Below are 57671 nucleotides of genomic sequence, written 5' to 3'. Positions count from 1 at the left end.
GCTGATCAGGTTGATATAGCCCTCGGGCGCGATGCCCGGATGGCTGAAGGTATCCTGATCGGCGACGAACCATGCGCGCGCTGCCGGGATCGCTACTTGCTCGCGTACCGCCGCAAATGCCGGCAGCAACTCTTCACCGACAACAATCGCCGCCGGGGTCACCAGATTGATGCTGTGGATCAGCGTATCGCGGGTCTGCGAGGTATTGAGCAGCGCGCTGACAGCGCCGACCTTGGCCAGCGCCAGAATCGTCACCAGCAGTTCCGGGCGGTTCTCGATGAACACCGCCACCACATCGCCCTTGCCGATGCCCTGCCCGATCAGGTAGTGGGCGATGCGGTTGGCCCACTGGTTGACCTGTGAATAACTCAGCAACACCTCGCCCGACAGCAGCGCGGGGCCCTCGGGATTGCGCAGGGTCGCTTGCTCGAATGTCCAGCCCAGGCCACAGGTTTGGGTCGGATCCGTGACGTTGGCCACCTTCATGCCTTTCACCACCCGTGGAATGGCTTTGGCAATCATCGGCAGTTTGCGGAGCATCATGCCCCAGGTAATCGTGTCGCTCGGCGCTTGGTGCATGGCAGCTCCCGTTCGACCTTGACGTGCAGGCCGGATTTTTATTGTCGGGCAATCGGGTGAGACAACCGACGCTTCTCGAGCGAGGGTCGAGGCCGAAAATACGTCAGGGCTTCGCGGGCTGTACACGCGGTTTTTGCAATGTTTTGTATCCGCCCCGGCACTACTAAACGCCGCATGATTACAGCCAAGGGTATTGGTTCAATCGAATCGACAATGATCCCGCAAAATGCAGGATGCACGATGGCCATTCATGCAGATTGCACGACAGCCAAAACCAGTAGATTTTATAAATTACTGATTTATAAGGATTTTTAAAAACTCAAATACTGGCACAATCGCTGCAACTCCCTATACATGCTTGCCATTCAAGTGCATACGGAGCTGAAAGACATGAACCTGATCCAAGAAAAATTTACCTCCCTGTTTTCCAACTTCGCCGTCACCACCCAGCCCCGTCCCGATGGCGGGATCCTGCTGACGCTGAAGAGTGCCGACGGCAAAGTGTTCAAACGTGCGCTCACGTATCAGCAACTGCATACCGGTGATCAACTGTCGTGGGCAATCAGCGCGATCCGTCGTGACCTGGCAGAACAAGCCAGCGAGCTGCCGCAGATCGGCATGCTGCAAAGCCAGCAGCGTTTTGCCCTGCCGACCTATCACTCGATGTAATTCGAACACCGTATAAACAGACAGGCCGTGGAGCTTTCGCTTCACGGCCTGTTTTTTTTGCGCGTCGATTGGGTGAACTCAGAACGCTTCCGGCTCAATCCCGGTGAAGCTGTCGACGGTCACATGCCCTGCCAACTCCCCGCCTTCACGGGCCAGGCCGCAGGTTTGCAGGCCAGCAGCCTGGGCGGCATCGAGTTCTTGCACGATGTCGGACAGGAACAGAATCTCCTCTGGTTCGACCCCGATGGCTTGCTGGATGTTGCTGTACGACTGCGCCTCGCGCTTGGGGCCCGACGTGGTGTCGAAGTAGCCGCTGAACAGCGGCGTCAGATCCCCTGCTTCCGAGCAGCCGAAAATCAGCTTCTGCGCCTGGATCGAACCGGACGAATAAACAAACAGTTGATAACCGGCCTGATGCCAGCGCTGGAGCGCTTCAACGGCGTCCGGGTAAACATGGCCTTTCAACTGCCCGGCCTGATAACCCTGCTCCCAGACCATGCCCTGCAACGCTTTCAGCGGCGTGGCCTTGCGGTCTTCGGCGATCCAGGCCAGCAGAATTTCCACGACTCGCTCGACATCAGCCTGCGGTTCGTTGCTGTCGCGGCGCACGGCGTCCAGTTGCTCGGCAACGTCGGCACACTGGGCGTTCTGGCGAACGAAGTCTGGCAGGTGCTTCGCCGCATACGGGAACAGCACGTCGAACACAAAACTCACTGCGCTGGTGGTGCCTTCGATGTCGGTGAGAATGACCTTGATCGACATCGGCTCAGTCCTCCAGACGCGGGAAGCGGCCGGCGATGTCTTCGCCGGTGAAGTTGGCGACCCAGCCTTCAGGGTTGTTGAACAGGCGGATCGCCACGAAATGCGGGTTCTCGCCCATGTCGAACCAGTGCTTGGTGCCGGCCGGCACCGAAATCAGGTCGTTCTTCTCGCACAGTACGGCGTAGACGTAATCGTCGATGTGCAAGGTAAACAGGCCACGACCGGCGACGAAGAAACGCACTTCGTCTTCACCATGGCGATGTTCTTCGAGGAACTTGGCGCGCAATTCGGCTTTTTGCGGATGGTCACTGTTGAGGCTGATCACATCGACCGTAATGTAACCGCGCTCGGTCATCAGTTTGTCGATCTGCTCTTTATAGGCACCGATCACTTCTTCCTGGCTCGCGCCGGGCTGGATCTTTGCGGCGGCTTGCCAGCGGTCGAAGCGCACGCCCTGCTCGGCCAGGGTCGAAGCGATGTCTTCGAAATGGGTCAGCACCTTGTTCGGAATCTCGGGGCTGGAAACGTGATAGACGGACAGGCTGCTCATGGGGCATTCCTCGGTATCGGCCTTGCCGTCCGGTTCTTCGAGACCGGTCGGGCACTGCATTCATCAGGCAAAGGGGCTGGTTCTGGTGAAGTCAGCCTTGGCGGTTCATGACGCTGCGGGTCTTCAACTCGCATTCGAACAGGAATTCAAAGGCCTCGATCTGACGCAGCGCGTCACTCATCTGCGCGCCCCAGGTGTAGAGGCCGTGGCCGCGAATCAGATAACCGACGCAATCAGGATGGGCGTCGAGCCAAGGCTGCACCTTGGCGGCGAGGCGCGCAATGTCCTGATCGTTGTCGAAGATCGGCACGCGCACCCGGGATTCGTGGGTCGAGATGCCGCTGAAAGCTTTTTGCAGTTCGTAGTCTTCGAACTCGATGAAGTCTTGTGGCGTCAGTCGCGACAGCACCGTGGCGTTCACCGAGTGGGTGTGCAACACCGCGCCGATTTCCGGACGCCAGCTGTAGAGCTGGGTGTGCAGCAGGGTTTCGGCGGACGGTTTTTTGCCGGGCTCAAGACTGTTGCCGGACAGGTCGGTGGCGAGCACGTCGTCCGGGCCCAACTGGCCCTTGTGCTTGCCGGACACGGTCAGCAGCGCTTCGCTCGGCGACAGACGCGTCGAGTAATTGCTGCTGGTGGCCGGCGACCAGCCGCGACCATAAAGAAAACGCCCGGCGTCGACAATTTGCTGGGCAAGCTGTTCACGGGTAAGGCTCATGGCCTGTCCTCTTGCATTCGAATGGCAATGATAACGGCAGCGGCGAGCGCTGCGAGACTGGCAATACTAAAGGTCAATGTCGCGCCGAGGGCATTCCAGCTGTAACCGGAATACAACGCGCCGAGCGCACCGCCGGTGCCGGCCAGCGCGGCATACAACGCCTGGCCCTGCCCTTGCTGGCGCGCGCCGAAGCTACGTTGCACGAACGCGATGGCAGCCGCATGAAAGCTGCCGAAGGTCGCCGCGTGCAGCACTTGGGCAAACAGCAAGACCCAGAGGAACTCGGCGAACGAACCTAGCTGCAACCAGCGCAACGCCGCCAGCAGAAAACTCGCCATCAGCACCCGCCGCAGGGAAAAACGCGCGAGGATCCGGCTCATGGCCATGAACATCAGCACTTCCGCCACCACGCCGACCGCCCAGAGCATGCCGATCACGCCACGGCTGTAACCCAGTCGCTCAAGGTGCAGAGTCAAAAACGTGTAATACGGCCCGTGGCTCATCTGCATCAGCGCCACGCAACCGTAGAATGCCAGCACCCCAGGATTGCGCAATTGCTTGAGAAAGCCCTCGCCTGTCGGCCGGTTGCCCTGAGGCGGCTGAGCGTTCGGCACCCACAGACTGCTGAGCACGATGCCGGCCATGATCAACACCAGCGCCGCCGGGTAGATGTCGAGGCTGAGCCATTCGAACAGGCGACCGAGGGCGACCACAGTGATGATGAAACCGATGGAACCCCACAGCCGAATCTGACTGTAGCGGGAGGTCTGGCCTTGCAGATGCGCGAGGGTGATGACTTCAAACTGCGGCAGCACGGCGTGCCAGAAGAACGCATGCAACGCCATGACCATCGCCAGCCAGGCGTAGGTCTTGCTGACGAAAATCAATGAGAACGTCAGCAGCGTACACACCGCGCCGAAGCGCACGATGGCCAGGCGCCTGCCGGTGTAATCGCCGAGCCAGCCCCAGATGTTCGGCGCCACGCAGCGCATCAGCATCGGGATCGCCACCAGCTCGCCGATGCGCGCGGCGCTGAATCCGAGGTGATCGAAGTACAGCGCCAGAAACGGCGCCGTCGAACCGAGCAAGGCGAAATAGAACAGATAGAAACTGGACAGCCGCCAGTACGGGAGCGCCGCCACGGTCAGACCGCGGCGGCTTTGAGATCACCCATCAAAGCTGACCCAGCACCGGGGTGCTCACGCGCACATCGGCGTTCTGGCCACGGTGACGCAGCAGGTGATCCATCAGCACGATGGCCATCATCGCCTCGGCAATCGGCGTAGCGCGGATACCGACACATGGGTCGTGACGGCCCTTGGTAATGACATCGACAGGGTTGCCGTCAATGTCGATCGAACGGCCCGGGGTGGTGATGCTCGAGGTCGGCTTCAACGCCAGGTGCGCGACGATCGGCTGACCCGAAGAGATCCCGCCGAGAATGCCGCCGGCGTTGTTGCTGAGGAAACCTTCCGGAGTCAGCTCATCACGGTGTTCGGTGCCGCGCTGGGCAACGCAGGCGAAACCGGCGCCGATTTCCACGCCTTTGACCGCGTTGATGCTCATCAGTGCGTGGGCCAGTTCGGCGTCGAGACGGTCGAAGATCGGCTCGCCCAGGCCCGGCATCACGCCTTCGGCGACCACGGTGATCTTCGCGCCGACGGAGTCCTGATCGCGACGCAGCTGGTCCATGTAGGCTTCCAGCTCCGGAACCTTGTCCGGGTCCGGGCTGAAGAAGGCGTTCTGCTCGACCGATTCCCAGGTCTTGAACGGGATTTCGATCGGGCCGAGCTGGCTCATGTAGCCGCGAATGACGATGCCCTGGCTGGCCAGGTATTTCTTGGCGATGGCGCCGGCCGCGACGCGCATGGCGGTTTCCCGCGCGGAGCTGCGACCGCCGCCGCGATAATCGCGCTCGCCGTATTTGTGGTGGTAGGTGTAGTCGGCGTGGGCCGGGCGGAACAGATCCTTGATCGCCGAGTAGTCCTTGGACTTCTGGTCGGTGTTGCGGATCAGCAGGCCGATGGAGCAGCCGGTGGTGCGGCCCTCGAACACGCCGGAAAGGATTTCGACTTCGTCGGCTTCCTGGCGCTGGGTGGTGTGCCGGCTGGTGCCCGGCTTGCGGCGATCGAGGTCGCGTTGCAGGTCCTCAATGGAAATCTCCAGGCCCGGCGGGCAGCCGTCGACAATGGCGACCAACGCCGGACCATGGCTTTCGCCCGCGGTGGTGACAGTGAACAGCTTGCCGTAGGTATTGCCGGACATGCAGGACGCTCCGTGAAATCGAACCCAAATTCGTGATGCGCGCCAGTATACGCAGGCTAACCGAGTAGTTCATCCTCGAACCTTAGCGGTGTGGGTGAGTCCAACCGGCACCTTGGCAAATGATGGCGTGATGATGCTGCGAGTTTTGATCTTGAGCCTTTCCCTGTTTACCGGCTTCGTCCAGGCAACTGTCCTGCAACGACCGGTCACGTTGACTACCGACAATGGCGAACTTTTCGGCTCGCTGTTGCTGCCGAAATCCGACAACCCGGTGCCGGTTGTCCTGATCCTTTCTGGCTCGGGTCCTACCGATCGTGACGGAAACAACCCCGACGGCGGGCGCAATGACAGCCTCAAGCGACTGGCCTGGGTGCTGGCCAAACACAATGTCGCCAGCGTGCGTTTCGACAAGCGCGGGGTGGCGGCCAGCCTTGCGGCAACCCCGGACGAGCGAAACCTGTCGGTGGAAGCCTATGTGGCGGACGCCGTGGCCTGGGGTCAGAAGCTGAAAGCCGATCCGCGCTTCGGCCCGTTGATCCTGCTCGGCCACAGCGAAGGCGCGCTGATTGCCAGCCTGGCGGCGCCAAAGGTCGACGCGGCGGCGGTCATCTCGCTCTCCGGCACGGCCCGACCGATCGATCAGGTGCTGCGTCGGCAACTGGCCCGCAGCCTCCCTCCCCCGCTGATGCTGCGCAGCAACGAACTGCTCGACAGCCTCAAGGCCGGGCGCACCGACGACAATGTGCCGGCGCCGTTGCAGGTGATCTTCCGTCCGAGTGTACAGCCGTACCTGATTTCGCTGTTCCGTCAGGATCCGGCGGCGGCCTTCGCCCAGCTGAAAATGCCGGCGCTGATCGTGCAAGGCAGCAACGACATTCAGGTTCAGGTCGATGATGCGAAATTGCTCAAGGCCGCCAAACCGGACGCGCAACTGGCGCTGATCGAAGGCATGAACCACGTGTTGCGCATCGTGCCCAACGACGTGAAGCGGCAACTGGCCTCCTACAAGGACCCGAATTTGCCCCTGGCGGCTGAACTGGGGACACGCGTTCTTGAATTTATTGACGGACTTCGCACCCGTTAAGCTCTTTTACCCTCTAGGACTTTGAAAAACGGCCGATAAGCCTTTGTCGCCAGCGTACTGGCTGGCGGCAAGCAGCTTGGACAGGATCTCGCCGTTATGACTGATACCCAGACTTCACCCGACACCACCGCTGAAAAAGACGCACCGCCAGCGGTCGAGCTGCCATGGGCGGATGTCCACGTCGAGCACCACAAGATGCTCCGCCTGGCGCCGTTGCAGACCGACCGCAACACCGGCGGGCGGCCGCTGCGCTTCGTTGAATTCGGTTACGCCGAGCGCAACGGCAAAGAACACAGTCTGATGCGCATGGCGATCAAGTTGCCCGCTCAGCGCGTGCGCAAAGAGCAGAATCACCTGGACGTGTGGGTCGACCATACGACCAAACGCGTGCATTTCGGCCCGGACAGCGGTTTGCAGATCGAACCGATGAACCGTGGCATCGGCCGTTTCATGGCTGCCCAGGGCATCAACTGGGCAAAAAAACGCTGGCCCACCTACACCGTCGACGGCATGGACTTGAACAACAAGGACGCGCTGAACGAGGACACTCGCCTGCGCCGCGATCACTTTTTGCGGGTGCACGGCTTTGATGTGGTTTACGCCGACGCCCAGCATTTGAAGGGTAGCGTCAAAGAAGTGAAGGTCGGCGACCTGCTGGGTGACTGGAACAGCGAAAAGCTGCAGATCGTCGAAATTCTTGAAGCTGCGCAGATGTTGCAGCAGGCCGAGCAGAATCTGGCCGAACAGGAAGTGAAGCTGAAGAAGCAGGAAGACAAGGTCAGCAAGTTCAAGCGTGAAGACGCCGGTTTGCGTTTCACCATTACTTGCCTGGTGGCGTTTGCGGTGTTTCAGGCCGGGTTGCTGATCTGGATTGCAACGCACCGCTGAGTGATCGTTTCCAAGCTCTGCGTTGCCCGGATGGGACGCGGAGCGTCCCGGGCTGCATTCCCACGCAGACGGTTCGACGCCTCGACGTGGGAACGATCGACGTCAGTCAGACGCGGGAAGCGAACAGTGCCTGATGGGCGCGGCACTGTTCGGCGGTCAGCATGAACACGCCATGCCCGCCGCGCTCGAACTCCAGCCAGGCGAAATCGACTTCCGGGTACAGCGCCTCGACGTGGACCTGGCTGTTGCCCACCTCGACAATCAGCAAACCCTTCTCGGTCAGATGATCCGCCGCTTCGGCGAGCATCCGGCGCACCAGGTTCAAACCGTCATCGCCGCAGGCCAGGCCCAGTTCCGGCTCGTGCTGGTATTCGTCCGGCATGTCGGCGAAATCTTCCGCATCGACGTAGGGCGGGTTCGACACGATCAGGTCGAAACGTTGACCCGGCAGGCCGTCGAAACCATCGCCCTGCACGGTGAACACACGCTCATCGACGCCATGACGCTCGATGTTCTGGTTCGCCACTTCCAGCGCTTCGAACGACAGATCCGCCAGCACCACTTCGGCGTTCTGGAACTCGTAGGCGCAGGCGATGCCGATGCAGCCGGAGCCGGTGCACAGATCGAGAATGCGCGCGGGTTCGTCGCCGATCCATGGGGCAAAACGGTTTTCGATCAGCTCGCCAATCGGCGAACGCGGGATCAGCACGCGCTCATCGACGATGAACGACATGCCGCAGAACCATGCCTCGCCCAGCAAGTAAGCGGTCGGAATGCGCTCTTCGATGCGGCGCTTGAGCAGGCGCTGAAGATTGACCAGCTCATCGTCCTCCAGCGCGCAATCCAGATAGCTGTCGGCGATTTCCCATGGCAGGTGCAAGGCACCGAGCACCAGCTGCCGGGCTTCGTCCCATGCATTGTCGGTGCCATGGCCGAAAAACAGATCCTCCCCATGGAAGCGGCTGACGGCCCAACGGATGTGGTCGCGCAGGGTACGAAGTCGGGAAGTGATCACGGGGCAGAACTCCAGAAAAAACGACTGGCGATTCTAACAGCCAAAACGCGCCGCGACGACGCAGGAAAGATTCCGGGGCGACGGTAGGACGCTTCCGATTTTCCCCTCGGCTATTGAACAGATCGTGTAACTTGACAAGGCTGCAGGCCAGCAACGACGGTGTCTACGATGGTAGCGATTCACAGAACCGCTCAGCCAGAGGACAATGTCGCAAAAGCCCCACCCGAAGGAGCCCCAGAATGTCCGTTCCAAAAACGATGTTTCAACTCAGCGGTCGCGGTTACGCAGCGGCCACGTTGAGCCATGCCACCGTGGTCATCATCGATGCCCAGAAAGAGTACCTCAGCGGCCCGCTGGCCCTGAGCGGCATGGACGCGGCTGTCGCGAACATCAAACAACTGGTTGCCGCCGCCCGCGCAGCCGGCCGACCGATCGTGCATGTGCGCCACCTCGGCACCGTCGGCGGTCTGTTCGACCCGCAGGGCGAACGCGGCGAGTTCATCCCCGGCCTGGAACCCCAGGGCGATGAAACCATCATCGGCAAACTGCTGCCGAGCGCCTTCCACGGCACCGAACTCTACGATCGTCTGCAAACCATCGGCTCGCTGGACCTGATCGTCTGCGGTTTCATGAGCCACTCCAGCGTCAGCACCACCGTGCGCGCGGCGAAGAACCTGGGTTTCCGCTGCACCCTGGTCGAAGACGCCTGCGCCACCCGCGATCTGCCGTTCAAGGGCCGCGTACTCAGCGCCGAACAGGTACAGGAAGCGGAAATGGCGATCATGGCCGACAACTTCGCCACCCTCGCGCTGACTCAGGACCTGATCTGATCGACCGTAAATGAGCGGCTCAGCTCGCCGCTCATCTGCAAAAACCTCGCATTTGCTTCAATTACCCTAGCCTCAGGAACAACCCGGTCAACTCCCGGTCGAAGGGCCGATACCCATTGAGGAAGGTCGGAATGAAGTTATCCGATGGATTTGACGCACGCCGCTTGCGGCCCAAAGGCCAAAGCAACTGGCGATTTCGATTCGGCGCGGCGATCGCGGCCATTCTGGCCACGTTCGGCGTGCTGCTGGCGATGGCCGGGGCCGCCAGCCTGCTGGGGCGCCCACCGGCGCTCGGCGATCTGAATGCAACACCGCTCGGCTCGGCGATCATTCTCGCGGTCGGCCTGCTGTTCCTGTATTTCGGTGTGGCCCTGTGGCGTCGTTGCCGGCGTCGCGCACGGCAATCGCGGGAATTGAACATGTCCCCGCACCTGATGAAAAAACACGATTGATCGACGGCCTGGCTTTTTGCCGGGCCGTTTTGTGTCTGTTTGGGTAAACTGGCCGCCCTTCGCGGAGGCTGACATGCAAGACGACGATTTTTCCCTGTTCAAAAGTGCGATCCAAGGCGTCAAGCCGATCAAGCACGACCGCGCCGACACCGGCAAACCCAAGGCTGACCGTGACCGGATCGCCAAGCTGCGCCAGTCCGCCACCGTGCGCACCGACACCACTACCGTTGACGGCCTGTCCGATCAGTTCGTGATCGACGTCGGTCCCGAAGACGAGCTGATATGGGCCCGCGACGGGGTGCAGGAAAGCCAGATGCGCAAGCTCAAGATCGGGCAGATTCCGTTCGAAGGCAGCCTCGACCTGCACGGCATGAGCGTGGAAAAAGCCCGCGAAACCCTTTGGGCCTTTCTCGCCGAAGCGACCAGATTCGAAATCCGCTGCGTGCGCGTCACCCACGGCAAGGCCGTGCGTCTGGACGGCAAGCGGCCGATGATCAAAAGCCACGTCAACACCTGGCTGCGCCAGCATGCGCAAGTACTCGGCTTCTGCTCGTGCCAGGCGAAACATGGCGGCGCCGGCGCGGTTTACGTGATGCTCAAACGCACCATGATGGAAGGCCGCGACGAATAATCCCGTCACACCGAACTTGCAGGGTCGTGTCCGCCACCGTACCCTTGCCCTTTGCGAAAATCCCCACAGGTAGTTTCATGTCCCTGGAACAGAATTACACCGCGATTCTCGGCCAATTGGGCGAGGACGTCTCCCGCGAGGGCCTGCTCGACACGCCAAAGCGTGCCGCCAAAGCCATGCAGTACCTCTGCCGCGGTTATGAACAGACGCTCGAAGAGGTCACCAACGGTGCCCTGTTCAGCTCCGACAACAGCGAAATGGTGCTGGTCAAGGACATCGAGCTCTACTCGTTGTGCGAACACCACCTGCTGCCGTTCATCGGCAAGGCCCACGTCGCGTACATCCCGAGCGGCAAAGTGCTGGGCCTGTCGAAGGTCGCGCGGATCGTCGACATGTACGCCCGCCGCCTGCAGATCCAGGAAAACCTCAGCCGCCAGATCGCCGATGCGGTCCAGCAGGTCACCGGCGCGCTGGGCGTTGCCGTGGTGATCGAGGCCAAGCACATGTGCATGATGATGCGCGGTGTCGAGAAACAGAATTCGTCGATGATCACTTCGGTGATGCTCGGTGAGTTCCGCGAAAACGCGGCGACCCGCAGCGAGTTTCTCAGCCTGATCAAGTAATGCGTGACACAAAAAAACCGGCGTTGATCGCCGGTTTTTTTCGTCCGTGAAAAATCGGGTAAGCTGCGCGCCTTCTTCAATGTCCCTGTGAGGCTTGTAACGTGTTCGTCAAAGCGCTTCGTGTCGGCCTCGGCCAACTGATCATCTTCGTTGATTTCCTCACCCGCCCGGGCAAGAAACAGCGCCCCGCCGCTGCCCAGGCTCAGGTTGATGCCGCCGCAAAGGACCTGACCCTGTATCAGTTCCACGCCTGCCCGTTCTGCGTGAAGACCCGCCGCAGCCTGCGCCGCCTGAACGTTCCGGTGGCCCTGAAGGATGCGAAAAACAACGAGCAGGATCGCCAGACCCTGCTGGAACAGGGCGGCAAGATCAAGGTGCCGTGCCTGCGCATCGAAGAGAACGGCCAGACCACCTGGATGTATGAGTCCAACACGATCATCGAATATCTGAACAAGCGGTTCGCCGCAGTCTGATCCAAAAAAACCGGCATGATGGCCGGTTTTTTCATGCCGCCTGCGCGGCCTGTGCCTGGCGCACCACCGCCGCCAGACGCTTGAGCCCTTCATCGAGTCGTGCCGGATCGATGTGGCTGAAGTTCAGGCGAAGATGGCCGGGGTTGCGATCCGGCTCGGGGAAGAACGGTTCGCCCGGCATGAACGCCACATCATTGGCCAGCGCGGTGTTCAGCAAGGTGCGGGTGTCCAGCGGTTGCTTCAGGGTCAGCCAGAAAAACAGCCCGCCCTGGGGTGTGTTCCAGTCCGCCAGATCGCCGAAGTGAGTTTCCAGCGCTGATTGAAATGCATCGCGACGCTGACGGTAGAAGCCACGCAATTCACTCAAGTGCTGCTGATATTTCTCACTGCCGATCCACTGCAACGCCTGCCACTGACCAATGCGGTTGGTGTGCAGATCCGCCGATTGTTTGAGCTTGAGCAGATGCGGAAACAGATCCGGGCTGGCGATCAGATAGCCGACGCGCAGACCTGGCAGCAGGGTTTTCGACACGGTGCCGGTGTAGATCCAGCTGGATTTTTTCAGGCGTCCGGCAATCGGCTGGGCACTGCCGCCGTCGAAGGTCAGTTCGCGATAGGGCTCGTCTTCGATCAGGGTCACGCCGAATTCGTCGAGCAATGCAGCAACGGCTTCGCGCTTGGCTTCGCTGTAGCGCACGGCGGACGGGTTCTGGAAGGTCGGAATCAAATAGATGAACGCCGGACGATGCTGCTCCAGGCGCTGACGCAATTGCGCAAGGTTCGGACCGTCAGCCTCCAGCGGCACGGTCAGGCAATCGGCGCCGAACAGTTGGAAAATCTGCAAGGCCGCCAGATAGGTCGGCGCTTCGAGCAGGATTTCGGTGCCCTTGTCGATGTACAGCTTGGCCGCCAGATCGAGGGTTTGCTGGGAGCCACTGACCACCAGCACCTGACTCGCCTCACACGGCAAACCCAACGCCCTCGCCTCTGCCGCCAGCGCTTCGCGCAGTGCTGGCTCGCCTTCACTCATGCCGTACTGGCCGAGAGACAGCGGCATCTCAGCCCATTCAACTTTCGGCAGCATCGCTTCGGCCGGTAAACCACCGGCGAATGACATGACCTCCGGGCGCTGGGCCGCGGCAAGGATTTCACGGATCAGAGAACTTTTGAGGCGCGAGACACGTTCGGAAAAAGCCATGGAAGTCACCGCTAGCGAGGCATGGGAAAAATGAGTCAAACTTGTTGACTGAAATTACGACACCCTCTCTGGAAACGTCAATATGCTTGACCTTAAAAACTGCGCCAGCCAGCAACAAGCCATGGAAGCGTTTTTCTTCGGTTACCAGGCGTTCACCGCCAAGGCCGATGAAATGCTCGAGCGTCGCGGCTTGTCCCGCGTGCATCAACGCATCGTGTTTTTCATCGCCCGTTACCCGAACCTGAGCGTCAAGGAATTGCTCGCGCTGCTCGGTGTCAGCAAGCAGGCGCTGAACATGCCGCTGCGGCAATTGCAGGAAATGCATCTGGTGAACAGCGTGGCGTCCGAGACCGACAAGCGTAAACGCCTGCTGGAGCTGACTGCTGAAGGCGCGAAATTTGAACAGGCTCTGCGTCGGGAACAGGTGAAATTGCTTGAACGCGTCTTTGCCGAAGCCGGCGAAACGGCGGTCAACGGCTGGCTGGCGGTGAATCTGGCGCTGGGAGCCAATCGCCCGAACGAGTGATATAGCTTGATCGCCAGTATTTTCGTCTACAAAACCAAAAACAATATTTGCTTTATTTGTACACAAAAGCATAATCCACAGCGTGCGAGTTCCTGACCGCATGGTCAACAAATTCGCGTATGCCTCAAAGGGCCGCTGCCACCCCTCATGGGTCCGGTCCTGGAAATAACAATAAAACTCTTGAGGAGTACTCGCTGTGGAAAGCCGCAAATCCGAAGCATCGACGCTGGAACTCTCGCCGCCGTTACGCAATGGCCTGCTGGAGCGCATCTTCAAACTCAGCTTGCATGGCACCACGGTGAAGACCGAGCTGATTGCCGGTCTGACAACCTTCATCACCATGGCTTACATCATTTTCGTCAACCCGAACATCATGGCCGATGCCGGGATCGATCACGGTGCAGCCTTCGTTGCCACCTGTATCGCCGCCGCGCTGGGCTGCCTGCTGATGGGCCTCTACGCCAACTGGCCGGTAGGCCTGGCGCCGGGCATGGGCCTCAACGCGTTTTTCACCTACACCGTGGTCGGCACCATGGGCTACAACTGGGAAACCGCGCTCGGTGCGGTGTTCGTCTCGGGCGTGCTGTTCATGATCCTGACCTTTTCGCGGATTCGCGAATGGCTGCTCAACAGCATTCCGGTCAGCCTGCGCTATGCGATGGGCGCCGGTGTGGGTCTGTTCCTCGGGCTGATCGGCCTCAAAACCGCCGGCATCGTCGTCGATAGCCCGGCCACCCTGATCAAACTTGGCTCGCTGCGTGAACCCGGTCCGCTGCTTGCCGCCATCTGCTTCCTGATGATCGCGATCCTCAGCTATCACAAAGTGTTCGGCGCGATCCTCATCAGCATCATCACCGTGACCCTGGCCGGCTGGGGGATTGGTCTGGTGCACTACGAGGGCATCATGTCCGCCCCGCCAAGCCTGGCGCCGACCTTCATGGCCATGAACGTCGCCGGCGTGTTCAACGTCAGCATGATCAGCGTGGTCCTGGCCTTCCTCTTCGTGCACATGTTCGACACCGCCGGCACCCTGATGGGCGTCGCCCAGCGCGCCAACCTGGTGAACGCTGACGGTCGTATCGAAAACCTCTCCCGCGCCATGAAAGCCGACTCCGCCTCCAGCGTTTTCGGCGCAGTGGTCGGCGTTCCGCCGGTCACCAGTTACGTGGAAAGTGCCGCCGGCGTAGCGGCTGGTGGTCGGACTGGTCTTACCGCAGTCACCGTGGGTGTGCTATTTATAGCCGCGATGTTCTTTGCACCGCTGGCCGGCATGATTCCCGCCTATGCCACCGCCGGCGCGCTGATTTACGTAGCGATGCTGATGATGGGCGGCATGGCGCACATCGAATGGGACGAAGCGACCGACAGCATTCCGGCGATCGTCACCGCGATCATGATGCCGCTGACCTTCTCGGTCGCCGACGGTATCGCGCTGGGCTTCATTACCTATGTCGCGCTGAAGGCCGGCACCGGTAAATACAAAGAGATCTCCGTCAGCCTGTGGGTGCTCTGCGCGATCTTCATCGCCAAGTTCATCTTCCTGTAAGCGCTGCGCGGTTCACGCTTCAAAACAGCCTCACCCCACCGGGTGGGGCTTTTGCACATTCTTGATAACGATAAAAAGGAGCAAGTGATGAGTCTGGAAACCTGGCTGCTGTTCAGCGGCGCTGCGCTGGTGGTGATCCTGATTCCGGGGCCGCTGTCGTTGCTGATGATCAGCAACAGTCTGAATTACGGTCTGCGTCGATCGTACCCGGCGTTTCTCGGTGGCGTGTTCGCCTCGATCTGCCTGCTCAGTGCCTCGGCGCTGGGGCTGGGCGCCCTGCTGCTGGCGTCCGAAAAACTGTTCAGCGCCCTGAAGATCGTCGGCGCGATTTACCTGTTCTACCTCGCCTGGCAGAGCTGGCAGCAATCGCGCCAGCCGTCGGTGGGGGCCGAAGTGCCTCAGGCCGCACCGGTTCCTAAGTTCCGCGCATTGTTCAGCCGGGCCTTCGTGCTTGGCGCCAGCAATCCTAAAGACATTTTGTTTTTCGCCGCGTTTCTGCCGCAATTCCTCAGCGCCGAGCAACCGTTCCTGCCGCAACTGCTGGTGATGATCGCCACCTGGACGCTGCTCGATCTGCTGTGCAAATTGACCTACGGCCTCGGTGCCCATGGTGCAGCGCGTTACCTGCGCAGTGGCAAGGGCCAGAGCTGGTTCAACCGCATCAGCGCCGGATTGTTCGGCGGTGCCGGTGCCGCATCGCTGCTCAGCGGGCACTGATACTTGCAGACAATGTTCTGAGTCTCAGATGATTTGAATCTGACTGCCAGTTTCGACACTCACGTCCTGCATCGAAACTGGCAGCAACTTCCGCTTCCAAAACGCAACACACCGCAACACCCCGCCGATGTACTTCGTTTGAACCCTTTTCCTAAGATGACGGCGCAGCACAACCTCATCTCAGAACAAGGATGTTCAAATGGCCACGCTTATTCACCCGTCCTCGATCGAATATAACGACGCAGACATTGCCGACATGCAACTTGTCGCCAATGAACGGCAACCTTCAACGATCGACTATGACGACGACAATTCCCGCCCGCCCTCTCCTGCGCTCAAAAACAAAAGAGCGCAGCTTAAAACCGTGGACCAAGTCTTCGGCCCGCTGCAGATAGGCGAATACTCCATTAGCCGCAGAGCGCTGGACACATTGGGCGCAACGGTCGACGGGCACCCCCTGGATGGCAAGAACACGTTTTTCCGTACCCCAGGAAAGCGCTTTATCAACGCCCTGCAATTTGACCCGGTCGCCATTGAAGCGCGGATGAAAACAACGACCGGCGCAGACGACTATTTACTGCCGGCCCTGCTCTTCGAAATGGCCAGCCGACGCCCTCTCACGGCACCTCCCTTGTTGATTGATCCACTCGATACTCAAACCGATCCAGGTGCTTATCAGGCCAAGCTGAAACAACTTCTGAACTCGGCGCAGAGACTCAATATCCGCCATGCCCATATCGAGGAGCCACTTCCCAACTGGGTCAAACGCTCAAGCAGCCGAACCATGGCCAGCACCGGTATCGGACTTCAGGCGTTCGGTATCTACAGTGGTCTTCGCGGTCTGCAGGATGCGATCAGAGACAAGGATTCGTATGGCATTGTGTTCAACAGCTCGGCGTTCACCGCCGATGTCGCTTCGATAGCGATCGATCTGGCCGTCGCCCGCAAAGCCACACAAATGCTCAAAGCCAGCGAGAGTGCCTACAAGGGATTTGCCAAAACCAGTTTCGCCCTCAAGTTGGGTCGCGGCGGTGGCTTGATCGGCGGTGCCCTGACGCTGCCGTTCGATGTCATTTCTGCAGTGGATGGTTTCAAAGCGGCAGCCAGGACAACCGGGAAAGAGTCGATCAATAATTATGTGAATGCCGGGCTGAGCGTCACCAGCGCGACCATGACCGTGCTGCTCGGCGCCGCGGCCCTGGCCGGATTTTCCTCGGCCGGCCCGATCGGGCTGGTCGCGGGTTTGCTGCTGGTCGCGGGATCGCGAGTCTGGGCGGCAATCAATGTAGTCGATGACATTGACGATTACATCACGCTGACCACCGAAGAGCGTCTGCGTACCGGCTGGTTCGCTTTCTGGGGCATCAGCCCGGATGAAAGCATTGAAGATCGTCACCTCATTGCCAGATCGGCTGCCCGACATTCACAACAACTTCAAACCACCGCCCGCAAGTTGCTGGACGAAACACTCAAGGATCAGACCGAAGCCATCATCAATGGCAGTTTCCGGGTGGAAGTCGAATCACTCCAGGTCGCGACTTATGAGTGGACCCCGGAAAACCCGAAGTACAAAACCATCAAGCGTCCACGAATCAGCGATAACAACGACAACATCGACGCACATGCAGGCGTCACCCAAGACACACCCGGGGCAGTGTTTGGAACTTCTGCCGACGACAAAGACATCCTATGGTTTATCGGTGGCGGTAACGACACGATTCTGGGGGTAAAGAAAAAACCGAACAGGTTCTATTACGGTGCCGGCCATAAATCCCTGAACGGTGGCGAGAAAGCCGACGAGTTCATCTTCGAGGGCGCTGCCGACCTGCTGAAAACCGGCACGCAAGAAACACTGATTTCCGAACTGCAAGGTGATGCAGGTAACGACACGCTGAAACTGGCGGGGCACTTTCCGCAAACCAACGAAGATCGTTACGGATTCCGAGTTGATTTGCATAAGGGCGAGATGTCGCTGCTGGTCAAGCCGCTCACTCCAAAAGAGCAGGCCTACAGGCTGCACAGTCATCTGCAAAGTATCGAAAACGTCGAGACGCTGGCCGGTGCAACCAATGAAGTCATCGGTAGTGACGGTCCGAACATCATCAAGTCCCGTGGTCGCGACGAGATTGATGCAGGCCCCGGCGAGGACCAGATTTATTTACTCGGCAGTTACGTATCGGCCAATGGCGGCAAAGGCAAGGATGCCTACGCAATCGCTCACGTCCCCGGCATGGTATCGATTATTGAAGACGGCGCAGATGAAAGCATCATTGCGCTGGACTGGCGCTGCGAGCTGATCGAAAGCTGGAAGATTGAAAAACGGGAACTGGTCATCACGTCAGGATTCGAATTCGACGATACCAGCAAGAAAATTGTCCGGATCAAGAATGTCTACCAGCAAACCGGGGACAAACGATTGCTACAGAATGGAAAACTGACCTTCATCAGCAAAGATGGATTTCATCTCGTGCCGGAACTTCCAGCCAGCATAGAAACGCCGCTAGCGGTCGATGTGGAAGTGGTGATCCTGCGACAGGGAACACGCCAGCTTCCGGTCATTGTGTTTGATAAGCAGCTCACCGTCCCCAACGACAGAAGTTCGAGCTACTGGCTGTCACGCAACAATATCCAGACGGTTTTCCAGGTAACAACGCCCGGTAATACAGGGGTCACTACGCTGCACATCGATTGTGCCAGCACAGAACTGACTCACGTCGAGGCTTATTACAACGCCGACCTCATGCGCGGAACTCATTTCAACTACATAATGTACAAGGAATGCGGGCTGACCCTGCATTTCGGCAGCAAACAGCTATCGATCAAAAATCTTGCCTCTTCGACCGTGTCCGGCATGCGCGATCTCAAGCCCCGGTTGAAGGCCCCCGAGCTGGCAACCAACCACTCGTTCATTCTGATCATGAACGACGGCGCGTCTTATCGACTTATCCAACCCCCTGTCACCGACAGTCATTTTTTGAACGACACGTTTGAAATAAGCGGCCCGATGCATTGGACCAGCAACGTGCCTCTGCCACTTTCCCCCAGAGCGGGAACGCATCAATACCTGCAACCGCTCGACAACCAGACACATGCGCTAGGTAGCGGGGAGAAGTGCGTCATGCTCAAACCGGCTGCGCAACAGACTGCCGTGGAAAGCCTCACCGGTGAAGGTTCGAAGTACCTCGTCCACCTCAACCCCGGCATGTCGTTGCGCATTTCCACGCCAGGCGCATTGGCGACCGCGAGCCAGCAACTGGCCTTTTCCTCGACCTGGGAATTCGACGCCTCCAGCCTGGGCGAGGTGGAGATCAGGCTCATCGACAACCAGTTGCAGATCGGGCAGACGATCATCTATCTGCCGCAATACCAGAACACGGGCGACCTGATCGACCAGGTTCGCGTGATAACCGCGCAGGGCATTGTCTGGGCGGTCGATCTGATTTTCGAGGCGGTCTATATCGAAGCGATAGACGCACGGTTCCTGGTACCGGCAACCGATGTTTCGACCTCCTTGCCTGCCGGGCTGAAGCAACATCCGGAAGACCACATACTTGTACGCAACATGGTCATGAAAGATGGCAGCCTCGGTGCACTGCGGTATCACCTGACACAGCGCAAATGGATGCTCGACACAGACAAGTCCCGCACCATTGCCCCCCGGGATCTGCAGACAACCAATCACTGTACCCACCAATTGAAACTGTTCGAAGAAGTGGCACAGATCGGTCTCGCTTACTCTCCTCCACTTGGCGAGCAAGCTTTGAGAGCCTTGCGCGATCAATGCGTCAGGCTGATGGGCGATCTCTCGCTGGATTACCCGGCAAAACTGGAACAGGCGAAACACCTCGCCTGGCTTTTATCCGGACAATCGCACTACAACTGACGCCCTCGGGAGTCACGGACTCCGCTGGAAACGCTTTGCATCAGTCGCTTGCGCCAATTGATATATGTACCACACGCCAGAAGCCTGCTTTGACGATCATTCAGCCCCCTTTAGCCAGCACCACTCCATGGCTTTACACCGCTGAATCAGTCGTACATCGGAGCACTTCAAATGGCCAAGCCACCCAAGCAGATTCCTCCCGCGAGTTCGTCGCCTCCCAGGTCCTTGACAGACACGCCTCCTATCAATGTCGATCACGTTTCGAACATTCGCCCCGGCACGCATTTGCCAACCGTCGAGCTGACGTTCGCCGGACATTCATCGCAACACACGGCAGACCATGGCGGGGGCAAACAGCCCTCGGTCGAGGTCAGCGAGATGCTGACCCGCCAGCATCCACACGGGTCAGTCATTGCACCTGACGCCTCGGCGAGGCCGACATCACCCGTGTTCATTCCCGTTCATCTGGCCCTCAGGCTGACCCCGGCAGCAGACTCACCGCAAGGCATTCGCCGTGACGGTCGTGAACGAACCTATGTCGACATGCGCGAAGGCACTGCCATGGTTCATCAACACCCTGACGGCCGCTATCAACTGACCTCGGCCAGCGAGTTGACGCCATCCGGTTTTCAAGTCGAGCGGATCCATGGCACGAATCTGTGGCAAAAACGCCAAGCCATCGCGGCACGTCGCTCGCATGTCGACGAGCCGGACGAGCAAGCCGGTCCGAGCAAACGCCCGCGACTGAATGAGGATGACGCGTCGACCGATCCGGACCCGTTCGCCGACAAGGCTTCGACAACCATCCAGCAACCACTGGACCTGTCCAGCAAGCCATGGCGAAGCTGGGGTCAACCGACAAAACCCACCAGCGGTCAATCGGTTGAAGTAGATGGGCTGCACTACCCGATCGTGTCGCAGATTGTTCGCTCCAATACACCCATCGTCTGCATCAAGCACCCGCGCTTCAACCCGGAACGCTTCGAAGCTTTCGAACAGATGCTCGTAGACAATCGCACGCTACAACCGCGCTGGGCAGCCCGTGCCCCGGACAACCGGTGGGTCGTTGCAGACGATCACCTGCCATTCGAAAAACCGCTGACGCAATACGTCGCCGATACCTTCGAGTACTTGTCCGGGCAATCCGCCAGGGCCGTGGCCAAGGCCATGTTCAGCGCGTCACGTGGCGCCGAAGTGATCAATGGTGAGGGATTGCAGGCACTGAGCCAGACGTTCCGTTACTGGGAAAACAGGACCATCCCCGCCCACCGACAGCTCGCAGATCCGCTGATGTTGCTGCCGATCCAGCCCATCATCGATGACGGCACTTTCGGGGGAGGGATCGTACTGCCCCCGACAAGCGGGCCAAGCCTGCAGCGAGTCGATATTGATCCGCAGAAATTTTCGCAGCAATGGAATGAATATACGGCTGAACCGGGGGCTGCGAGCTTGCAAAAGCTCTTCTACAAAATTCTGGTCAAGAGCGGCTACACGGTCAGTCCGCCAGATCCCCTGCTGCTGGAAAACTCGCTGGTTTTCCGTCGGGAAGGACTGGACTCGCTTTTCGTACTGAAGCTCCCGCTCGTCTCCTCCGACTTCATCCCGCGATACACCCGACCGGGTTCCGAACTGACCAGCTCGGCAGCGCTGATGACACTCGACGAAACCGGACGGCAACGGCTGAACACCCTGCTGGCACAAGACAAAATCAACTATCTGGTGGGCGGCATTCAACGACCGAGTCCGGACCAACCCACCCTCTTCATTCTTCGCGAAGGCTGATCATCAATGAGCCCCAAACGCCCCACCCGACCGAAAACGGATACACCGGACTCCACGCCTGTCGTACGAGACACCACGCCGGACATTCCAGTCCCCCCACGCCTGACGCCCGACACCTTGATCGACCCAACCCTCACGCATCCGGCCTGGCAATTGCCTGCGCCGCCCGTGACTCGCCGTCAGATGATCGAAATCTACGATCTTCCTGCCGAGACACAGGTCAGGGCCAGCACCGCGCAAAGGCCGATCGGCAGTTATTTTCTTGCACCCGGGCTGGTCAACAGGTTGCCGCCTCCCGACTTGCCGAGCGGCATTCGTTCCGCCGGACGCTATGCCTATGTCGATCTTGTCGAGGGTGGCACCGTGCTGATCGACCCCGATGCACAGGATGGAGTAAGAGCTCGTTTATCGAACGAACTCTTCGCGTCCGGTCCGTTGCTGGAGCGGGTTGAAGGGACGCTGATGTGGCGCCCGGTTCCCGTGGAAACCGCGCCAGATACTTCCAGGCTGACCATCACACGCCACCGATTGCCGGATGATGAACCGTCAGCCGTACCGTCAAAACGCTCTCGCCTGGAAGAGACGCCGTGGAGCGATTGGGGCATCGACCCGCAACATGCCACCCCGGGTGACATTCGCGTCGACGGTATCCAGTACAAAGTCATTCCGCCAGGCGATGCGAGAGATCCGATCGTCTATATCAAGAACCCGAGTCACCTGATCTACGACTTCGACCTGCTGGAGCGCACACTCCGACTGGACCCGCAGCAACAGCCGCGAGGCGCCATTCAGGTTCCGCCTGCCCAGCACTGGCAAATCGATCCGACGTTGCCATTCGATCGTCCATTGACGAATTACGTCGCTCGATACTTTCCCGAGTTGTCCGCGAGCTCGCAGGAGAATGTCGCGTTTCACCAGTTTGTGCTGGCAAACGGAACCAATACCGCCACCGGCTCGGGACTGACCTTGCTGCGACAAACCTTCAACGACTGGGAAACCGGAAACGACACTCCACGCCAGCAATTGGCGGATCCGTTGCTGATGTTGCCGATCCTGCCAACGTCGGGCGCTGGAACGATCCGTGTGATCGAACTACCGACGCCGGAATCGGGTGGTCCGCTGCAGCGACTGGATTTCGATCCGGCGCTGTTTCGCCAGGAATGGCTGTATTCGACCAATACCCAATCGGCGGTGGATCTCAAACGCTTCATGGCGACGCTGCTGACCCGTAACGGTTACGCCGTGTTCGATCCTAGCCCTTCCAACTCGTATCCGGCATTGGTGTTCAAGCGCACCGGGCATGACTATGTATTCTTCATCAGCCTGCATCGCATCCGGGGCCGCAAGATCAACCAGACTCTGAATGTCGATCAGAACAGCGCCAGCTTGCGCCTGCATATTCAGGTGGGCGCACCGGCGGCGGCAGCGGTGATCGCAGCAAATGCCAGAAACAAAGTCGTCTGGCTCAGGGGCGGCCCGCAGACGCTTGCAAACGCTGACGACACAGTGTTTATCGTGCGCGACGGGCACCCACGGCTGTGATCGCAGATTGCTGAATGACAGACGAAAAAAAGCCCGCAGTGTGAGCGGGCGAAAGACCAAAGAAGCTATATGCGCAGTCGCTTCCCGGTAGGGGCAGCTGCTTGGGGGTCAGCTGCCCCGATAGGTGGAATAGCTGTAAGGCGAGATCAGCAACGGTACGTGGTAGTGATCCTGTTCGGCAGAAATGCCGAACCGCAGCACGACCACGTCCAGGAATGCCGGCTCCGGCAACTGGACGCCACGGGCGCGGTAGTAATCGCCGGCGTGGAACTGAACCTGATAGACACCGGTACGGTAGTCATCGCCTTGCAGCAGTGGCGCATCGACCCGGCCATCGCTGTTGGTAAGCGCACTGGCGACCAATTCCAGGTGCGAACCTTCAACGCGGTACAGCTCGACCTTGATCGAGCTGCCCGGGCAACCGTGTGCAGCGTCCAAAACGTGTGTTGTCAAACGTCCCATTGATTCTGCGCGCCTGCCTGCGTGGAGCAGTCAGACCTCGCGCCTCCCGAAGTCAGTTGAAAAGGAGACCGCACCGTTTCGGAGCACGAAAAGCTGCGGCGAGCGATTGATTAAGACACTTTTCAAAAAAATTGTACACAATAAAAACGACATTTTTGCTGCTACCCCCGCCATCCTTCGATTTCCCGGTGATTTGCCCCATAACCTCGCATTCATTGAACCCCCAATCCATTAGCTGACTGGTCAGGCAGGTTTCTTGCAGGTTCACGCCATTAACAGCAAAAGATGACAGCCGGTGAAAAATGCGAAAATTCAGGCTTACAAATTGAGAATAAAGTTGTATACAATCAGCCCATCGCTGTGACGCCAGCCTGCCATTCAAACTTCAGGGCGCCACACAATCTGTCAACGAATAAGAAGGAAGACTGCAGTGAGCGCTGACTACCCACGCGACCTGATCGGTTACGGCAGTAACCCTCCTCACCCACACTGGCCGGGCAATGCCCGGATCGCCCTGTCGTTCGTACTCAATTACGAAGAAGGCGGCGAGCGCAACATTCTGCACGGCGACAAAGAATCGGAAGCCTTCCTGTCCGAGATGGTTGCTGCCCAGCCTCTGCAAGGCGCGCGCAATATGAGCATGGAATCGCTTTACGAGTATGGCAGCCGTGCCGGCGTCTGGCGGATCCTGAAACTGTTCAAGGAATTCGATATTCCGCTGACCATCTTCGCCGTGGCCATGGCCGCCCAGCGTCACCCGGACGTGATCCGCGCGATGGTCGAGGCCGGTCACGAGATCTGCAGCCACGGCTACCGCTGGATCGACTACCAGTACATGGACGAAGCGCAGGAACGCGAGCACATGCTCGAAGCGATCCGCATCCTCACCGAACTCACCGGCGAGCGCCCACTGGGCTGGTACACCGGTCGCACTGGCCCGAACACCCGTCGCCTGGTGATGGAAGAAGGCGGTTTCCTCTACGACTGCGACACCTATGACGACGACCTGCCCTACTGGGAACCGAACAACCCGACCGGCAAGCCGCACCTGGTGATCCCGTACACCCTGGACACCAACGACATGCGTTTCACCCAGGTCCAGGGTTTCAACAAGGGCGACGATTTCTTCGAATACCTCAAAGATGCGTTCGACGTGCTTTATGCCGAAGGCGCCGAAGCACCGAAGATGCTGTCGATCGGTCTGCACTGCCGTCTGGTGGGCCGTCCGGCGCGTCTGGCTTCGCTCAAGCGCTTTATCGAATACGCTAAAAGTCATGAACAGGTGTGGTTCAGCCGCCGCGTCGACATCGCGCGTCACTGGCACGAAACCCACCCGTACCAAGGGGCTGCCAAATGAGCACCTTTCAAACCCTGCAACCGTCGACCCTGAGCCGCGACGCCTTCGTCAAAGCCTTCGCCGACATCTACGAACATTCGCCATGGGTGGCCGAGAAGGCCTTCGACCTGGGCCAGGACGCATCGATCGACCAGATCGAAACCCTGCACCAGCGCATGAGCGACATCCTGTTGAGCGCCGATCACGCCAGTCAGCTGGCACTGATCAACGCTCACCCGGACCTGGCCGGCAAAGCTGCCGTCCAGGGCGAGTTGACCGAAGCCAGCACCAATGAACAGGCTGGCGCCGGTATTCACCAATGCACGGCCGAAGAGTTCCAGCGCTTCACCGAGCTGAACGACGCCTACAAAGCCAAGTTCAAGTTTCCCTTCATCATGGCGGTAAAAGGCAGCAACCGGCATCAGATCCTCGCGGCGTTCGAAACGCGCATTCACAACCCGGTCGACACCGAGTTCAAATGTGCGCTGGCGGAGATCAACAAGATCGCCCTGTTCCGATTACTGACTCTCTAGCGAGCCTGGCCCGAGAAGCCTCTAGAACGCTTGTGTTTCCCAGGGCCCTGCAAGCATCCCAAGCCACTTATTTAAAGGCAGACAAGAAGAATGAAAGCTTACGCCGTACCTTTCGAGAAGTTCGTCAACCTGGCCGATGCCCGTCTGGGCACCAAAATCATCTCGGTCACCGATGACTGGTTCGCAGACGCCAATCGTCTGTTTCAGCCGACCCCGGCCGTGTGGAAGGAGGGCGTGTTCGATGACAACGGCAAGTGGATGGACGGCTGGGAATCGCGCCGCAAGCGCTTCGAAGGCTACGACAGCGCGGTGATCCGCCTGGGCGTACCGGGTTCGATCAAAGGCGTGGACATCGACACTTCATTCTTCACCGGCAACTTCCCGCCATCGGCCTCGCTGGAAGCCTGCTTCCTGGCGTCGGGCGAGCCGGACGAAAACACCCAGTGGACTGAAGTGCTGTCGGCCGTCGAGCTGCAGGGCAACAGCCACCACTACCACGAAATCAGCAACGACAAGGCGTTCAGCCACCTGCGCTTCAACATCTACCCGGATGGCGGCGTGGCCCGTCTGCGCGTGTACGGCATTCCGTTCCGCGACTGGTCGGCGGTTGGCGACAACGAGCAAGTGGACCTGGCAGCAGCCCTCAACGGTGGCCGCGCCCTCGCCTGCTCCGACGAACACTTCGGCCGCATGAGCAACATTCTCAACCCGGGCCGTGGCATCAACATGGGCGACGGCTGGGAAACCGCACGTCGTCGCACCCCGGGCAATGACTGGGTGATCGTCGCGCTGGGCCACCCGGGCGAGATCGAAAAAATCATCGTCGACACCCTGCACTTCAAGGGCAACTACCCGGACACCTGCTCGATCCAGGGCGCGTTCGTCAAGGGCGGCACCGACAGCCAGATCGAAACCCAGTCGCTGTTCTGGCGCGAGCTGCTGCCAAGCCAGAAGCTGGAAATGCACGCCGAACACACCTTCGTCGAGCAGATCAAGGCACTGGGCCCGATCACCCACATCCGTCTGAACGTGTTCCCGGATGGTGGTGTGAGCCGCCTGCGCGTACTGGGCAAGGTCGCTAAATAAGCGCTGAACCCGATCGCCAGCAGGCTGGCTCCCACAAGGGAATGTATTCCAGATGTGGGAGCTGGCCTGCCAGCGATAGCAACAGAACCAACAACACAGAATTCGGATAAGAAGAACAGCATGCGCACACTGACGATTGAACCGCTGACCAAAGAAGCCTTCGCCCCTTTCGGTGACGTGATCGAAACCGACGGCAGCGATCACTTCATGATCAACAACGGTTCGACCATGCGCTTCCACAAACTGGCGACGGTCGAAACCGCGACGCCTGAGGACAACGCGATCATCAGCATCTTCCGCGCCGACGCGCAGGACATGCCGCTGACCGTCAGCATGCTGGAACGCCATCCGCTGGGCAGCCAGGCTTTCATTCCGCTGCTCGGCAACCCCTTTCTGATCGTGGTCGCGCCACTTGGCGATGAACCTGTATCAGGCTTGGTCCGCGCCTTCGTCACCAACGGCAGGCAGGGCATCAATTACCATCGCGGCGTCTGGCACCACCCGGTGCTGACGATCGAAAAGCGGGATGACTTCCTGGTGGTTGATCGCAGTGGCACAGGCAATAACTGCGATGAGCATTTTTTCAAAGAGGATGAGCGTTTGATCCTCGCCCCCCACCAATAAGAGAAGGTCCGATCACTCGACAACAAGAGTGACGGGCGAGAGGTAAAGACTGTGGAAGCACATCTGTTGGAATGGCTGAACCTGAGCGTGCGCTGGGTTCACATGATCACTGGCGTGGCCTGGATCGGCGCGTCGTTCTACTTCGTCTGGCTGGAGAACAACCTCAACCGCGTCAACCCGAAAACCGGTCTTGCCGGTGATCTGTGGGCGATCCACGGCGGCGGTATCTATCACCTGGAAAAATACAAACTGGCCCCTCCGTCGATGCCGGAGAACCTGCACTGGTTCAAATGGGAAGCCTATTTCACCTGGATGTCGGGGATCGCGCTGCTGTGCGTGGTGTTCTACTCCAACCCCGTGCTCTACCTCGTGGCACCCGGCAGCGGCCTGACCGGCCCTGAAGGCGTGGCCATCGGCATCGGTTCGCTGATCGCCGGCTGGTTCATCTACGACTTCCTCTGCGATTCGCCTCTGGGCAAAAAACCTGCCCTGCTCGGCTTCATCCTGTTCGTGCTGATCATCGGCGCGGCGTTTGGCTTCAGCAAGGTGTTCAGCGGTCGTGGTGCGTACCTGCACGTCGGCGCGATCATCGGCACCATCATGGTCGGCAACGTGTTCCGCATCATCATGCCGGCCCAGCGCGCACTGGTGGCCGCGATCGCCGAGAACCGCACGCCGGATCCGGCCCTGCCGGCCAAAGGCCTGCTGCGTTCGCGTCACAACAACTACTTCACCCTGCCGGTGCTGTTCATCATGATCAGCAACCACTTCCCGAGCACTTACGGCAGCCAGTACAACTGGCTGATCCTGGCCGGGATCGCAGTGTTGGCGGTGTTGGTGCGTCACTACTTCAACACCCGTCACGACAGCCACAAGTTTGCCTGGACCCTGCCTGTGGCAGCGGTGGGCATGATCAGTCTGGCGTACGTCACCGGCCCTGCGCCGATGTCGACCGCTCCAGACGTGGCCAAGGCGCCTGCGAAAATCGAGTACCAGCCACTGCCGGAAACGGCGCTGGGTGGTGGCGCGAAACCGGCTGAAGCTGCACAACCGGCCGCCCCTGCTGCACCGGCCGCCGCTCCGGCTCAGGCGTCCAACGCCGGTCCTGCGTTCGACAAGGTGCACAACGTGATCCAGGAACGCTGCGCGGTCTGTCACTCGGCCAAACCGACCAGCCCGCTGTTCAGCGCTGCACCGGCCGGCGTGATGTTCGACACCCCCGAGCAGATCCGCCAGAACGCGGCACGGATCCAGGCGCAAGCCATCACCACGCAGATCATGCCACTGGGCAACATCACACAGATGACCCAGCAGGAACGTGACCTGATCGGTGCATGGATCGCCCAGGGAGCCCAGACCAACTAAGCAGTAAAAGCATCGCTGGCAAGCCAGCTCCCACAGGGTTTTGCACTGCCTGTGTGGGAGCTGGCTTGCCAGCGATTAGCCGCAACGCGGCTTACCTGATGCAAAGAAACAGCTGTGAGCAACCCGGCAGCTGTTAATCACAAGAATAAAAAAGATCCGAGGTGTTGCATGTCCGAGCTGTCCAAAGCGCGCATCCCCGACGCACCCGCCATTCAGCGTTTGCCCCTTTTGCAACTGATCCTGGTCGGTTTGCAACATGTACTGCTGATGTACGGCGGCGCCATCGCGGTACCGCTGATCATTGGACAGGCCGCTGGCCTGAGTCGTGAAGAAATCGCCTTCCTGATCAACGCCGACCTGCTGGTCGCTGGCATCGCCACCATCGTGCAATCTCTGGGCATCGGCCCGATGGGCATTCGCATGCCGGTAATGATGGGCGCCAGTTTCGCCGCCGTCGGCAGCATGGTCGCCATGGCCGGCATGCCCGGCATCGGTCTGCAGGGAATCTTCGGCGCCACCATCGCCGCCGGGTTCTTCGGCATGATCATCGCGCCGTTCATGTCCAAGGTCGTACGCTTCTTCCCGCCTCTGGTGACCGGCACGGTCATCACCTCGATCGGTTTGTCGCTGTTCCCCGTGGCCGTAAACTGGGCCGGCGGCGGCGCTGGCGCTGCTCAATTCGGTTCACCGATTTACCTGGCCATCGCCGCACTGGTGCTGGCCACCATTCTGTTGATCCACCGCTTCATGCGCGGTTTCTGGGTCAACATTTCCGTGCTGATCGGCATGTGCCTGGGCTACGTGCTCTGCGGCGCCATCGGCATGGTCGACCTGAGCGGCATGGCCAACGCGCCGTGGGTTCAGTTCGTCACCCCGCTGCATTTCGGCATGCCGAAGTTCGAACTGGCACCGATCCTGTCGATGTGCCTGGTGGTGGTGATCATCTTCGTCGAGTCCACCGGGATGTTCCTCGCGCTGGGCAAGATCACCGGCCAGGAAGTCTGCCCGCGCATGCTGCGTCGCGGCCTGCTGTGTGATGCCGGCGCGTCGTTCTTCGCCGGCTTCTTCAACACCTTCACCCACTCCTCCTTCGCGCAGAACATCGGCCTGGTGCAGATGACCGGCGTGCGCTGCCGCTCGGTGACCATCGTTGCCGGCGGTCTGCTGATCGTCCTGAGCCTGCTGCCGAAAGCGGCGTTCCTGGTGGCATCGATTCCACCGGCGGTGCTGGGTGGCGCGGCGATTGCGATGTTCGGCATGGTGGCGGCGACCGGCATCAAGATCCTGCAGGAAGCCGACATCGGCGACCGCCGCAATCAATTGCTGGTAGCCGTGAGCATCGGCATGGGCCTGATCCCGGTGGTGCGTCCGGAATTTTTCGCCCACCTGCCGTTGTGGATGAGCCCGATCACCCACAGCGGGATCGCCATGGCCACCCTCAGCGCGCTGACGCTGAACCTGTTGTTCAACATCCTCGGCGGCGCCGAACGCGCCGCGATCAACGACTGCCACGCACACCCGCACTGATCCGAAGAGTAAAAAAGGGGGCTCGCCCAAGCCTGCCCCCTCGCGACAGCTTTGCCTCAAACAATAAAAACAAGAGGGAGCAACAGATGATCCGGACTCAAACCAACGTGTTGTTGAGCGGCGGCCTGCTGGCCGCATCGCAAGCCATGGCCGGCGATTTATTGCTGTGGCAGACCAACAGCCTGAGCTACCTGTACGGCAAGAACTTCGCGATCAACCCGTCGATCCAGCAGACGGTGACGTTCGAGCACGCCGACAAGTGGAAGTACGGCGACAACTTCCTGTTCGTCGACAAGATCTTCTACAACGGCCAGGAAGACCGCAACAAAGGCCCCCACGCGTTCTACGGCGAATTCAGCCCGCGCCTGTCGTTCGGCAAGATCTTCGACAGGAAGCTGGAGTTCGGCCCGATCAAGGACGTGCTGCTGGCCATGACCTACGAGTACGGCGAAGGCGACAGCGAGGCCTATCTGATCGGCCCCGGCTTCGACCTCAAGGTACCGGGCTTCAACTATTTCACCCTGAACTTCTACCGCCGCCAGACCGAAGGCCCGCGCCCGGGCGACGGCGTCTGGCAGATCACGCCCGGCTGGTCCTACAGCATTCCCGTGGGCAATTCCGACCTGCTGATCGACGGCTATCTGGACTGGGTGGTCGACAACGACCAGAACTCCCGTGGCACCTATCACGCAAACCTGCACATCAACCCGCAGATCAAATACGACCTGGGCAAAGCCCTCGGCTGGGGTGAAAAGCAGGTGTACGTCGGCACCGAATACAGCTACTGGAAAAACAAATACGGGGTCGAAAGCACCCACAGTTTCGACACCAACCAGAACACCGCCAGCCTGCTGGTGAAGGTGCACTTCTAAGATGACCCGCAACCGTGCCCCCTACCTGTCGTCGGTGCTCTGTTGCGGGGCACTTGAGGCCTGGCCGTTGAGTCAGTATTCTCCGCGGCCTCCTGAATTCGGTCTAAAAAAAAGCCCGAATTTAATTCCTGACCGAAAAGCCAACTTATCCAGGCTTCGGTCAGTACCGAGGCATCCCGAAAACACGCTCAATCGACTGTTTTTCAGCAGCCGACGGGCGTTTTTTTGCTTTTCGAAAAGCCTTGGCTCAGCTCTTGCTAACAGCATGAAAGCTGACCGGATGGATGACTTTTGCAGCAACGAAAAAAGGCGCCACACCAGAGCGCCGACTCAAAAAAATAAACGTGGAACACCTACTTTGGGAGCAACCGAATGAAACGTATGTGCACCAGCCTGATGCTTGCGGGATCGCTGCTGGCAGGGGGTCAGGCCATGGCCGACGGCCTGCTGCAATGGCAGAACAACAGCCTGACCTACCTCTACGGCAAAGACTTCAAGGTCAACCCGGCCATCCAGCAGACCGTGACCTTCGAGCACGCCGATGCGTGGAAGTACGGGGACAACTTCTTCTTCCTCGACAAGATCTTCTACAACGGTGACAAGGACTTCAACAACGGTCCGAACACCTACTACGGCGAGTTCCAGCCACGCATCTCGCTGGGCAAGGTGCTCGACCAGAAGATCGAGTTCGGCCCGATCAAGGACGTCCTGCTGGCGATGACCTACGAGTTCGGCGAGGGTGACACCGAGTCCTACCTGATCGGCCCCGGCTTCGACCTGGCCATTCCGGGCTTCGACTACTTCCAGCTGAACTTCTACCAGCGTCACACCGAAGGCTCGCGTGCGGGTGACAACGTCTGGCAGATCACACCAGTGTGGTCCTACACCATTCCGGTGGGCGACTCGAACATCCTGATCGACGGCTACATGGACTGGGTGGTCGACAACGACGTCAACAACAAAGGCGAATACCACGCCAACCTGCACTTCAACCCGCAGGTCAAATACGACCTGGGCAAGGCGCTGAATTTCGGCGAGAAGCAGTTGTACGTCGGTGTTGAATACGACTACTGGAAAGACAAGTACGGTATCGACGACACCAAGGCCTTCACCACCAATCAGAACGTGACCAGCTTCCTGGTGAAGTTCCACTTCTGATGAAGGTTCAGATGGCGCCCGCTCGGGCGCCATCGTTCTCAGGCCGGAACCAGCGCCTCGCCAATCCCGAGAAACCGGCACAGCTCATCGCGCTTGGCCAAGGCATCGCGCCGTCCAAGGTCGATCAATTCACTGCAATACCCCGCCTCGAACAGCAAGTAACTCAACACCCCTGCCCCGCTCGTCTTGGTCGCTCCCGGCCCACGCAGAAACAGCCGCAACGCCGCCGGCAGTTCTTGGCGATGCCGCGCCGCGATTTCATCGATCGGCTGACTCGGCGAGATCACCAGCACTTCCACCGGCGCCACACCCAGCGCGCGGGTCGGCGTGCCTTCGGGCATCAGATGACTGAACTGGTTCAGGCGCTGAAGCAACTCGATATCGCTTTCCAGGCTATCAATGAACGTACTGTTGAGCATGTGCCCGCCGATCTGCGCCAGCGTCGGCTGCTGCCCGGTGTAGGTGCGTTCCAGCGGTTGCGCCGGATCGAAACCGCGCGGGTTGCCGCTGACGCCCACCACCAGCACCCGACTCGCGCCCAGGTGCAGTGCCGGGCTGATCGGTGCCGACTGCCGCACCGCGCCATCACCGAAATATTCATCGCCGATCTTCACCGGCGCGAACAACAGCGGGATCGCCGAACTGGCCAGCAAGTGCTCCACCGCCAACTGCGTCGGTACACCGATGCGCCGATGACGCAGCCAGGAGTCAATAGTCCCGCCGCCCTCGTAGAAGGTCACCGCCTGCCCCGACTCGTAGCCGAACGCCGTCACCGCCACCGCGTGCAGTTGCTTGCGCGCGATGGACTCGGCGATGCCGGGCAGATGCAGTTTTTCGTTGAGCAGATGACGCAGCGGCGAACTGTCGAGCAGCGCCACCGGCATTTGCCGGCCCATGCCCAACAGACTGTGACTGACGAAACGGCTGGCCTGGCGGATCACCCCCGGCCAGTCGCTGCGCAACACGCGATGGCTGCGAAAGCCTTGCCAGAACAGCGTCAGGCGTTCGATGGCGGCGCGAAAATCCGTGGCACCGCTGGCCAGGCTGACCGCGTTGATCGCCCCGGCCGACGTGCCGACAATCACCGGAAACGGATTGTCCGCCCCCAACGGCAGCAATTCGGCAATCGCCGCCAGAACCCCCACCTGATACGCCGCCCGAGCCCCGCCGCCGGAAAGAATCAAACCTGTGACCGGTTCAGCTGGGCTCATCGCAACGCTCCGTGGTGCTTATGGGGATGGGTCAATCAACCGCGTTTGGCGTACAGCTTCGGCTCACCCGGTGGCCGGCTCTTGAAGCGCCGGTGTGCCCACAGGTATTGCTCGGGGCATTCACGCAACACGCCTTCGACCCACTGATTGATGCGGATGCAATCTTCCTCTTCGGTCTCGCCCGGGAAACCTTCCAGCGGCGGATGAATCACCAGACGATAACCGCTGCCGTCGGCCAGACGCTCCTGAGTGAACGGCACCACCAGTGCCTTGCCCAGTCGGGCAAACTTGCTGGTGGCGGTGACCGTCGCGGCCTGAATCCCGAACAGCGGCACGAATATGCTTTGCTTGGCGCCGTAGTCCTGATCCGGTGCGTACCAGATCGCCCGGCCCGCGCGCAGCAGCTTGAGCATGCCGCGCACGTCGTCACGTTCCACCGCCAGCGAATCGAGGTTGTGCCGCTCGCGGCCCTGACGCTGGACGAAGTCGAACAACGGGTTCTTGTGTTCGCGGTACATGCCGTCGATGGTGTGTTGCTGGCCGAGCAGCGCTGCGCCGATTTCCAGGGTGGTGAAATGCACCGCCATCAGAATCACGCCCTTGCCTTCGCGCTGGGCCTTTTGCAGGTGTTCAAGACCTTCGACATGAGCCAGTTTCGCCAGGCGCTGACGCGACCACCACCAGCTCATCGCCATTTCAAAGAAGGCGATGCCGGTGGACGCGAAGTTTTCCTTGAGCAGACGCTTGCGTTCGGCGGCGGACTTTTCCGGGAAACACAGTTCCAGATTGCGCTTGGCGATACGCCGCCGGTCGCCGGCGAAGCGATACATCAGGGCACCAAGAAAACGACCGATGGCCAGCAAGGCTGGATACGGCAGCTGCACGATCAGCCACAACAGCCCGAGGCCGCACCAGAGCGGCCAGAAGCGTGGGGCAAGAAATGCTTTTCGAAAACGCGGGCGATCCATTAAAGCTTCCGTAAATACAGTGGCCGCGCATTCTACATCGTTCGACCCGGCTTGCGGCCTGCGGGCGTTCTCGTTATAAGTCTCGGCACTTTTAGTGACAAGCCGTTGTATGCCGACATGAGCCAAACCGAACCGCTAGACCAAGATCCCGTGTTCCAGCTGAAGGGCAGCATGCTCGCCATTACGGTGCTGGAGCTGTCCCGCAATAACCTGGACAGCCTCGATCGGCAACTGGCCGCCAAAGTCGCCCAGGCACCGAATTTCTTCAGCAACGCGCCGCTGGTTCTGGCGCTGGACAAACTGCCGCCAAGCGAAGGCGCCGTCGACCTGCCGGGCCTGATGCGCGTGTGCCGCCAGCACGGTCTGCGCACCCTGGCGATCCGCGCCAGCCGCATCGAAGACATCGCCGCCGCCATCGCCATCGACATCCCGGTGCTGCCGCCGTCCGGCGCCCGCGAACGACCGCTGGAAAGCGCCGACCCCGTCGCACCGAAGAAGCCGGAAAAACCACCGGAGCCAGCCGTCAAACCGACCCGCGTCATCACCACGCCAGTACGTGGTGGCCAACAGATATATGCGCAAGGTGGCGATCTGGTGGTGGTTTCTTCGGTCAGTCCGGGGGCGGAACTTCTCGCCGATGGCAACATCCATGTATACGGCCCGATGCGCGGTCGTGCGCTGGCCGGGGTCAAGGGCGACACCAAGGCGCGGATTTTCTGTCAGCAATTGAGCGCTGAACTGATCTCCATCGCAGGCCATTACAAGGTTTCCGAGGACCTGCGTCGCGATCCGATGTGGGGTTCGGGCGTACAGGTCAGCCTGTCGGGCGACGTGTTGAACATCATTCGGCTTTAACGGATACTGCCGCATTTTCCAAGCATCTCTAAAACGTAGCGAAAACGGCTCAAACGAAGTAGGAAAAAGGCCAAAAGCCGAATTCCAGCCAAGGCTGTCCGACTGCAGTAGTTTTCTAGAGATGTTTTTCAGGGGCTGAACAGTCCTTCTTCCTTAGGGGTGAAACACCTTGGCCAAGATTCTCGTGGTTACATCCGGCAAGGGTGGTGTGGGTAAGACCACCACCAGCGCCGCTATCGGTACCGGCCTCGCTCTGCGCGGCCACAAAACAGTGATCGTCGACTTCGACGTGGGCTTGCGTAACCTTGACCTGATCATGGGCTGCGAGCGCCGCGTGGTGTATGACTTCGTCAACGTCGTGAACGGCGAAGCCAACCTGCAACAGGCCCTGATCAAAGACAAGCGCCTGGAAAACCTCTATGTGCTGGCCGCCAGCCAGACCCGCGACAAAGACGCACTGACCGTCGAAGGCGTGGAAAAAGTCCTGATGGAGCTCAAGGAACAATTCGAGTTCGTGGTCTGCGACTCCCCTGCCGGCATCGAGAAAGGCGCCCACCTGGCCATGTACTTCGCTGACGAAGCGATCGTCGTGACCAACCCGGAAGTGTCCTCGGTACGTGACTCGGACCGCATGCTCGGCCTGCTGGCCAGCAAGTCCCGTCGCGCCGAACGTGGCGAAGAGCCGATCCAGGAACACCTGCTGATCACCCGCTACCACCCGGAGCGCGTCGAAAAAGGCGAAATGCTCGGCGTCGAAGACGTCAAGGAAATCCTCGCCGTACGCCTGTTGGGCGTCATCCCGGAATCCCAGGCCGTACTCAAGGCCTCCAACCAGGGCGTACCTGTGATCCTCGATGATCAGAGCGACGCCGGCCAGGCCTACAGCGATACCGTTGATCGCCTGCTGGGCAAGGAAAAAGAACACCGGTTCCTGAATGTCGAGAAGAAGGGATTCTTCGAGCGTCTGTTTGGAGGTAGGTAATGAACCTTTTTGACTTCTTTCGTGCCAACAAAAAGCCAAGTACCGCCTCGGTCGCGAAAGAGCGTCTACAGATCATCGTGGCGCATGAACGCGGCCAGCGCAGCACCCCTGACTACCTGCCATCCTTGCAGAAGGAACTGGTGGAAGTGATCCGCAAATACGTCAACATCGGCAACGACGACGTACACGTGGCACTGGAGAGCCAGGGCAGCTGCTCGATTCTGGAACTCAACATCACCCTGCCAGATCGCTGAGTCGATCCGGCAGGAACGACGGCGGCTCAGGGCCCTTCCGACACCGGAGGGGCCCTGAGCCGCCGTTGGCATTTGTTACGAGGCTGTTTTAATGCCGTTGTCCAACGTCCAAATCATTCATCAGGACGCCGCCGTACTGGTGGTGAACAAACCCACCCTGTTGCTCTCCGTCCCTGGCCGGGCCGACGACAACAAGGACTGCCTGATCACCCGCCTGCAGGAAAACGGCTACCCGGAAGCGCGTATCGTCCATCGCCTGGACTGGGAAACCTCGGGGATCATTCTGCTCGCCCGCGACGCCGATACCCACCGCGAACTGTCGCGCCAGTTTCATGATCGCGAAACCGAAAAGGCCTACACCGCTTTGGCCTGGGGTCAGCCGGAACTGGACAGCGGCAGCATCGACCTGCCGTTGCGCTACGATCCACCGACCAAACCACGGCATGTGGTCGATCATGAATCAGGCAAGCATGCGCTGACGTTCTGGAAGGTTCTGGAACGTTGCGGCGACTGGTGCCGTGTCGAACTGACACCGATCACCGGCCGCTCGCATCAATTGCGCGTGCACATGTTGTCGATCGGTCATCCGCTGCTCGGTGACGGGCTCTACGCCCACGAGCAAGCGCTGGCGGCCTGGCCCCGCCTGTGCCTGCACGCGAGCATGCTCAGTTTCACTCATCCGCAAAGCGGCGAGCGCCTGCGCTTCGAGTGCCCGGCACCCTTCTGAATCGCGTCTGCCTCTGAAAGCCCTTCCTGATGAAGGGCTTTTTTTTGTCCTGTCAAAATCCCACCGGCAATAGATTGACGTAAAGAACTGTCATAAAATTGTAATCAATTATAAATTTTGGCACCTCGACATCAGGCAGGAGGCCTTTTCCCGTGTTATGCAGTAAAACGCTCCAATCCGAATATCCAATCATCTATGCATTCGGTAACACTACCCTGCACCTGAGCGAACCACCCAGCATCCCGGCGCGCGAGGCCCTCGAGCAGCTGATAAAAAAACGTCGCGCGCGCAAACTGACCCGGGCCAGCGCACCGCTGTCCTCGTGTGAAACCCCGCTCTTTGCCAAGGTCCAGCCATTGGACACTTTCAAGGCAAAGGTGCGGGTGAGCCTGAACAAACCGCAACGCAACGGGCGCTTCGACTGGCCGCTCGAAGAGTTGATGAACTCCCTCGAAGCTCAGCGCCGGGGCGTGGATATGCCGCCATTGAAGGGCTATGGCTATACCCGCAGCAGGCTTGGCCTGACCGAGGAATTTTTCCTTCTGACACACCTGCTCGAAGGCCATATTGATGGCGCTCAGTGCATCAGACGCAATCCCCAGAACATCGAAGCTTTCATCCTCGACGCGTTTCAACTGCTCAGCTCGCTGGCCAGCAAAAACATCACTCACATGGATTTCTGGGTGGGCAACATCATGGTGCCCGAGCAAACGCACAGACCACTGAAAGCCATCGACTTTGAAAACTGCTTCGCCGGCCCGACCGCGCACTTGAGTGAAACACTCGGTTTTCAACTGGGCTTTTTCTATCGTCGGGAAGTCTACAAATTCATTACCGAAGCCGCCTACGATCAACTGGTCGATCAATACCTCAGTGCGCTGCCCGATTTATCTCGAGACAAGTTCGAAGCGGTCTATCAGTCGAGCAAGCATGAAGACATCGGTCGCAAGCAACGCCGTGAAGTCTTCCTCAATGGCAGACTGATCACCGGTTGAGACCCTGCCAGGCAACACCTTGAAGCATGTGTGTGACCAGCAAATCGGCCGTCATGAATGGTGGGGCACAAGCGCATCGGTCATCACTCCTGACAATACCCGCGCAACCACGTCCCAATGGGGCGGAGTGATGCGTTAAACTCCCGCCCATTGCTGTCTGGAGCTTCTTATGCGCGAAGAGTTGAACCAAGGCCTGATCGACTTCCTCAAGGCCTCCCCTACCCCGTTCCACGCCACCGCCAGCCTTGTTCAACGCCTGGAGGCCGCCGGTTATGTGCGCCTCGACGAGCGCGAAACCTGGCACACCGAAGCCAATGGTCGTTACTACGTCACCCGTAACGATTCCTCGATTGTCGCGATCAAGATGGGCCGCAACTCGCCGCTGCACGACGGCATCCGTCTGGTCGGCGCCCACACCGATAGCCCGTGCCTGCGGGTCAAGCCACAACCTGAACTGCAACGCCAGGGCTTCTGGCAGCTCGGTGTCGAAGTCTACGGCGGCGCGCTGTTGGCGCCGTGGTTCGACCGCGACCTGTCGCTGGCCGGCCGCGTCACCTTCCGCCGCGACGGCAAAGTCGAGAGCCAGCTGATCGACTTCAAGGCCCCGATCGCGATCATTCCCAACCTGGCCATCCACCTCAATCGTGAAGCCAACCAAGGCTGGGCTATCAACGCCCAGACCGAACTGCCGCCGATTCTCGCGCAGTTCGCCGGTGACGAGCGCGTGGACTTCCGCGCGGTACTCACCGATCAACTGGCTCGCGAACACGGCCTCAACGCCGACGTGGTGCTCGATTACGAGCTGAGTTTCTACGATACCCAGAGCGCTGCGGTCATCGGCCTGCATGGCGACTTCATCGCCGGCGCACGCCTCGATAACCTGCTGTCGTGCTACGCCGGCCTGCAAGCCTTGCTGACCGCCGACACCGAAGAAACCTGCGTGCTGGTGTGCAACGACCACGAAGAAGTCGGCTCCTGCTCGGCGTGTGGCGCCGACGGCCCGATGCTGGAACAGACCCTGCGCCGTCTGCTGCCGGAAGGTGACGAATTCGTACGCACCATCCAGAAATCCCTGCTGGTTTCGGCCGACAACGCCCACGGCGTACACCCGAACTACGCCGAGAAGCACGACGCCAACCACGGCCCGAAACTCAACGCCGGCCCGGTGATCAAGGTCAACAGCAACCAGCGCTACGCCACCAACAGCGAAACCGCCGGTTTCTTCCGCCATCTGTGCATGGCCGAAGAAGTGCCGGTGCAAAGCTTCGTGGTGCGCAGCGACATGGGCTGTGGCTCGACCATCGGCCCGATCACCGCCAGCCACCTGGGCGTGCGCACCGTCGACATCGGCCTGCCGACCTTCGCCATGCACTCGATCCGCGAACTGTGCGGCAGCCATGACCTGGCCCACCTGGTCAAAGTGCTGAGCGCGTTCTACGCCAGTCGCGAATTGCCGTAGCAAGCAGCCGGGATCGCAGCGTGGAGCTGCGATCCCCCGGCCCGTAAAACCGGCTCATTTCTGATACACATCAGCACCGTCCATCGAAAACCCACCTAGACTTGAATCATTCCCTTCGACAAGGCTGTCGCCATGATCTCGATGTCTGCGTTCCACTCCATGCTCATTCCCATCCTCGGCGGAATGATTCTGCTGGCCATCGGTTTCAACTTCCGTGACAAGAACGCCGGTGTGTTCGCCATGTGGATCGGCATGCTGATGATCCTGGCCACCGTGGTCTACAAGATCCTCGCCAAACTCAACGAATAAATCCGCGCCCGGCTCGCATTGAATCTGGCGGGCTCGTACACTCGCCCGATCCGCCCCTTGCGAGGTTGACCGCCTAGTGTTCGCTCGTCTTTTTGCCCTGCCCTGCCTGTTTCTCGTCTGCCTGATGACCCTGATGTCGCCGGCGCCCGCCGACGCTGCCGGTCTGCCGGGACTGCTCACGGGTTCCGGCAAGGCCCAGCCCGAGGCTCAGGAACCGCTCGGCCAGTCGCTGGACGAAGTCATCAAGTCGCTGGAAAACGACAAGCAACGTGCCCAGTTGCTGACCGACCTGAAAAAACTCCGCGACGCCACGAAAAAAGCCCAGGCCAGCCCCGAAGAAGGTGTGCTGGGACTGATCGGCGGCACCCTCGCCACTTTCGAAAAACAGTTCACCGGCGCCGACAGCCCGCTCAATCGCTGGTCCGCCGAATTCGACATGGCCCAGGACGAGCTCAAAGGCCTGATGCTGCCGGCCAGCGAATGGCTGCCGATCATCTTCGCCTTCGCCGTGATCCTCGCGGTCTGGAGCCTGCTCGCCGCCGCGCTGATCTGGCTCGGCCACCGGGTACGCATGCGCTTCGGCCTGACCGAAGAACTGCCGCAAAACCCCCGGGCCCTCGACATGCTGCGCTTCGCCCTGCGCAAGCTCGGCCCCTGGCTGATCGCGTTGGTGATCACGGTCTACATGAGCTACGCATTGCCCTCGTCACTGGGCAAAAGCCTGGCGATGGTGCTGGCTTACGCACTGGTGGTCGGCACCTGTTTCTCGGCCATCTGCGTGATCGCCTTCTCCGTACTCGACGGTCCGCACCGGCACCGCGCGCTGTACATCCTGCGTCACCAGGCCTTTCGGCCGTTGTGGCTGATCGGCAGTTTCGCCGCCTTCGGTGAAGCCCTGAGCGATCCAAAACTGGTGGCCGCCCTCGGCGTGCACCTGGCCCACACCGCCGCCACCGTCGCCAACGTCCTCGCGGCGCTGTCGACCGGCCTGTTCATCCTGCGTTTCCGCCGGCCGATCGCCCACCTGATCCGCAACCAGCCGCTGTCCCGCCGCCTGACCCGCCGCGCCCTCAGTGACACCATCGAAATCCTCGGCACCTTCTGGTACATCCCGGCACTGGTGCTGGTGGGCATTTCCCTGTTCGCCACCTTCGTCTCCGCCGGCGACACCAGCACCGCCCTGCGCCAGTCGCTGATTTGCACCGTGCTGCTGGTGTTGTGCATGGTCATCAACGGCCTCGTCCGCCGCCACGCCCTCAAACCCCAACGCGGACCGAAACGCCACGCGCTGTATTCCGAACGCCTGAAAAGCTTCTTCTACACCCTCGCCCATTTGCTGGTGTGGCTGGCGTTCATCGAACTCGGCCTGCGGGTCTGGGGCATGTCGCTGATCGGCTTCACCGAAGGCGAAGGCCACGACATCAGCGTCAAACTGTTCAGCCTGATCGGCACGCTGATCTTCGCGTGGCTGATCTGGATCCTCAGCGACACCGCCGTCCACCACGCCCTCACCCGCTCACGCAAAGGCCTGGCCAACGCCCGCGCGCAAACCATGATGCCGCTGATCCGCAACGTGCTGTTCGTGGCGATCTTCATCATCGCCCTGATCGTCGCGCTGGCGAACATGGGCATGAACGTCACGCCCCTGCTGGCCGGTGCCGGCGTGATCGGCCTGGCCATCGGCTTCGGCGCGCAGTCGCTCGTAGCGGATCTGATCACCGGCCTGTTCATCATCATCGAAGACTCCCTGGCCATCGACGACTACGTCGACGTCGGCGGCCACCTGGGCACCGTCGAAGGCCTGACCATCCGCACCGTACGCCTGCGGGACATCGACGGCATCGTCCACACCATCCCGTTCAGCGAAATCAAAAGCATCAAAAACTACTCCCGCGAATTCGGCTACGCGATTTTCCGCGTGGCGGTGCCCTTCAACATGAGCATCGACGAAGCCATCAAACTGATGCGCGACGTCGGCCAGAAAATGCGCACCGACCCACTGCAGCGACGCAACATCTGGTCGCCACTGGAATTTCAGGGCGTGGAAAGCTTTGAATCCGGCAACGCGATATTGCGCGCAAGGTTCAAGACCGCACCGATCAAACAGTGGGAGGTTTCAAGGGCATTCAATTTGTCGCTGAAACGGCATCTGGACGAGGCCGGGCTGGACCTGGCGACGCCGAGGATGAATGTGCAGGTGATCACGGCGGGCGGTGGAGTGGAGACTGAAAAATAGTTACCGAATAAACCCCAATCGGAATGCACTTCGATTGGGGTCCTTTGATTTGGGCTTACCCTTTGAATCCGGGCATCCCGTTCTCCGCACGCCAGCTCTTCAGCGTTTGGAGTATTCCTTCAGGGCTATCATCTTCGCCATCCAGCGGATAATAAATAATTCCATTACCCCTTGGGTGATCCACTGCAGCGTCAAACTTTTCAACAAGGACCATGTATTCTCTTTCACTGCAGCTGGTTACATAACAGAGACCTTTCAAAAGCTCAAGAAACTCTGACTCCGTATAGTCTTCGAGTTTACGATGCATTTCTCCTCCACTAGCAGAATGAACTTCCACGTGCTGCTTAGGTGTCAACAATCTTAAGTTATCCATATCGTAGACCGCACCTCCATTCTTGATGAAATCCAGATGATGAATTTCATAAACTTTATTACCGCCTACCTGCTCACCAGGAATGGTAAATGGAGAATGCCCGCGCATTAACCGCTCTCTATTGGTATTGCCAAATTGTGAAGAGAGCTCGGAGTCTGCCCCTACTGCTTTCCAGAAGGACTCTCTGAACGTCCTGAAATCGCTGAACTGCCGACCTCTCAATTGCTCTGCAATCTGCGCCGGAATCGCCGCACCATTGCCTTGCGAAGCCGCCTCGAGCCACCCCGTCGCCACTGGCTCTCCGTACCCGGAAGCAATCCCGGAATCGTTTCGCGGATCCCGGAACATGATGTATTGCGGGGGGATGCCGGAATCCGGTGGAAAAACCAGAATCCAGTCATTGAAATCAAAATCACCCAGATCAGGATGACGATCAATTCGCCCCTCGACAGGGACGATGTCGCCGCCGGTATATTGCGCAGGATCCGGTTCGGGAACGGGCAATACAGTCGAACTGTCAGCGGGCGTAATTGACGGCGTCCATACCAATGTTTCTGATGGAATGTCGGTGGTCGTCGCGCGATAGGTGTTGTCCTGCGGGTTGTGAACGGCAGCAATCACCGGCACGCCGGTGGGAAACCTGACGCCATCGACTGGAATGACCAGCAGCTCGGTGTGATCGCCCTCGCCAGCTCTGGAATTGACACGCACGGGCAAATCCAGAGAACCACCGGTAGCCGCGAGCTGACCCAAGTCTGGCACGGGACCGGACAGCAGATCGGACAACGGCACGCTGACCAGAAACCGCTTGGGCAGCTCACCGTTTCCCAGCGCGGGCGAGTAAACCAGTGCTGCAACACCCACCATCAAACCCGACACCGTGCCCGCGGCCAGAGCGGATAATCCGGCCGACGCGGAACGGATGGCCGCCCGCAATCTCGACCTTGCGCTCTCGCGGATGGAAACCGGCCCGGTCGACGTCGAAAATACAAGTTGCGGATTCCAGGCAGCGTCCTGCAAATGGAAGGCTTGCGCCTCCCGGCGCGCCCGATCCGCGTCGCGCAATCGATCCTCAAGCAGTTGCCGTGCATGCTCATCGGCTTCACGTCGCGCCTGCTCTTCAGCCTTTTGACGAGCTTCATCAACGGCCGCCAGCCGGGCGATTTCTGCCGCTTGTGCAGCTACACGCGCCTGTTCCTCGGCCGCACGCCGGGCCTGATTCTGCGCAGCGATGCGCGCCTGCTCATGTGCAATTCGATTGGCCTCTTGCACCTGCACAGCCGCGATTACATTCCTGACCGTTGCGGACTGACTGTTCAACTGGCCGATGCCTTCTACCAGCAACTTGGCATTGAACAACTCGCTATAGGCCTGGCGAACGCTGACGTTACCGCCACGCCGATTGACCTGCGGTAACCGACCGCCATTGAAAAACGTTTCGACCTGCGCATGGCCAAACCGCTGAATCGCAATGTCCTTCGCCGCGATCAGCGCACCAAACTTTCTGGCGATCAGCGCATCCCGGAAACGCAGCTCACGCGCCAGCGTGTCCAAGGGAGGCAATAAACTCGAATCACCGCCAGCCCTGACCTGGGCAAGCTCAACTTCAAGGATTTGAGGCAAACTTCCGGAAAATGCCTTGTAGGTATTTTCCATATCCAGTATTTCCCCCAAGGGGGCAAAATCAATTGCCGGCCCGGAGCCATCACCGAGACCTAAGTAGTGCACATAAACATCTTGATTGTCCGGCCTCACGATTGAAGCTGGAAGCTCAATTCCACGCCGTGCCATAAATACATTCCTCCTTGAATTAAATGCGGTGCTCGACAACCGGAAACAAATTCAAACATTGCGTCCAGCGCCTGGAGAAATGTATGAAAATAACAACCACGGACTGCGTTATATATGTACCTCGCACAAAAAAATCTGTCGCGTCAGATGCAGGCGAACAACAAGTAGGAAACGTCCAGAAATCCAGGTCCGGATTCGCCCAATTGAAAAATTCAACTCAAACAGCAGAACCAACGCTTAAGAGGCGCACATCCAAAACACGATGAGCGTTAGCTCGAGTACCGCTTTTGACGTGCCGGCCCCGTTGGGAGGCTGAGTGGAGGGATTTATCCGGGGGAGGGAGCGCAGCGACCGTGCGGCGCAGCCGCATGCATCGAGAGGAGGTGCAGCGAAGCAAACCGTAGGCGATGCCCCCGGATGAATCCCGGAGCGAAGGAACCCCGAGCCTCAGCGAGGGGCCGAACGCAGGGGCCAAGCCTTTTGCTTACTTTTCGGCGTCTGGAAAAGTGAGCCGCTGTAAGAGCGGAACCGCCAGCCGCAGCCCCCCGAAAAAACGGATATTCACCCAAAACAACCCAAAACCTGGTCGGCCCAGAGGCCGCCAAGGTCAAACAACATCAACACCAACGTGAATCGCATCATGCCGCCAAAACTCCAGATCACAATCAATCAACCGCCCAGACTGATCATAATTAACCCGAGCAATCCTCAACCCCGGACTCCCCACCGACACCCGCAACGCCGCCGCCGCATCGACCGATAAAGACGTAGGCACAATCTCGAACCGCACCCGCCCATAGTGCAAATCGTAATGCCGCGCATACAGCTCGGTAATCGACTGATTCAGATCAAACTCGAGAATCCCCGGAAAAAACTGCGGATTCAGATAATGCTCCACATACAACACCAGCCGCCCATCGATCCGCCGCGACCGGCAAATCTGAATCACGCTCGACAACGCCGGCAACTGCAACCACGCACAGACCGCCGCTGAAGCCGGCTGCAACCGCGCCGAAATCACCTCGGTCGACGGCACCCGCCCCTGCGCACTGACCATCGCGTGAAAGTGACTGCGCTGCATCAGGTTATAGGCCAGACGCGGCGGCGACACGAACCAGCCCCGCCGCTCCTCGCGATAAATCTGCCCTTGCGCCTCCAGCTGCAACAAGGCTTCCCGTACCGTAATCCGCGTCGTGCCGAACAACTCACTGAGCTTGCGCTCGGCCGGCAACTTGCTCCCCGCCGCCAGCAACCCATGGTCGAGCTGCTCCTGAAGGATCTGGCCAATCGCTGTCACCGCTTTTGTTGCCTCATCGCGCATCAACGTTACCTATCTGGACTAGACCAGCACTGTTTCGGGGCAAAACCGCACAGCTAATGCGCCGTTTGGTTGTGTTGCAAGCCTAGGCAGTGCAGATGACCGAGAGATGACAAAACTACCGAACGGTCGCCCTGACAACTTGCAATACATCGGCCAAGTCCCTTGCCCACCGGGACTTTGCGGGTGGTCTACGCTTAGCGGGCAGCCGTCGATACAGGAGAAATAAAACGCGGGCCAGGTATCCGCCGACATCAAAGTGTCATCCAGCCCCCCTACATTGGCTCAGGTATTGCTGACCTAGACCAACACAAACCGCAATCGCAGCGTTGAACACGACCAAGGAGCTTCGGAATGAAACAGCTTTTCCTGGCAACACTGTTAGGCTCGACCATTGCCATGTGCACCGCCGCCATGGCGGCTGATGATCTGAAAACCCTCGAAGCCGCTGCGAAAGCGGAAGGCGCCGTCAACAGCGTCGGCATGCCCGATGACTGGGCCAACTGGAAAGGCACCTGGGAAGACCTGGCCAAGAAATACGGCCTGAAACACATCGACACCGACATGAGCTCGGCCCAGGAAATCGCCAAGTTCGCCGCTGAAAAAGACAATGCCACCGCCGACATCGGCGACGTCGGCGCGGCCTTCGGCCCGATCGCGGTCAAGCAAGGCGTGGTGCAACCGTACAAGCCGACCACCTGGGATCAAGTGCCGGACTGGGCCAAGGACAAGGACGGCAACTGGGCACTGGCCTACACCGGCACCATCGCCTTCATCGTCAACAAGAAGCTGCTTCACGGTTCCGAAGTACCGACCAAATGGGCTGACCTCAAGGCCGGCAAATACAAGGTTTCCATTGGTGACGTGAGCACCGCGGCCCAGGCTGCCAACGGCGTACTCGCCGCTGCACTGGCCAACGGCGGCGACGAGAAAAACCTCCAGCCTGCCCTGCTGCTGTTCGCAGACATCGCCAAGCAGGGTCGCCTGTCGATGGCCAACCCGACCATCGCCACCATGGAAAAAGGCGAGATCGAAGTCGGCGTGGTCTGGGACTTCAACGGCCTGAGCTACAAGGCCAAGATGGCCAATCCGGATGACTACGTGGTGCTGATCCCGTCCGACGGTTCGGTGATTTCCGGCTACACCACCATCATCAACAAGTACGCGAAAAACCCGAACGCCGCCAAGCTGACCCGCGAATACATCTTCAGCGACGCCGGCCAGACCAACCTCGCCCGCGGCAACGCCCGCCCGATCCGCGCCGAGCACCTGCAACTGCCGGAAGACGTGAAAGCCAAGCTGCTGCCGAACGATCAGTACAAGAAGGTCACCCCGATCAAGGACGCCGATGCGTGGGAAAAAACCTCCAAGGCCCTGCCGCAGAAGTGGAACGAAGAAGTCATCGTCGAGATGAAGTAAGTCGGTAGATCCCCACTGGGTCTGACGCAAAACCCTGTGGGAGCGGGCTTGCCCGCGATGGCAGTTTCACATTCAACACATGAGTTGATTGACATGACGCCTTCGCGGGCAAGCCCGCTCCCACAGGATCCGTGTCGACTTCGAGTTTCCCGTTTTTATTGTTTCGCGGAGTTTTTGCCCCTATGAAGCACACCGTCATCCTTGTCGTGCTCGACGGCCTCAACTACGAGGTTGCGCGTCACGCCATGGGGCATCTGCAGGCTTACGTTGGCGCAGGACGCGCCGCGCTCTACCAGTTGGAGTGCGAGTTGCCGGCTCTGTCCCGACCGCTTTACGAATGCATCCTCACGGGCGTACCGCCGATCGACAGCGGCATCGTCCACAACAACGTCTCGCGCCTGTCCAGTCAGCGCAGCATCTATCACTACGCCCGCGATGCCGGTCTGAAAACCGCCGCTGCGGCGTACCACTGGGTCAGCGAGCTCTACAACCGCTCGCCGTTCGTGGCAGCACGGGATCGGCATACCGATGACCCGACGCTACCGATCCAGCACGGCCACTTTTACTGGAACGATCACTATCCGGATTCGCACCTGTTCGCCGACGCCGAAAACCTGCGCCTGCGCCATGCACCGGACTTTCTGCTGATCCACCCGATGAACATCGACGACGCCGGGCACAAGCACGGCCTCGACACCCCGCAATACCGCAACACCGCGCGCAGCGCCGACATCATCCTCGCCGACTACCTGCAAGGCTGGCTCGACGCCGGTTGCCAGGTGCTGGTGACCGCCGACCACGGCATGAACAACGACCGCTCGCACAACGGCCTGCTGCCGGAAGAACGCCAGGTGCCGTTGTTTGTACTCGGTGACGCCTTCAGCTTAAACACCGACGCCACGCCGAAGCAGACCGACATCTGCGGCACCGTCTGCGAACTGCTCGGCGTGCCCCACGACAAACCTGTGTGCCGGGAGTTGCTCAAGTGAACTCAATGACTCGCGGCAAATGGCTGGCGGCCCTGTGCCTGGTGCCTTTCGCACTGTTCTTTATCGTGTTCGAAATCGCCCCGCTGATCTGGGTGATGATCAACAGCCTGCAATCGGAAGAATTCGGTTGGGGCTTCGCCAACTTCAGCAAGATCTTCAGTTCGAAGTTCTATCTGCAGGCGATCCAGTACAGCCTCGAAATCAGCTTCTGGTCGAGTGTGTTCGGGATCATCATCGCGGTGCTGGGCGCCTACTCCCTGCGCCGGGTCGATTCGAAGCTGCGCAACTTCGTCAACGCCTTCGCCAACATGACCAGCAACTTCGCCGGCGTGCCCCTGGCCTTTGCGTTCATCATCCTGCTCGGCTTCAACGGCAGCATCACGATCATGCTGAAGCAGGCCGGGATCATTGAGGACTTCAACCTGTACTCGAAAACCGGGTTGATCATTCTCTACACCTACTTCCAGATTCCCCTCGGCGTGTTGCTGCTGTACCCGGCATTCGACGCCCTGCGTGAAGACTGGCGCGAATCCGCCGCACTGCTCGGCGCTGACGGCTGGCAGTTCTGGCGCCACATTGGCCTGCCGGTACTGACCCCGGCCCTGCTCGGCACCTTCGTGATCCTGCTGGCCAACGCCCTTGGCGCCTACGCCACGGTCTACGCGCTGACCACCGGCAACTTCAACGTATTGCCGATCCGGATTGCGGCGATGGTCTCCGGCGACATTTCCCTCGACCCGAACCTGGCCAGTGCCCTGGCCGTGGTGCTGGTGGCGCTGATGACCCTGGTGACCGTCGTGCATCAACTGCTGCTGAAGAGGAGCTACCATGTCTCGCGCTGAATCCGGTCCGGCCGGCGTCTACCACCGCGTCGTGGTCTATCTGTTGTTCGCCATTTTGCTGCTGCCCTTGGTGGGCACGCTGATCTACTCGATCGCCAGCAGCTGGTCGGCCACCATCCTGCCCAGCGGTTTCACCTTCAAGTGGTATATCCAGTTGTGGAGCGATCCGCGTTTTCTGAACGCCTTCGGTCAGTCGCTGCTGGTGTGCGTCGGCGCGCTGATCCTGTCGGTGGTGCTGATCCTGCCGCTGCTGTTCGTGGTGCATTACCACTTCCCGAAACTCGATGCGCTGATGAACATCCTGATCCTGCTGCCCTTCGCCGTACCGCCGGTGGTGTCGTCGGTGGGCCTGTTGCAGCTCTACGGTTCCGGGCCGTTCGCGATGGTCGGCACGCCGTGGATCCTGATCGGTTGCTACTTCACCGTGGCGCTGCCGTTCATGTACCGGGCGATCACCAACAACCTGCAAGCGATCAACCTGCGCGACCTGATGGACGCCGCCCAACTGCTTGGCGCCAGCACTTTTCAGGCAGCTTTCCTGGTGGTGCTGCCGAACCTGCGCAAGGGCCTGATGGTCGCGTTGCTGCTGTCGTTCTCGTTCCTGTTCGGTGAGTTCGTGTTCGCCAACATCCTGGTCGGCACCCGCTACGAAACCCTGCAGGTTTATCTGAACAACATGCGCAACAGCAGCGGCCACTTCACCAGTGCGCTGGTGATCTCCTACTTCTTTTTCGTGCTGGTCCTGACCTGGGTCGCCAACATCTTGAACAAGGACAAAAGCGAATGAGCTATGTCAGCGTCCAACACCTTCAGAAAAACTACGCAGGCACCACGGTGTTCAGCGACATCAACTGCGAAATCAACAAGGGTGAATTCGTCACCCTGCTTGGTCCGTCCGGTTGCGGCAAATCCACCCTGCTGCGTTGCATCGCCGGGCTGACGCCGGTGGATGGCGGCAAGATTCTGCTCGATGGCGTCGACATCGTGCCGCTCACCCCGCAGAAGCGCGGGATCGGCATGGTGTTCCAGAGCTACGCGCTGTTCCCCAACATGACCGTCGAACAGAACGTCGCCTTCGGCCTGCGCATGCAAAAGGTCAACGCCGACGACAGCCACAAGCGGGTTGCCGAAGTGTTGAAACTGGTTGAACTCAACGATTTCGCCAGTCGCTATCCGCATCAGCTGTCCGGCGGCCAGTGTCAGCGTGTCGCCCTCGCCCGTTCGCTGGTGACCCGTCCGCGCCTGTTGCTGCTGGATGAACCGCTGTCGGCCCTCGATGCGCGAATTCGCAAACACCTGCGCGAACAGATCCGTCAGATCCAGCGCGAACTTGGCCTGACCACGATCTTCGTCACACACGATCAGGAAGAAGCCCTGACCATGTCTGACCGGATTTTCCTGATGAATCAGGGAAAGATCGTACAAAGCGGCGATGCCGAAACTCTCTACACCGCGCCGGTCGACGTATTCGCCGCCGGCTTCATCGGCAACTACAACCTGCTGGATGCCGAGAGCGCGTCGAAGCTGTTGCAGCGGCCGATCAACCATCGCATCGCGATTCGCCCGGAAGCCATTGAACTCAGCCTCAGCGGTGAACCCGATGCGCAAATCCGCAGCCACAGTCTGCTGGGCAACGTGATCCGCTACCGCGTCGAAGCCCGGGGCGTGGAACTGGTGGTGGATGTGCTCAACCGTTCGGCGGCGGATCTGCATCCCGATGGTCAGCGCCTGTCACTTTCCATCGATCCCACCGCCCTGTGTGAGGTAGCCTGATGACTTTGCTGACACCCAAGAGGGAACTGAACTGATGGCCCTGGCAATTTTTGATCTGGACGAAACCCTGATCCACGGCGACTGCGCCACCCTCTGGAGCGAGCAGATGGGGCGCCTGGGCTGGGTCGATCCCGAGTCGTTCATGCGCAAGAACAACGAGCTGATGGACGCCTACAGCCATGGCAAGTTGCGCATGGAAGACTACATGGACTTCAGCCTCGAGCCGCTGATCGGGCGCACCCCGGAAGAAGTCGAGCATCTGGTCGGACCGTGGGTGGAAGACTTCATCGAACCGATCATCTTCAGCGACGCCACCAAGACCATCGCCGCCCACCGCAAGGCCGGCGACCGGATTCTGGTGATCTCGGCCTCGGGTACGCACCTCGTGAAACCGATTGCCGATCGACTGGGCATCGACGAGGTGCTGGGGATCGAACTGGAAGTGGCGCATGGCGTGTACAGCGGCCACACCGTGGGCACCCTGACCTACCGCGAAGGCAAAATCACCCGCTTGCTGGAATGGCTGGATGCCGAAGAGGAAAACCTTGAGGGCGCGAGTTTCTATTCCGACTCACGCAATGATCTGCCGCTGCTGCTGAAAGTGGATTTCCCGCATGTGGTCAATCCGGATCCGGTGCTGCTTGCAGAGGCCGAGAAGTCCGGCTGGCCGATCCACCTCTGGAAGTAAGCGGTTGTCTTGTGGGAGCAAGCCTGCTCCCACAAGCATCGACGATCAGCTCAGGCTTTCGTCGATCACCAGCACCAGCTTCCCCGCCACCGTGTTGCTTGCCAGCTCGGCGAACGCTGCCTCGGCATCCTTGATCGGGAATGCCTTGGCCAGTTGTGGCTTCAGGCGCCCTTCGGAAAACAGCGGCCACACGTGCTGACTCAGATCGCTGAACAGATCGGCCTTGAACTGATCGTCACGGCTGCGCAGGGTCGAGCCCAGCAGTTGCACGCGTTTGGCCAGCACCTGGGCCAGATCCAGCTTCGCTTCGCGGCCGCCCATCAGGCCGATCAGCACCCAGCGGCCGTCCTGAGCCATCAACTTGAGGTTCAAAGCCGAATAATTGCCGCCCACCGGATCCAGAATCACATCGAACGGCCCGAAATCCCGCAGGCTTTCCAGATCGTCGGTGCGAACCACCCCGCCCTGGGCCCCCAGCGATTCACAGTAGGCCAGCCGCTCGGCCGAGCCGACGCTGACCCAGCAGGGATTGCCGAAAGCCTTGCACAGTTGAATGGCGGCTGAACCGATACCACTGGCTCCGGCGTGCAGAAGAACTTTCTCACCCGGTTTGAGCGCAGCGAGTTGAAACACATTCAGCCAGACGGTCGCGTACACCTCGGGCAACGCAGCGGCCTCGATCAGCGATACACCTTCCGGAACCGGCAGCACATGCCTTCCGTCGACGACCACCTCTTGCGCCATCCCGCCCCCGGCCAGCAAGGCGCAGACCCGGTCACCGACCTGCCAGGACGAGCCTGCGCCGACCTCGCTGATCACCCCGGAACACTCAAGACCCAGCACCTGGCTGGCACCTGGAGGGGGTGGATAAAGTCCAGCTTTCTGTAATAAATCCGCGCGATTGAGGCCCGCTGCCGCCACCCGGATGCGAACTTGTCCTACATCACATGTAGGACTTGGTTCATCAACCCATGCCACTTGACCTTCAACGCCTTGCAATGCCTTCACAGTGCCTCCATAGTGAGTCTGGACTGAGCCCGAAGCTGTAGCGCCGGGCTTTTTGCATTATGCGACCGGCCCTGGGGTCTGAACGAACGCTGAACAGCAGTTATCGTACAGAGCGTAGAGGTACCGGCGACTTCAAAGACGGCCTAATATGCGTTATCAATTGTCCCCGCGTCGAATCAGCATGAAGCATCTGCTCCCCAGCACCGCCCTCGCTCTTTTCATCGGTATCGGTCTGTTGCCGGTGTCGGGCACCACATTCGCAGCCAACAGCTGGGACAAGTTGCAGCCTGATCGCGACGAAGTGATCGCCAGTCTGAACGTCGTCGAGTTGCTCAAGCGTCACCACTACAGCAAGCCGCCGCTCGACGATGCGCGCTCGGTGATCATCTACGACAGCTACATCAAGCTGCTCGACCCGTCGCGCAGCTACTTCATGGCCAGCGACATCGCCGAATTCGACAAGTGGAAGACCCAGTTCGACGACTTCCTCAAGAGCGGCGACCTCAACGCCGGGTTCACCATCTACAAGCGCTACCTGGACCGCGTGAAAGCGCGTCTGGACTTCGCCCTTGCCGAGCTGAACAAAGGCGTCGACAAGATGGACTTCACCACCAAGGAAACCTTGCTGATCGATCGCAAGGACGCTCCGTGGCTCAAGTCCACCGCCGAACTCGATGACCTGTGGCGCAAACGCGTCAAGGACGAGGTGCTGCGGCAGAAGATCGCCGGCAAAGAGCCGAAGCAGATCCAGGAAACCCTGACCAAGCGCTACAAGAATCAACTGGCGCGTCTGGACCAGACCCGCGCCGAAGACATCTTCCAGGCGTACATCAACACCTTCGCCATGTCTTACGATCCGCACACCAACTATCTGTCGCCGGATAACGCGGAGAACTTCGACATCAACATGAGCCTGTCCCTCGAGGGTATCGGCGCCGTGTTGCAGAGCGACAACGACCAGGTGAAAGTCGTGCGTCTGGTGCCGGCAGGCCCGGCCGACAAGACCAAGCAGGTTGCTCCGGCCGACAAGATCATCGGCGTTGCCCAGGGCAACAAAGAGATGGTCGACGTGGTCGGCTGGCGTCTGGATGAAGTGGTCAAGCTGATCCGTGGCCCGAAAGGCACCGTGGTGCGTCTGGAAGTCATCCCGGCGAGCAATGCGCCGAACGACCAGACCAGCAAGATCGTGCCGATCACCCGTGAAGCGGTGAAGCTCGAAGACCAGGCCGTGAAGAAGTCCGTGCTGAACCTGAAACAGGACGGCCGAGACTACAAGCTCGGCGTGATCGAGATTCCGGCCTTCTACCTCGACTTCAAGGCCTTTCGTGCCGGCGATCCGGACTACAAGAGCACCACTCGCGACGTCAAGAAGCTGCTGACCGAACTGCAGAAAGAGAAAGTCGACGGCGTGGTCATCGACCTGCGCAACAACGGCGGCGGTTCCCTGCAGGAAGCCACCGAGCTGACCAGCCTGTTCATCGACAAGGGCCCTACCGTGCTCGTGCGTAACGCCGATGGCCGGGTCGATGTACTTGAAGATGAAAACCCGGGCGCCTTCTACAAAGGCCCGATGGCGCTGTTGGTCAACCGTCTGTCCGCCTCGGCTTCGGAGATCTTCGCTGGCGCCATGCAGGACTACCACCGCGCGCTGATCATCGGTGGCCAGACCTTCGGCAAAGGCACGGTGCAGACCATCCAGCCGCTGAACCATGGCGAACTGAAACTGACCCTGGCCAAGTTCTACCGGGTTTCCGGTCAGAGCACCCAGCATCAGGGCGTACTGCCGGACATCGATTACCCGTCGATCATCGACACCAAGGAAATCGGCGAAAGCGCCCTGCCGGAAGCCATGCCGTGGGACACCATCCGCGCGGCGATCAAACCGGCGAGCGATCCGTTCAAGCCGTACCTGGCCCAGCTGAAATCCGAGCATGACACCCGTTCCGCCAAGGACGCGGAGTTTGTGTTCATCCGTGACAAGCTGGCCCTGGCGCAGAAGCTGCTGGAAGAAAAAACCGTCAGCCTCAATGAAGCCGAACGCCGTGCCCAGCACGCCGACATCGACGCCAAGCAACTGGCGATGGAAAACATCCGTCGCAAGGCTAAAGGCGAAGAACCGCTCAAAGAGCTGAAGAAAGAAGACGAGGACGCCCTGGCGGCCGCCGAGCCGGACAAGGTCAAACCGGAAGACGACGCCTACCTGAGCGAGACCGGGCGCGTGCTGCTGGATTACCTGAAGCTGAGCAATCAGGTCGCAAAGAAGTAAGGTGATGGCAATTTAATGCTGACGATCCCCGGATCGTCATCAAACAGTCATCATTCTGTCGTGCAATAAAGGACTGGGAGCTGTTCTCTTCATCGAGAACGCTCCCAGTCCTTTTTTTATCGCCAGAGATTGCCATGACCACGACCGAACAGCTGAGTGCCTTGAGCTCGATCCTGACTCAAAGCGGATTACACAGCCTGTTCCAGCCGATCATTTGCCTCTCTGAACGGCGCATTCTCGGCTACGAAGCCCTGACCCGCGGCCCGTCCAACAGCCCGCTGCACTCCCCCATCGCCCTGTTCGCCGTGGCCCGCCAGGCCGGACGCTTGAGCGAACTGGAAATCGCCTGCCGCCAAAGCGCCTGTCGCCGTTTCAACGAACAGCAGTTGCCGGGCAAGCTGTTTCTCAACGTCTCTCCCGAATCCCTGCTTGAAGCCGCGCACCAGCCGGGGCGCACGCTGCAGCTGCTGCAGGATTTTGGTATCCCGCCGAGTCAGGTGGTGATCGAACTCACCGAACAAACGCCGATCGATGACTTTCAGTTGCTGCAAACTGCGCTGCATCACTATCGGGCGATGGGTTTTTCGATTGCCCTCGATGACCTTGGGGCTGGTTATTCGAGCCTGCGCCTGTGGTCGGAGCTGCGGCCGGATTACGTGAAGATCGACCGGCACTTTATCGACGGCATTCATCAGGACGCGTTGAAGCGCGAGTTTGTCGGATCGATCCTGCAAATCGCCAAGGCCTCAAGGGCGCAGGTGATTGCCGAAGGCATCGAATTGCCGGAAGAACTGGCGGTGCTGACCGAGATGGGTGTGGATCTGGTGCAGGGATACCTGCTCGGCCGCCCTCAGGAACACCCGCCGCGCGATGCCCGCGCCTTGATGCCCAAGCACGACAGCAGCGCCGTCACATTGAACGATGAAGGCAGCGACCTCAGCGCCCTGCTCAACGATCAACCGGCCGTGAATCGCGACACACCGACCGCTACCGTACTGGAAGCCTTCCGCCGTCAGGCCAACCTGAACTCACTGGCGGTGCTCGACGAACAGGGTCAGCCATGCGGCATCGTTCATCGTCACTCGCTGTCCGATGCGCTGCTCAAACCGTTCGCCACCGACCTGTTCGCCCGCAAACCGATCAGCCGCCTGATGAACGACGACTTCCTCGCCGTCGAAATGAGCCAGTCGCTGCAACAGGTCAGCCGCCTGATCACCAGCCGCGCCCGGCAACGCATCGAAGAAGATTTCATCATCACCCTCAATGGCAGCTACCTGGGCCTGGGCCGGGTGATTGACGTGCTCAAACTGATTACCGAACTGAAGATCCAGCAGGCCCGCTATGCCAATCCGCTGACTTTGTTGCCGGGGAATGTGCCGATTCAGCAATGCCTCACCCGCCTGCTGCAACAGGGGCGCGAGTCGGTCATTTGTTATGTCGACATCGACAGCTTCAAACCCTTTAACGATATCTATGGGTATGGGCGCGGGGATGAGGTGCTGCTGTGTCTGGCGCAATGCCTCAACGAACGCGTCGACCCGTCCCGCGATTTCGTCGGGCATATTGGGGGGGATGATTTCTTGTTGGTGCTCGGCCCGGAGGATTGGCGCAAACGGCTGAACCAATTGCTTGATGATTTCCAGAGCCAATGCCGGCGTTTCTACCGCCCGGAACATCTGGAGGCTGGGTGTTTTGTTGCGCCGAACCGCCAGGGCATTCGTCAGGAGTTTCCGTTGCTGTCATTGTCCATTGGCGTGGTGCATTTGCATCCCGAAGCGTGTGCGCAGTTGGATGCGAGTCAGTTGGCGGAAATGGCTTCGCAGGCGAAGCATCATGCGAAGAATGTTCCGGGGTATAGCGTGCATTTGATTGATAGTCTTACGGCTCCTGACCTTGATACACCGCAGGTTATTGGCCAACGCTGACGCCCCAAACAACACAAATCCCAGTGGGAGAAAGCTTGGTCGCGAAGGGGGCTGCCCAATCAGCCTGAACATTATTATCTCCATCCTTATCCCGTCAAAGCCGAGGACCACCAAACAAACTCAGGTCGAATCGTGCTCTGCAACTAAGATAGAACTCACCCTCAAGGCTAGTCTTATCATGACGAAAATCCATTATCTGCTTATAAAACGATTTTATGGCTGGATCATTCGAACTACTCATAGCATTAATCACCTCACACTTTTTATAAACCTGCTCCGCCACACTCATCACGCTCTCGAAATATTCCTCACGATTTTCAATTCCGAGAAATCTCGAAAACTGAAAGGGCAAATCTTGCCCTGACCGAAAAACATCGCAAAGACTAAGCACCAAAAGCTCTGCAAAGTACAAGCGCTCTCTGCAGTTTGGATTTGAGATCAATTCCAGTAACCCTGCGTCTCCACACTCGCCTATAATATTTAGATCCACAGCATCGGGATCTTCACTGTACTGATCACCAAATAGTTCTGCGTTCGATTCGCCGCGACCCCACCGCTTAAAGTCGTTGAATGACCATCTCCCCTCAATGACCTCAATCATTCAGTATTTCACCCCTTGATTTTTTCAAGCTGATATCTGACCAAACACTTCAGCAGAACCTGCATAAATCGGCGCTGATCCAAAATATCGTCGTCAAAATACGTCGTCATTCGCCCAAACACACGATCAAAACTGTCACCCTCTTTTAAAAAATGAGCGATGGTGTCTGTTAGAGAAGCCTGTTCGCGAGGGGTATAGTCCAAAAATTCAGGTTTCAAAAGAACATCAAACAACTCAGTTAGCTCTTCATCATTATTTACATTTCTGGAAACTATAGCCCTCTCCCTCTCGTCATTTCTTACATTCTCTATATCAAAAACAAAAAGCAGATTTTTTATATCGACAATCTCATAAGAAACTTTCATCAATCAAAATCCGTATATGCTGTCTTTACACGCCCACTTGCATCAAGAATAACTACCGCCTTCGTTTGCCTTCCATAATCAAGGCTTCCTTTCTTGTATCCCTCACCAATCACCTTCCCCATATCAATCGGCCTCTTCGATATTTGTAGGTTTGTGTATCGAAGAATCAGCTGTGCTCTATAAATAGCATTTAACTGATCTCTATGACTCAAAAAATGCGTGGCCGCCGATGGGATCATAGGCTGCCCTTTCTTTTTCCCACTGCTATAAACCTCCACGATTCCTGTCGTCGGATTTTTAGCTGAGGTCACTCGTTCAAATTGAGAGTTCAAGGTAGTTTGGGCACCGTGTTTTTCCAGAAAATGCTCTCCATTCGTTGGATCCTCCATGTCATGTAGACGCCTATAAGCATTTTCCTCAGCTAACGCATCAATCCTCGCCCGCCGCTCCTGCGCCGTCATCTTCGGCAGCGCTGGCTCACCTTCATGAACCTTGACGCCACTGACATCACCAGGCACCGAACAACCCGGCTTGTTCGGCGGCGGACAGTTGGACGTCAACCCTAACGGATCCACCCACCCCGTCGGATTCGGCACGTACCGGTACTGATTCAGCCCACCC

The 57671-nt window shown here is 59.3% G+C and carries 54 protein-coding genes and 1 pseudogene (1 of these 55 running past the window's edge); 38 read left to right on the top strand and 17 right to left on the bottom strand.

The window, feature by feature from the left end; translation table 11 throughout:
* On the bottom strand, positions 1 to 579 hold the beginning of the coding sequence (locus CAF74_RS27980; RefSeq protein WP_085748505.1) for a long-chain-acyl-CoA synthetase. The gene continues 1260 nt to the left of window position 1, outside the view; 579 of the gene's 1839 nt are visible here — the first part of the coding sequence; it begins with the start codon at positions 577 to 579; its stop codon lies off the left edge, out of view.
* Positions 580 to 969: 390 nt separating this feature from the next.
* On the opposite strand from CAF74_RS27980, the gene CAF74_RS27975 reads away from it, so the two are divergent.
* Positions 970 to 1248 carry a DUF3509 domain-containing protein gene (locus tag CAF74_RS27975; protein WP_039769924.1) on the top strand — a complete coding sequence of 93 codons (279 nt, stop codon included), beginning with the start codon at positions 970 to 972 and terminating at the stop codon, positions 1246 to 1248.
* A 78-nt stretch (positions 1249 to 1326) separates the two neighbouring features.
* Here CAF74_RS27975 and mtnC read toward each other — a convergent pair whose 3' ends face one another.
* The 5 genes from mtnC to aroC all read right to left on the bottom strand — a co-directional run bounded on the left by mtnC (position 1327) and on the right by aroC (position 5543).
* A complete protein-coding gene (mtnC, locus tag CAF74_RS27970; protein WP_085748504.1) occupies positions 1327 to 2010 on the bottom strand; it encodes an acireductone synthase in 684 nt (227 codons plus the stop codon).
* Between the two features lie 4 nt (positions 2011 to 2014).
* Positions 2015 to 2560 (bottom strand): acireductone dioxygenase, encoded by a 546-nt coding sequence (locus CAF74_RS27965; protein WP_039770173.1) that lies wholly within the window; start codon positions 2558 to 2560, stop codon positions 2015 to 2017.
* Positions 2561 to 2651: 91 nt separating this feature from the next.
* On the bottom strand, positions 2652 to 3278 hold the full coding sequence (locus CAF74_RS27960) for a methylthioribulose 1-phosphate dehydratase (RefSeq protein WP_085748503.1): 627 nt from the start codon (positions 3276 to 3278) through the stop codon (positions 2652 to 2654).
* Positions 3275 to 4420, bottom strand: a complete 1146-nt coding sequence (locus tag CAF74_RS27955; protein ID WP_085748502.1) for an MFS transporter — start codon at positions 4418 to 4420, stop codon at positions 3275 to 3277. Before CAF74_RS27955 ends, CAF74_RS27960 begins: the two co-directional genes overlap by 4 nt.
* Before the next feature lie 31 nt (positions 4421 to 4451).
* Positions 4452 to 5543, bottom strand: a complete 1092-nt coding sequence (aroC, locus tag CAF74_RS27950; RefSeq protein WP_085748501.1) for a chorismate synthase — start codon at positions 5541 to 5543, stop codon at positions 4452 to 4454.
* 130 nt (positions 5544 to 5673) lie between these two features.
* On the opposite strand from aroC, the gene CAF74_RS27945 reads away from it, so the two are divergent.
* Together CAF74_RS27945 and CAF74_RS27940 are read left to right on the top strand one after the other, a co-directional pair.
* Positions 5674 to 6627, top strand: coding sequence for an alpha/beta hydrolase (locus tag CAF74_RS27945; RefSeq protein WP_085748500.1), 954 nt, complete (start codon positions 5674 to 5676; stop codon positions 6625 to 6627).
* A 96-nt stretch (positions 6628 to 6723) separates the two neighbouring features.
* Positions 6724 to 7515, top strand: coding sequence for a hypothetical protein (locus CAF74_RS27940; protein WP_085649374.1), 792 nt, complete (start codon positions 6724 to 6726; stop codon positions 7513 to 7515).
* Positions 7516 to 7621: 106 nt separating this feature from the next.
* Here the strand turns inward: CAF74_RS27940 and prmB are convergent, their stop codons facing one another.
* Complete coding sequence (gene prmB, locus CAF74_RS27935) at positions 7622 to 8530, bottom strand: 50S ribosomal protein L3 N(5)-glutamine methyltransferase (RefSeq protein WP_007960007.1); 909 nt, start codon at positions 8528 to 8530, stop codon at positions 7622 to 7624.
* Between the two features lie 239 nt (positions 8531 to 8769).
* Here prmB and CAF74_RS27930 point away from each other — a divergent pair, with 239 nt between their 5' ends.
* The 5 genes from CAF74_RS27930 (at position 8770) to CAF74_RS27910 (ending at position 11539) form a co-directional block, all read left to right on the top strand.
* Positions 8770 to 9360, top strand: coding sequence for a cysteine hydrolase family protein (locus CAF74_RS27930; protein ID WP_011333204.1), 591 nt, complete (start codon positions 8770 to 8772; stop codon positions 9358 to 9360).
* 131 nt (positions 9361 to 9491) lie between these two features.
* The gene (locus CAF74_RS27925) at positions 9492 to 9812 is read left to right on the top strand and encodes a hypothetical protein (protein ID WP_007960009.1); all 321 of its coding nucleotides are present in this window, start codon (positions 9492 to 9494) and stop codon (positions 9810 to 9812) included.
* A gap of 73 nt (positions 9813 to 9885) precedes the next feature.
* The gene (locus CAF74_RS27920) at positions 9886 to 10443 is read left to right on the top strand and encodes a Smr/MutS family protein (protein ID WP_085748499.1); all 558 of its coding nucleotides are present in this window, start codon (positions 9886 to 9888) and stop codon (positions 10441 to 10443) included.
* Between the two features lie 77 nt (positions 10444 to 10520).
* Positions 10521 to 11066, top strand: a complete 546-nt coding sequence (gene folE, locus CAF74_RS27915; RefSeq protein WP_003204506.1) for a GTP cyclohydrolase I FolE — start codon at positions 10521 to 10523, stop codon at positions 11064 to 11066.
* A gap of 101 nt (positions 11067 to 11167) precedes the next feature.
* Entirely contained in the window at positions 11168 to 11539 is a 372-nt protein-coding gene (locus CAF74_RS27910) for a glutathione S-transferase N-terminal domain-containing protein (protein WP_007960011.1), read from the top strand.
* 31 nt (positions 11540 to 11570) lie between these two features.
* On the opposite strand, the gene CAF74_RS27905 is transcribed toward CAF74_RS27910, so the two are convergent.
* A complete protein-coding gene (locus CAF74_RS27905; protein WP_085748498.1) occupies positions 11571 to 12737 on the bottom strand; it encodes a PLP-dependent aminotransferase family protein in 1167 nt (388 codons plus the stop codon).
* Between the two features lie 82 nt (positions 12738 to 12819).
* Between CAF74_RS27905 and CAF74_RS27900 the strand changes: the two genes are divergently transcribed.
* From CAF74_RS27900 to CAF74_RS27875, 6 genes are all read left to right on the top strand, one after another.
* Positions 12820 to 13263 (top strand): MarR family winged helix-turn-helix transcriptional regulator, encoded by a 444-nt coding sequence (locus CAF74_RS27900; protein ID WP_085748497.1) that lies wholly within the window; start codon positions 12820 to 12822, stop codon positions 13261 to 13263.
* Between the two features lie 196 nt (positions 13264 to 13459).
* Positions 13460 to 14809 carry an NCS2 family permease gene (locus tag CAF74_RS27895; RefSeq protein WP_007960018.1) on the top strand — a complete coding sequence of 450 codons (1350 nt, stop codon included), beginning with the start codon at positions 13460 to 13462 and terminating at the stop codon, positions 14807 to 14809.
* Positions 14810 to 14896: 87 nt separating this feature from the next.
* Positions 14897 to 15526, top strand: a complete 630-nt coding sequence (locus tag CAF74_RS27890; protein WP_007960020.1) for a LysE family translocator — start codon at positions 14897 to 14899, stop codon at positions 15524 to 15526.
* Between the two features lie 199 nt (positions 15527 to 15725).
* Positions 15726 to 19409 (top strand): hypothetical protein, encoded by a 3684-nt coding sequence (locus tag CAF74_RS27885; protein ID WP_085748496.1) that lies wholly within the window; start codon positions 15726 to 15728, stop codon positions 19407 to 19409.
* Positions 19410 to 19580: 171 nt separating this feature from the next.
* Complete coding sequence (locus tag CAF74_RS27880) at positions 19581 to 21191, top strand: hypothetical protein (protein WP_139832937.1); 1611 nt, start codon at positions 19581 to 19583, stop codon at positions 21189 to 21191.
* A gap of 6 nt (positions 21192 to 21197) precedes the next feature.
* Complete coding sequence (locus tag CAF74_RS27875) at positions 21198 to 22733, top strand: hypothetical protein (protein WP_129973342.1); 1536 nt, start codon at positions 21198 to 21200, stop codon at positions 22731 to 22733.
* Positions 22734 to 22841: 108 nt separating this feature from the next.
* Here the strand turns inward: CAF74_RS27875 and uraH are convergent, their stop codons facing one another.
* Positions 22842 to 23195, bottom strand: a complete 354-nt coding sequence (gene uraH / locus CAF74_RS27870; protein ID WP_011333195.1) for a hydroxyisourate hydrolase — start codon at positions 23193 to 23195, stop codon at positions 22842 to 22844.
* 430 nt (positions 23196 to 23625) lie between these two features.
* Between uraH and puuE the strand changes: the two genes are divergently transcribed.
* From puuE to CAF74_RS27830, 8 genes are all read left to right on the top strand, one after another.
* Positions 23626 to 24552, top strand: coding sequence for an allantoinase PuuE (gene puuE / locus CAF74_RS27865; RefSeq protein WP_007960032.1), 927 nt, complete (start codon positions 23626 to 23628; stop codon positions 24550 to 24552).
* Positions 24549 to 25064: a 2-oxo-4-hydroxy-4-carboxy-5-ureidoimidazoline decarboxylase gene (uraD, locus tag CAF74_RS27860; protein WP_085748493.1), complete on the top strand. Its 516-nt coding sequence runs from the start codon at positions 24549 to 24551 to the stop codon at positions 25062 to 25064. The genes puuE and uraD overlap by 4 nt, the downstream gene beginning before the upstream one ends.
* 90 nt (positions 25065 to 25154) lie before the next feature.
* Entirely contained in the window at positions 25155 to 26150 is a 996-nt protein-coding gene (gene alc, locus CAF74_RS27855; protein WP_007960036.1) for an allantoicase, read from the top strand.
* 120 nt (positions 26151 to 26270) lie between these two features.
* Positions 26271 to 26774, top strand: a complete 504-nt coding sequence (locus CAF74_RS27850; RefSeq protein ID WP_007960046.1) for an ureidoglycolate lyase — start codon at positions 26271 to 26273, stop codon at positions 26772 to 26774.
* A gap of 51 nt (positions 26775 to 26825) precedes the next feature.
* Complete coding sequence (locus tag CAF74_RS27845) at positions 26826 to 28139, top strand: urate hydroxylase PuuD (RefSeq protein ID WP_085748492.1); 1314 nt, start codon at positions 26826 to 26828, stop codon at positions 28137 to 28139.
* 168 nt (positions 28140 to 28307) lie between these two features.
* The gene (locus CAF74_RS27840) at positions 28308 to 29666 is read left to right on the top strand and encodes a nucleobase:cation symporter-2 family protein (RefSeq protein WP_011333188.1); all 1359 of its coding nucleotides are present in this window, start codon (positions 28308 to 28310) and stop codon (positions 29664 to 29666) included.
* 86 nt (positions 29667 to 29752) lie between these two features.
* Positions 29753 to 30538 (top strand): outer membrane protein OmpK, encoded by a 786-nt coding sequence (locus tag CAF74_RS27835; RefSeq protein WP_011333187.1) that lies wholly within the window; start codon positions 29753 to 29755, stop codon positions 30536 to 30538.
* Between the two features lie 372 nt (positions 30539 to 30910).
* Entirely contained in the window at positions 30911 to 31696 is a 786-nt protein-coding gene (locus tag CAF74_RS27830; protein WP_085748491.1) for an outer membrane protein OmpK, read from the top strand.
* 38 nt (positions 31697 to 31734) lie between these two features.
* On the opposite strand, the gene CAF74_RS27825 is transcribed toward CAF74_RS27830, so the two are convergent.
* Together CAF74_RS27825 and CAF74_RS27820 are read right to left on the bottom strand one after the other, a co-directional pair.
* A complete protein-coding gene (locus CAF74_RS27825) occupies positions 31735 to 32907 on the bottom strand; it encodes a patatin-like phospholipase family protein (protein ID WP_085748490.1) in 1173 nt (390 codons plus the stop codon).
* A 35-nt stretch (positions 32908 to 32942) separates the two neighbouring features.
* Positions 32943 to 33875 carry a lipid A biosynthesis lauroyl acyltransferase gene (locus tag CAF74_RS27820; protein WP_007960061.1) on the bottom strand — a complete coding sequence of 311 codons (933 nt, stop codon included), beginning with the start codon at positions 33873 to 33875 and terminating at the stop codon, positions 32943 to 32945.
* Between the two features lie 117 nt (positions 33876 to 33992).
* Here CAF74_RS27820 and minC point away from each other — a divergent pair, with 117 nt between their 5' ends.
* The 8 genes from minC (at position 33993) to CAF74_RS27785 (ending at position 41692) form a co-directional block, all read left to right on the top strand.
* The gene (minC, locus tag CAF74_RS27815; protein WP_085748518.1) at positions 33993 to 34730 is read left to right on the top strand and encodes a septum site-determining protein MinC; all 738 of its coding nucleotides are present in this window, start codon (positions 33993 to 33995) and stop codon (positions 34728 to 34730) included.
* A 169-nt stretch (positions 34731 to 34899) separates the two neighbouring features.
* The gene (minD, locus tag CAF74_RS27810; protein WP_007960065.1) at positions 34900 to 35712 is read left to right on the top strand and encodes a septum site-determining protein MinD; all 813 of its coding nucleotides are present in this window, start codon (positions 34900 to 34902) and stop codon (positions 35710 to 35712) included.
* Entirely contained in the window at positions 35712 to 35966 is a 255-nt protein-coding gene (gene minE / locus CAF74_RS27805) for a cell division topological specificity factor MinE (protein ID WP_007960071.1), read from the top strand. The genes minD and minE overlap by 1 nt, the downstream gene beginning before the upstream one ends.
* Positions 35967 to 36057: 91 nt before the next feature.
* Positions 36058 to 36693: an RluA family pseudouridine synthase gene (locus CAF74_RS27800; protein WP_085748489.1), complete on the top strand. Its 636-nt coding sequence runs from the start codon at positions 36058 to 36060 to the stop codon at positions 36691 to 36693.
* Positions 36694 to 36845: 152 nt separating this feature from the next.
* Positions 36846 to 37688, top strand: a complete 843-nt coding sequence (locus CAF74_RS27795) for a hypothetical protein (protein ID WP_085748488.1) — start codon at positions 36846 to 36848, stop codon at positions 37686 to 37688.
* A 169-nt stretch (positions 37689 to 37857) separates the two neighbouring features.
* A complete protein-coding gene (locus tag CAF74_RS27790) occupies positions 37858 to 39147 on the top strand; it encodes a M18 family aminopeptidase (protein ID WP_007960074.1) in 1290 nt (429 codons plus the stop codon).
* A 132-nt stretch (positions 39148 to 39279) separates the two neighbouring features.
* The gene (locus CAF74_RS29305; protein WP_165369545.1) at positions 39280 to 39456 is read left to right on the top strand and encodes a hypothetical protein; all 177 of its coding nucleotides are present in this window, start codon (positions 39280 to 39282) and stop codon (positions 39454 to 39456) included.
* A gap of 76 nt (positions 39457 to 39532) precedes the next feature.
* Positions 39533 to 41692, top strand: coding sequence for a mechanosensitive ion channel family protein (locus CAF74_RS27785; RefSeq protein WP_085748487.1), 2160 nt, complete (start codon positions 39533 to 39535; stop codon positions 41690 to 41692).
* A gap of 55 nt (positions 41693 to 41747) precedes the next feature.
* On the opposite strand, the gene CAF74_RS27780 is transcribed toward CAF74_RS27785, so the two are convergent.
* Complete coding sequence (locus CAF74_RS27780; RefSeq protein WP_085748486.1) at positions 41748 to 43856, bottom strand: S-type pyocin domain-containing protein; 2109 nt, start codon at positions 43854 to 43856, stop codon at positions 41748 to 41750.
* A 607-nt stretch (positions 43857 to 44463) separates the two neighbouring features.
* Positions 44464 to 45177 carry a UTRA domain-containing protein gene (locus CAF74_RS27775; RefSeq protein ID WP_085732333.1) on the bottom strand — a complete coding sequence of 238 codons (714 nt, stop codon included), beginning with the start codon at positions 45175 to 45177 and terminating at the stop codon, positions 44464 to 44466.
* Positions 45178 to 45528: 351 nt separating this feature from the next.
* On the opposite strand from CAF74_RS27775, the gene CAF74_RS27770 reads away from it, so the two are divergent.
* From CAF74_RS27770 to CAF74_RS27745, 6 genes are all read left to right on the top strand, one after another.
* Complete coding sequence (locus CAF74_RS27770) at positions 45529 to 46593, top strand: ABC transporter substrate-binding protein (RefSeq protein ID WP_085748485.1); 1065 nt, start codon at positions 45529 to 45531, stop codon at positions 46591 to 46593.
* A 182-nt stretch (positions 46594 to 46775) separates the two neighbouring features.
* A complete protein-coding gene (locus CAF74_RS27765; protein WP_085748484.1) occupies positions 46776 to 47582 on the top strand; it encodes an alkaline phosphatase family protein in 807 nt (268 codons plus the stop codon).
* A gap of 5 nt (positions 47583 to 47587) precedes the next feature.
* Positions 47588 to 48424, top strand: coding sequence for an ABC transporter permease subunit (locus CAF74_RS27760; protein ID WP_162130491.1), 837 nt, complete (start codon positions 47588 to 47590; stop codon positions 48422 to 48424).
* Entirely contained in the window at positions 48411 to 49211 is an 801-nt protein-coding gene (locus CAF74_RS27755; RefSeq protein ID WP_085748483.1) for an ABC transporter permease, read from the top strand. Before CAF74_RS27760 ends, CAF74_RS27755 begins: the two co-directional genes overlap by 14 nt.
* Positions 49208 to 50197: an ABC transporter ATP-binding protein gene (locus CAF74_RS27750; protein WP_085748482.1), complete on the top strand. Its 990-nt coding sequence runs from the start codon at positions 49208 to 49210 to the stop codon at positions 50195 to 50197. The genes CAF74_RS27755 and CAF74_RS27750 overlap by 4 nt, the downstream gene beginning before the upstream one ends.
* A gap of 34 nt (positions 50198 to 50231) precedes the next feature.
* Complete coding sequence (locus tag CAF74_RS27745; RefSeq protein ID WP_085748481.1) at positions 50232 to 50885, top strand: HAD family phosphatase; 654 nt, start codon at positions 50232 to 50234, stop codon at positions 50883 to 50885.
* Between the two features lie 45 nt (positions 50886 to 50930).
* Here CAF74_RS27745 and CAF74_RS27740 read toward each other — a convergent pair whose 3' ends face one another.
* Positions 50931 to 51893: a zinc-binding dehydrogenase gene (locus CAF74_RS27740; protein WP_085748480.1), complete on the bottom strand. Its 963-nt coding sequence runs from the start codon at positions 51891 to 51893 to the stop codon at positions 50931 to 50933.
* Between the two features lie 181 nt (positions 51894 to 52074).
* Between CAF74_RS27740 and CAF74_RS27735 the strand changes: the two genes are divergently transcribed.
* Positions 52075 to 54159 carry a carboxy terminal-processing peptidase gene (locus tag CAF74_RS27735; protein WP_165369544.1) on the top strand — a complete coding sequence of 695 codons (2085 nt, stop codon included), beginning with the start codon at positions 52075 to 52077 and terminating at the stop codon, positions 54157 to 54159.
* Between the two features lie 134 nt (positions 54160 to 54293).
* Positions 54294 to 56084 carry a bifunctional diguanylate cyclase/phosphodiesterase gene (locus CAF74_RS27730; RefSeq protein ID WP_085748478.1) on the top strand — a complete coding sequence of 597 codons (1791 nt, stop codon included), beginning with the start codon at positions 54294 to 54296 and terminating at the stop codon, positions 56082 to 56084.
* A 94-nt stretch (positions 56085 to 56178) separates the two neighbouring features.
* On the opposite strand, the gene CAF74_RS27725 is transcribed toward CAF74_RS27730, so the two are convergent.
* From CAF74_RS27725 to CAF74_RS27715, 3 genes and pseudogenes are all read right to left on the bottom strand, one after another.
* Positions 56179 to 56685: a hypothetical protein gene (locus CAF74_RS27725; RefSeq protein ID WP_085748477.1), complete on the bottom strand. Its 507-nt coding sequence runs from the start codon at positions 56683 to 56685 to the stop codon at positions 56179 to 56181.
* An 8-nt stretch (positions 56686 to 56693) separates the two neighbouring features.
* Entirely contained in the window at positions 56694 to 57050 is a 357-nt protein-coding gene (locus CAF74_RS27720) for a hypothetical protein (protein WP_085748476.1), read from the bottom strand.
* Positions 57050 to 57671, bottom strand: a pseudogene (locus CAF74_RS27715) (type IV secretion protein Rhs); the annotation flags it as partial. The pseudogene CAF74_RS27715 and the gene CAF74_RS27720, both read right to left, overlap by 1 nt.

It is taken from the genome of Pseudomonas sp. R45(2017) (assembly GCF_002112305.1).
Lineage (GTDB): Bacteria > Pseudomonadota > Gammaproteobacteria > Pseudomonadales > Pseudomonadaceae > Aquipseudomonas > Aquipseudomonas paraglycinae.
This window is presented reverse-complemented; position numbering and strand designations above follow the sequence as displayed.

Coding starts and splice junctions, on each gene's coding strand:
- CAF74_RS27975 (WP_039769924.1), top strand. CDS start 970: ATGAACCTGATCCAAGAAAAATTTACCTCCCTGTTTTCCAACTTCGCC.
- mtnC (WP_085748504.1), bottom strand. CDS start 2,010: ATGTCGATCAAGGTCATTCTCACCGACATCGAAGGCACCACCAGCGCA.
- CAF74_RS27965 (WP_039770173.1), bottom strand. CDS start 2,560: ATGAGCAGCCTGTCCGTCTATCACGTTTCCAGCCCCGAGATTCCGAAC.
- CAF74_RS27960 (WP_085748503.1), bottom strand. CDS start 3,278: ATGAGCCTTACCCGTGAACAGCTTGCCCAGCAAATTGTCGACGCCGGG.
- aroC (WP_085748501.1), bottom strand. CDS start 5,543: ATGTCCGGCAATACCTACGGCAAGCTGTTCACTGTCACCACCGCGGGC.
- CAF74_RS27945 (WP_085748500.1), top strand. CDS start 5,674: ATGATGCTGCGAGTTTTGATCTTGAGCCTTTCCCTGTTTACCGGCTTC.
- CAF74_RS27940 (WP_085649374.1), top strand. CDS start 6,724: ATGACTGATACCCAGACTTCACCCGACACCACCGCTGAAAAAGACGCA.
- CAF74_RS27930 (WP_011333204.1), top strand. CDS start 8,770: ATGTCCGTTCCAAAAACGATGTTTCAACTCAGCGGTCGCGGTTACGCA.
- CAF74_RS27925 (WP_007960009.1), top strand. CDS start 9,492: ATGAAGTTATCCGATGGATTTGACGCACGCCGCTTGCGGCCCAAAGGC.
- CAF74_RS27920 (WP_085748499.1), top strand. CDS start 9,886: ATGCAAGACGACGATTTTTCCCTGTTCAAAAGTGCGATCCAAGGCGTC.
- folE (WP_003204506.1), top strand. CDS start 10,521: ATGTCCCTGGAACAGAATTACACCGCGATTCTCGGCCAATTGGGCGAG.
- CAF74_RS27905 (WP_085748498.1), bottom strand. CDS start 12,737: ATGGCTTTTTCCGAACGTGTCTCGCGCCTCAAAAGTTCTCTGATCCGT.
- CAF74_RS27900 (WP_085748497.1), top strand. CDS start 12,820: ATGCTTGACCTTAAAAACTGCGCCAGCCAGCAACAAGCCATGGAAGCG.
- CAF74_RS27890 (WP_007960020.1), top strand. CDS start 14,897: ATGAGTCTGGAAACCTGGCTGCTGTTCAGCGGCGCTGCGCTGGTGGTG.
- CAF74_RS27885 (WP_085748496.1), top strand. CDS start 15,726: ATGGCCACGCTTATTCACCCGTCCTCGATCGAATATAACGACGCAGAC.
- CAF74_RS27880 (WP_139832937.1), top strand. CDS start 19,581: ATGGCCAAGCCACCCAAGCAGATTCCTCCCGCGAGTTCGTCGCCTCCC.
- CAF74_RS27875 (WP_129973342.1), top strand. CDS start 21,198: ATGAGCCCCAAACGCCCCACCCGACCGAAAACGGATACACCGGACTCC.
- uraH (WP_011333195.1), bottom strand. CDS start 23,195: ATGGGACGTTTGACAACACACGTTTTGGACGCTGCACACGGTTGCCCG.
- uraD (WP_085748493.1), top strand. CDS start 24,549: ATGAGCACCTTTCAAACCCTGCAACCGTCGACCCTGAGCCGCGACGCC.
- alc (WP_007960036.1), top strand. CDS start 25,155: ATGAAAGCTTACGCCGTACCTTTCGAGAAGTTCGTCAACCTGGCCGAT.
- CAF74_RS27850 (WP_007960046.1), top strand. CDS start 26,271: ATGCGCACACTGACGATTGAACCGCTGACCAAAGAAGCCTTCGCCCCT.
- CAF74_RS27840 (WP_011333188.1), top strand. CDS start 28,308: ATGTCCGAGCTGTCCAAAGCGCGCATCCCCGACGCACCCGCCATTCAG.
- CAF74_RS27835 (WP_011333187.1), top strand. CDS start 29,753: ATGATCCGGACTCAAACCAACGTGTTGTTGAGCGGCGGCCTGCTGGCC.
- CAF74_RS27830 (WP_085748491.1), top strand. CDS start 30,911: ATGAAACGTATGTGCACCAGCCTGATGCTTGCGGGATCGCTGCTGGCA.
- CAF74_RS27825 (WP_085748490.1), bottom strand. CDS start 32,907: ATGAGCCCAGCTGAACCGGTCACAGGTTTGATTCTTTCCGGCGGCGGG.
- CAF74_RS27820 (WP_007960061.1), bottom strand. CDS start 33,875: ATGGATCGCCCGCGTTTTCGAAAAGCATTTCTTGCCCCACGCTTCTGG.
- minC (WP_085748518.1), top strand. CDS start 33,993: ATGAGCCAAACCGAACCGCTAGACCAAGATCCCGTGTTCCAGCTGAAG.
- minE (WP_007960071.1), top strand. CDS start 35,712: ATGAACCTTTTTGACTTCTTTCGTGCCAACAAAAAGCCAAGTACCGCC.
- CAF74_RS27800 (WP_085748489.1), top strand. CDS start 36,058: ATGCCGTTGTCCAACGTCCAAATCATTCATCAGGACGCCGCCGTACTG.
- CAF74_RS27790 (WP_007960074.1), top strand. CDS start 37,858: ATGCGCGAAGAGTTGAACCAAGGCCTGATCGACTTCCTCAAGGCCTCC.
- CAF74_RS29305 (WP_165369545.1), top strand. CDS start 39,280: ATGATCTCGATGTCTGCGTTCCACTCCATGCTCATTCCCATCCTCGGC.
- CAF74_RS27780 (WP_085748486.1), bottom strand. CDS start 43,856: ATGGCACGGCGTGGAATTGAGCTTCCAGCTTCAATCGTGAGGCCGGAC.
- CAF74_RS27775 (WP_085732333.1), bottom strand. CDS start 45,177: ATGCGCGATGAGGCAACAAAAGCGGTGACAGCGATTGGCCAGATCCTT.
- CAF74_RS27770 (WP_085748485.1), top strand. CDS start 45,529: ATGAAACAGCTTTTCCTGGCAACACTGTTAGGCTCGACCATTGCCATG.
- CAF74_RS27765 (WP_085748484.1), top strand. CDS start 46,776: ATGAAGCACACCGTCATCCTTGTCGTGCTCGACGGCCTCAACTACGAG.
- CAF74_RS27760 (WP_162130491.1), top strand. CDS start 47,588: ATGACTCGCGGCAAATGGCTGGCGGCCCTGTGCCTGGTGCCTTTCGCA.
- CAF74_RS27755 (WP_085748483.1), top strand. CDS start 48,411: ATGTCTCGCGCTGAATCCGGTCCGGCCGGCGTCTACCACCGCGTCGTG.
- CAF74_RS27750 (WP_085748482.1), top strand. CDS start 49,208: ATGAGCTATGTCAGCGTCCAACACCTTCAGAAAAACTACGCAGGCACC.
- CAF74_RS27745 (WP_085748481.1), top strand. CDS start 50,232: ATGGCCCTGGCAATTTTTGATCTGGACGAAACCCTGATCCACGGCGAC.
- CAF74_RS27735 (WP_165369544.1), top strand. CDS start 52,075: ATGAAGCATCTGCTCCCCAGCACCGCCCTCGCTCTTTTCATCGGTATC.
- CAF74_RS27730 (WP_085748478.1), top strand. CDS start 54,294: ATGACCACGACCGAACAGCTGAGTGCCTTGAGCTCGATCCTGACTCAA.
- CAF74_RS27725 (WP_085748477.1), bottom strand. CDS start 56,685: ATGATTGAGGTCATTGAGGGGAGATGGTCATTCAACGACTTTAAGCGG.
- CAF74_RS27720 (WP_085748476.1), bottom strand. CDS start 57,050: ATGAAAGTTTCTTATGAGATTGTCGATATAAAAAATCTGCTTTTTGTT.